We start from the raw sequence: 57,671 nt of genomic DNA, 5'->3' as shown, positions 1-57,671 counted from the left end.
TAGCGGCAATAACTGTTTTGATACACCTCGGGTAATTGGATATAAACGTGTACCCGTACCACCTGCCAATACAATACCTTTCATATGATTTGCCCTTTCCTTACAAATTTTTAGTTTAAGCCAAGCCGTTCACCAGAATAGGATCCGTCCTGAACACGCTGCCACCAAGTCTTATTATTCAGATACCATTCAACTGTTTTTCGAATACCACTTTCAAAAGTTTCCTGCGGCTGCCAAGCCAATTCTCGTTTAATCTTGGCGCCATCAATCGCGTAACGCAGGTCATGTCCAGGTCGATCTGTAACGTAAGTTATAAGATTTTCGTAGTGGCCCACCCCAACCAGTTTAGACGGAACCAGCTCATCCAATAAACGACAGATGGTTTTGACAACATCGATATTTTTACGCTCATTATGGCCGCCAATATTATACGTTTCGCCAACGACACCGGTTGTAACCACTTTGTACAATGCACGGGCATGATCTTCCACATACAGCCAGTCGCGAATTTGCGCACCGTTGCCATACACTGGTAGAGGTTTGCCTGCAATAGCGTTAAGGATAGTCAGAGGGATTAATTTTTCTGGAAAATGATAGGGGCCATAGTTGTTAGAGCAGTTAGTCACTATAGTCGGCAAGCCATAGGTACGATGCCATGCCCGAACCAAGTGGTCGCTGGAAGCTTTAGAGGCCGAATAAGGACTACTAGGAGCATAGGGAGTTGTTTCTGTAAATAGATCGTCTGTACCGTGCAGATCACCATAAACCTCATCAGTTGAGACATGATGAAAACGAAAAGCTGATTTGTATTCTACACCCAATGCCAACCAGTACTGACGGGCTGCCTCTAGCAATGTATAAGTGCCAATGATGTTTGTTTCCATGAAAGCAGATGGACCATCAATTGACCTGTCAACATGGCTTTCAGCCGCAAGATGCATTACCGCATCAGGTTTATGCTGAGTAAAAATTCGCTCTAAGCCAATACGATCGCATATATTTATTTGTTCAAAACAATACCGAGAATTATTACTCACCTCGACTAAAGACTCTAAATTCCCTGCATAGGTTAAACAGTCAACTATTAAAACCTCATCTTCGGTATCCTTTATTATATGGCGAACTAAAGCTGAACCTATAAATCCCGCCCCACCTGTAACTAATATTTTCATTTAAAATGAATCCTTTTATTAACTATTTTAAAGAAAAAATGCACCAGCTTTATCAATGAAATACGTAGTATAGAATAACAATAAATCGCCGCATAACTTTAATTAAATTTATTTCAATTAAATCATAATTAATATTTTTTAATATAGCATGTTTATTAAAAATTGATTATAATGTTGTATATATGAAGTGATATCTAACATTAAATACGTCTCATCACATTTTAACACTCCGTTGACTGTTTCAAATAAGAACGCAATATCATTATACAGAGACTAAATACCTGAGAAAAATACTAGGTCACCAAATGGGACTCAATCCAGATTAAGCGTTCTGATCATTCGCCAAAAAGTTTAAACCAGCGCCCCTGACCGAGTCGGTAACGGCAAAAGATGCTCATACAAATTTTCGATTTATGCTGCCTGTAAATTCTCGGTATTTTCCGGAGTGAGAAACCGATCAGGATTGAGTGAACTTCCTCATCTCAATCCCAACTTATGGTCTCACCACGCCACCGCTCCGGTCACGCAGCGTGGGCGGACGGATTGATAAACTTGATGATGCTCTAACCGCAAGGCTTTATTTTTGCTCTGGTGCCGCTGCGCCAGTGTCACGAATTGGATCCCGCTGTGGCGGTGGATATGGCAATACCAATTAATAAAGAGCTTTACCCACTTCCGCGCAGCATCAATCGAGACAAATCCTTTGCGCGACCAGGACGGCCAATACTGACTGTTGTTCCTCTGCACTCAGTTTATTGGCAGGTTCAGGACGATCAATCAACGGACGTTGATCCGCAATCACTGCGCCATCCTGTTGCCATCGGTACCAACTATGCACAGAGATCCCGATGACTTCGCAAGAACGGTACAACGATGCACCATGATTATACGCCTGCCGAACCCAGGCTATGAGCTGCTCTCTATCTTGCGAGCCTTGGATAAACGCAACACGAATATGCTCCACCCCCTGGATTGAGAATGAAACACCGAAAATAGTATTTTCTCAACTAATCTGAAATTAGGAAGAAACACATATTTCTAAATAAGTAAAAATATTTTTTAACATTTAAATTAAAGAGCTAAGACTAATGAAATAATTTCAAAGTTAGGTATTCCTATAAAGATTAATCTTTATCAAATAATATATAGTTGGTGTTTTATAATTTATAATAATCTCTATACCAGCTCACAAATTTTAAAACACCAGTTTGAATTGTTGTATTTGGCCGATAATTAATTTTTTCATACAAATCATCAGTATCAGCACAGGTATTAAAAACATCGCCAGGTTGCATTGGTAAGAATTTCTTTATTGCCTTGATGCCTAAAACAATCTCAATCGCTTCAACAAAATCAAGTAATTTAACTGGGCTTCCATTTCCTACATTGAATATCTTGTATGGAGCTGAGCTAGTAGCAGGTGACCCAGATTCCACAGACCACTGTTCGTCAGGCCTAGGTACAATATCAATAAGACGGATTATTGATTCAATAATATCATCTATATAGGTAAAATCACGTGAAAGATTACCATTATTATATATATCGATAGTTTTACCTTCCAGAATAGATTTCGTAAATTTAAAAAGTGCCATATCTGGCCTTCCCCATGGCCCATAAACAGTAAAAAATCTCAGGCCAGTAGTTGGGATGCCATAAAGATGTGAATACGTATGTGACATCAATTCATTGGCTTTCTTAGTAGCCGCATAAAATGAAATTGGATGGTCAACTGGATCATCAGTCGAAAATGGAATCTTTTTATTTAGACCATAAACAGAACTTGATGAAGCAAAAAGTAAATGTTTTATTTTAAAGTTTCTACAACCTTCTAGTATATTCAAATGACCTATTAAATTAGAATCAGCATACGCTAGCGGGTTATCTAATGAATATCTTACACCAGCTTGTGCACCAAGATGAATAACAATTTCAAATTTACTATTCGTAAATATTTCATTAATCTCTTTATTATCACTTAAATCTATTTTTTTAAAACTGAAACACTGATAACATGCCAATAGTTTCAATCTTGATATTTTAAGTCTTTTATCATAATAGTCATTAAGGTTATCAATACCAATAACATTATGTCCAAGTTTTAATAACTTATTAGCCACATGAAAACCAATAAAACCCGCCACTCCTGTAACAAGAATATTCATAATGACTCCGTTATAAAATATAAAAATTTCTTGAGTTAGTATTTCTTTGCAAGTACAGACAAATCACGCTTTTTGTTATAGATATAAATCATTGATTTTTTAAAAATCATAACATATACGAAAAATATCCATTTAAAACAATATTTTTAAAATATTTAACCGTAGTGAAAATTGCGAGTTGTCAAAAAATTACAAGTGCTATATATTATTTAATATTTATAACACACCTAAAGGAAACAAGTTTATGAATCGAAGAGATTTTTTAAAAGTATCTGCGGTATCATTTACATCGTTAACTGCAGAGAGACTCCATAGCCAAAATTTAACCTCTTTATCAGATGAGAGAACATTAGCTATTGTAAAAAAGGTAAATACATTATTTATAATCACTCATCCAAGAACGGGAGAAAAAATAGCACAAGCAACAATTTATATTGGTAAAAGTAATATTAACCCTTTAGATGATAAGAATATTAAAAAAGTATATCAAATCATTCCAAGTGGTAAGAAAATATTCTTAAAGAAACCATTGAAAACAAATGAAGACGGACAGATCACTATTGACAAAGTTCCTTCCCCAGTTTTTATTGATGGTGATTACTCAATTGGAATTAAGAATTCATCTGGCCAATTAATTTTTGTTGATTATCATGTAAGCGATAAAACTCACGATAATAATGGGAATATTTTAAATAATAATAATTATTATACCGTATGTAAAAGTATAGAGAACCTGCGAAAGATTATCGGTTCAAATAACAATGATAGAATTCATTTATCTTCTTATTATGAAAGAGCTGAGTTGCTTAATTATGGGCCATTTGGTGGTGGAGATTTCATTTGGGATGAATCTTGCGACCAACCTGATGATGGAGGTACATTTATACAACCAATCGGTATAAATAAAATTGGCAGGTGGATCCGCATAAATAGGAACGAACTTAATGTAATTCATTATGGTGCTGATCCATCTGGGACACTAGACTCATCTGATGCACTAAATAGAAGTGCAATGGCAAAAGTAGCAAAGATTCCAACAGGTACATATAAACATGAAACGTTAACTGTTTCAGGCGATGGCATCACTTTCACTGGTGAGGGAATGGGAAAAACGATCATAAAATCTTCAAGTTCAATTAAGATGTTTAATATTAGTGGATTAGGTGGTGGACTAAATCAGATGAGCCTAGAATATACCTCATCTCATCAATCACCTCACTTCACCACTTCGGGATCTCGAAAAAGTTTCGACTTTTTGCAAATCAGCGGTTTTAAATCACGTGAAGCACAAGGTCAAGGATGTATTCTTGGTGACACAAATATAAAACAACGAGAAATTTGCAATTTTAATAACTGTGTTGTAGAGCACGCCTCAGTTGATATATACATGTCAGAATTTAAGAGTAATCAATGTTTTTTTTGGCCGATCTCAAAAAGATTTGCAGTACGTTTAAATGGTTCTTATTGTCCAAACGCTATAATAGATGGGGCTGATTTCTTGCCACCGTTTATTTCTTATGATACACCAGAAGACTCAAACATTGCATCCTTATGGATTAAAGGACCAGTTCTTCAGCCCCGAATTGTTAATTGTTACATCGATGGTAATCCTTCACACATAACTGGAGTCGGAATGCTCTTTGAAGATGGAACGTTGCTACCAGCTATTGAAGGTGGAATTGCTAATAAATGCTCTCATGATGTTATTGTATTTGATTCTGTAATACAACCTTCATGTACAATGAAATTCTATAATAATAACAAAAACGGACTAGGAGCAAGCGATATAGTATTTAAGAAAAGTTATCCACAGAATATTGCATCTCCACGGATCTCTAGCACTCATATACAAACTGAAAATATAATTGGAAAACTTGGATATGCAATTCGTGTTGACAATTCCATAACAACAGTATCTGGTGGTTGGATTATTGAACCATCAATCAGGCATTCTTCAGATAATAAAGGATATAAAAATGAAGAGGTTTATCTAAACTCCATTAAAAATCAATCATTGATAAAAATGACTTCTGCTTCTGGAACAACAAGAACAGCAATTGTAACTGGACAAGGTTCAGCAGAAATTGGTGCAACATCTTTAACATTAAAATTCTCTCCACTGCCATTATTTTATTTACCTGATCCTGGTCAAATAAATGTAACAACAACTGCTGGAGAAATCGTCCCCACTCAAATACAGCAAATAAATATTGATTCTGTTGTAATAAAATTTCGAGAATTAATACAACAAACTAACTTTATCGTAAGGGTAATTATTTGATAAAGAATTTTTTAAGTTAAGAACAACCTTTAAAAGCTGTTCTTAACTTTTTAATCAACGAGATATTTTTTAATGTAAAAATAAAATAAAGAATCTGAAATGATATTATAATTACTAAAATATTATTCTAATGTGGAAAATAAACTTAATAATTAAATAGAAGGGAAATGAAAATTGCAAAATATCTTAAACTACTAATTTATCTATAAAGTGAATAAACATTAATTATAACGTACTTATTTTTAATAAATTTCACATTTATTATGTAGTAATTATAAGAATTTTACTGCATTAAATAATGCCATATATCATTGATAGACATTTTATTATGCATTCTTTACTTTTAATATACCTGAAAATAATTAGTTTAAATAGCGAATGCATTTTTTAACCAACTGTATTTACTCGAATAATGTGCTAATTTATAATGTTTTTATTAAATTCAAGTTAATTATCTCTACCATTTTTGATTAATAGATAAGACATTACGCGTTAAAATTTTATATTTAATATGTTAATTACATTAATTGTGGTATTTTCATTCATCAATAATCAGTGTGATTTTTTTTCCAATATGCCTTATGCATGCTTATTCTTTTTTTCAAAAAAAAAGGGATTAGATTATTGCTACAACCTAATTTGTAACCAATTATTTTAAATAAATTAGTCACAATTGCACGAGGAATCCATAAGGGGGCATTAATTAATAAATATTTTAACTCTGAAATAATAAATTTTTTCCCTTCACCTCCAGCACCTCCAAACGTTTGACGGATCCAATTCTCATTGTGATGAAAAACACCAATATCAAAATATCGATTGAATTCGTCTATTGGTGAATAATTATGAGAATGAAATACAGTTGAATTCGCTACATACGCTATTTTATAGCCAGCAAGTACTCCCTTAGAAGCAAGAAACATATCTTCACAAAGGATTGTATTTTCAGGAAACCCACTTAATTCTTTAAATTTCGAGACCCGATAAGCCGCGAATGAATTCGATAAAAAAACCGTTTTAAGGCCCAATGTTTTTTTTTGCTCCAAACTACTGATAAAACTTTTGGTTCCGTAACTAAAATTCCTAGCATGCCTTGCTATTGGATTAGCATCTTTATGAGGTAACTGTCGTCCATAAGCAGCAAAAACATCTGGGTCAGAAAATGAAGAAATAATGTCTTCAATACTGGTATTTGAACAAAGTATAGCATCTTGAGTTAAGAATATTATTATATCAACTAAGTCTTCAATTAAAGTTACACCAAAATTTCTTGTACCACCATGATTGAAATCGGATTCATTAATTGAAATAATTTCTTTTGTTAATTTTGATGCGATGTCAATCGTATCATCTGAAGAATTACTATTGATTATATATATATATGGGGTAAGTTTTTTTTGTGTTTTTATTGCCTCAACACATTCCTTCCAGATTTCACCTCCGTTTCTGACAGGAATAATAATTGCGTATTTCATATTATATCTCGTTAAAATTTATCGATGGTTTTTTTGGTGGATTCTAAAAATGTTCTTCCCATATTTTCATCCGGTTCTAGATGGCAACCTTCAGCCCATTCATTCCAGGCATTAATGAAAATAATTCTTTGTCCTTCCTTGTATTCATACGCTGAATTCATGCTAAAAATTAGCCAATCTTCATAAATGGCAGGTTTATCATTTTGTATTATCGTCGGTGTTTTTCGTCTTGCGGAATTATCCCAACTTGGGAAAATACATGGGAATTTATTATAACCACTAGGCCATTTTTGTTTTGTTATACCCATAACCATTTGTTCATAATCAATACGATTGATAGCCGAACCATTTACTTTCAACCATTGATAAATAAAGTCTGGTAATGTTTTTTTTGCTAGTGTTATGATTTTTTGTTTAAATGAAACAGATATTGGAAAATCATTACGATTAGGTTGAAAATCCAATATTGCATCAAAGCCTAAGTCTATTATTGTTTCATCAGAGGCTGTAATAAAGCCATTCTTAGCTGCACAAACATATAGGTCAGGGAACCCATTTTCTTTAGCTAACATTCGCCATTTTAAAAAATATTCTTTTACATTAGGAATGTGATCATATCTGTATATAATAAATAATGGCTTTTCATCAATTTTAATGTAACGGGGATCTTTAAAATATTTTATTAATTCAAGAAAATGAGCATCAGAATCATCTATCGTATAATCTTGTTTTATTAAAACTTTTCTATCAAGCCCATCCCACGCTCTTGTCCAGTTTTCATTAGCCCAGCAAATACAAAAAGGAAAATTTGGTTCACCAATGTTTAAAACCTCATTTAATGGTTTTTCCAATAATTGATGGCCATTAAACCAGTAGTGATAATAACAAAATCCCGTTATACCATATGTTCTAGCGAGTTCAGCTTGCGACGACCTTGTCGCGGCTAATCTTAGATCATAAAATCCTAAGTCAGAAGGTATTTGAGGTTGTCTATGACCTGAAAATCTTGCTTTACTTTTTACAACATTTGTCCATTCGGTGAATCCTTTTCCCCACCACTCATTATTTTCTTCAATTGGGTGGAATTGAGGTAAATAAAATGCTAGCACATGATCTATTTTCTTTGTTCCCATTATTTAGATTCTCTTTGTAAAAATTGAAAAAATTAATGATAAATTTTCTATATTTGTTTGCCTATATACTTTTCCCAAGAACACCATTTGAACAGCTTTAAAAATGTTTTTACCATTTATCGATACCATGAAATTATATAATATGTCTCTTTCATTTTTTGTTAAACTATTATTATAGATCCTAAAGAATTCAGAAAGTTGAGTATATATTGATGTATATTTACTAGGTTTCGATATTGTACTAATTTTTTTTGCAATTTTACTTAAACCAAATTTCATGCCTTCTACATTAGCATTATGTTGCCTATAATTTATAGATGGCTCGGAATCATATATAATTTGCCCAAAGACTGAAATTACAAGATAAAACCACCAATCATGCATCACTATTTTTTTCGGGTCAGGCAAAGAATACTTTAATAAGAGGAATGCAGCTCTATTTAGTACAATAGTACACCCAGTTACAATGTTCTCTACCAATGCGTTATTAAAGCTGATTTGTCGTTTGGGTATTTCAGAAAAAAACAAATGATTTAAATTAGAATCTACAACATCAAGACGACTACACCACATGCATGGCTTTTCATACATCGATAACGATGATACAGCTCTCTCAATTTTATTCTCTTTCCAAACATCATCTTGATCTGAAAAAGCATAATAATTTGCATCATCATTTGCAATTTTTATTAGCTCAAAAAAACTAGCAACTACACCAATATTTTCTGAAAAAACATTCTGTATATTGTTTTTTTTTAAACTACTTATTATTTTTTTTGTATCATCTGACGAACCATCATCTCTAACAATCAGATCAATCAATATATTTGTTGCATTTTGATGAAAAATACTTTCAATTTGCTCTTGAATATATTTTTCACCATTAAAACTTGAAAGAAGAACTATTACTCTATTAATTTTATCCACAAGATCACCGAATTGTTACGAGTAAATAATTAAACTATGAACCTTTAATTTTTTGATTATATTCTTTTATCTTCTCTAGATATAACCAGAAACCCCAAAAAACAACACCAGCTGACGATGTAATGAGAAAACAGTTAAAAAAACCAACGGACAACCATAAAACCATGCCAATAATCCAGACAAATGTTTTATCAATCATTTCAACTTCAAAAAAATTAAATATTATTTTTTTATAGTATATGGCTAATTGAGTAAATATATAGATGATACCAATTATGCCAAAGTTCATAGTTAAAGCTAACCATTGTAACTCATAATTCCATGGTGTTTCATAGAAGCGTCTATATTGGAGTATATACGATCCCAAACCAGAACCTATTATTGGACTGTCTAGAACAGCAGACGATAACCATGTATACATCACTGTTCTAGTATAATCACTTGCAGATGCATTATCACCGGTATATCGTTCTTTAATAAAGTTTGTAATAAAGTCATTACCTGTATTATTATTCATATAAAAAATAATTATTATTATTACACTTAACGCTATTATAAAAATAAAAAATAAAAGACTAGAGACTTTTATCCCAGTACTATTTCTTGCATCATTTGTCATTAAACTTTTAAATAAAGAAGAACAATAATAAACTAATAACACTAGAACTGCATAGAGCCATAAATACCTGGAATAAGTAACCACAATGGCCAATAATATTATAGCAATTGAAAAATACTTTCGAATATACCCCATTTCTGATATTAAACAAAGCATCAATACAACTGGAAAAATAAAGTCACTTGGTACATTAAGCCTTACAAAATTATCAACCTCTAACGATATTGGCAAGACACCAAAAATTTCAGATTGCATAGCTGTATAATCTGCTAAGCTAATGATCCCAACCGTTATTAGCACAAACGACACAAGTTTTATTGTTGCATGTATTAGAGCAATTGTAATTAGAATATTGATAGCCTTAGATAACCCTAAGAATCCTCTACGTATAATTAATGCTCCAATCCACATAGGGATAATTGTGGCCAAAATTGCGCTAATTTGAGACAAAATAGATGCAATTGAATATCCATTTATTATGGAAAGTGTTGAATAGAAAGTCATAAATGCCATGAACAATAGCAACAATGATATTTCTTTGAAAGAAAAAAAAGAATTAGAGATAAAAATGAGTAATACTGCAACCATCAAAAATATTGCAGTTATTGTTTTTACATTCACACCAAGGATAGAACCGGATGGTAATAATATACTCGCATATATTAGTATTACAAATAATATAGAGAAAAGATTTCTGTTTTTATTTACCAAAAAAAATCTCCTACTTTTTAATGAAATTTTTAATTGAAAAAATAATATCTAACATCTTTTTTATAGATAAATATATGTATTTTTTTCTGAAATTTGCATTTATAAAAATTTCAAACTTTTTTATTGTTTTTTTTTGTAGATCTTTTTTATGTAGCATATATGTGAAATATTTATTCTTATTTTTAGAATTTTCATCCATTAATTCAAAGGATATTTTATATTTCCACATTAAGTACATGAGGCTAAGTTGATCTCTTTTTGGCCCATTATTTAGCTCTTTCCACCAAGCCTCCATTAGCCTTAAAATCTCTTCTGAATTATGTCTTCTTAATATTATATTGTTCTCCGCTAATCCAAAGTTTTCGGGGAAACCTTCTTTGTGATAACGGTTAATTAAAACCTCAACATCACTACTTTTAGCTATTCCATATTCTACACATATATCAGCCTCACGATATAAACAACACCTTTCAAGATGCTTTGGTAGTGCTATATTGGCATCATTGAGGTATTTATTAATTAGTGAATATGGATTATTTAATATTTTAATATTTGAATCAATGTATATACTGAATGTATAGTCAAGAAAATATTTATGAGGGAATAATTTATAATGCCGATTCAAAAGAGTGTTATTTTGTTTAAAATCCACATCAATATAAATAAAACGCCAATTTTTTGAGGCCAAGCTACGATTATCAGTAAAACATACAAAGTCACAGTTATTATACTTATCTTTTGGTTCATGTAGATTATCATAATCTCCAAATAACGCAGTATAAATAACAATTTTTTTCACGAAAAATACCTCACAATTTATATTTTATTATTATATCTACGTAAGGGAATTAGTATATTTTTTATTTTTTATTTTTTATCATATTCATATTGATAATACCCATAATTATAACCATAATAGCTTGATGCCCGTCTTATTACTGCATTCAAAATAACACCTTTAACTTCGATTCCATTTTGTTCGAACCTCCTTTTTGAAACTTCTATTTCTTTTACTGTATTATACTCAAATCTTGCTACAATTAACGTTGTACCAACATTACGTCCAGTGATTGCTGCATCCGTAACTGCTAAAATCGGTGGAGTATCAATTAAGATAATATCATATTGAGTTGTAACTGATGTTAAAAGTTCACCAAGTCTAGGATGCATGAGCAATTCGGATGGATTCGGTGGAGTAATCCCTCGGGTGATAACATCTAAATTAGGAATATTTGTTTTTTTAATTGCCTCATGAACCTCGATTTTTTTCGATAAAATATCCGATAAGCCTTTTTCATAATTTAATCCCAGCATTTCATGCAAATATCCCTTTCTCATGTCGCTATCTATTATCAATACTTTTTGGCCAGCTTGAGCAATTACTACACTTAAATTCATACAGATAAAGGATTTACCTGCTGCTGGGCTTGCACCTGAAATCATGACAACATTATTTTTAGCCTCAAGCATAGCAAAATGTAAACTTGTTCTCAAACTTCTAATTGCTTCTACCGCTAAATCAGTGGGATTCACAATAGACAATAATGTTTCAGTTTTAATATTTGATGACTGATGATGACCTTTCCTGTTGTTTCTAGTCGAAATTTGTTTATGGTTTTTTGCCTGCCATTCAGACAATGGAACACTAGCATACACAGACATTCCAGCTTCTTCTAATTGTTCAGGATTTTCTATTCCCTTGCGGACAATGACTTTTATAACAACTATAGAAAATGATACAATTGCGCCAAAAATCATAGATAACAATATTATTATAGTCTTCTGAGGTCTTATTGCTCTTGGTTGAGCTATTGCATCATCAATAATTCTAACATTTCCAATCGTGCTTGCTTTACTGATGCTCAATTCTTGCTGTTTATTCATTAACTGCATGTAAACTGCTTGCCCAACTTGCACATCTTGGGTCAGTCGTAATATTTCTTGTTGTGTTTTAGGCATGTTACTTACGCGTTTATTTAATTTATCTTTTTCATCTTCGAGTATTTGTCTTTTTTCCAACAATGCCTTATATGTTGGATGTTCCTTTGTATAAAGTTTTGAAATCTCAGCTTCTTTGAATGTTAGTTCATTAAGTTGGGTATCAATAGAAACCAAACTATCTAATACAGATTTAGCTTCGAGTGGTACATCTACAGAATCATTTGCTTGCCGATACTTATTCAATTTATTTTCAGATATATTTAAATCAGCTCTTACCTTTGGTAACTGTGCTTTAAGAAACATTAAGCTTTTCGCAGCTTCTTCAGATTTTCTATCTATATTTTGCTCTAAATAATTCTTACTGATACTGTCTAAAATTTTCTGTATCAATACAGGATTATTCCCCGTCAGAGTTAGAGCTAAAACGCCAGTATCTTTACCCTTATCTGCTACATTAAAGTTTACAAGTAAGTTGTTTATTGCTTCAAGTTTGGATATTTTTTGTAAAGTAAATACAGTATTTTTCTCAGCATTTATAGAGTCTATAAAGATTTTATTTTGACCAAATTCAACTAATTTCCCAATGTGCCCATTTATTTTCTTACCATCATAATCAGTTAATATATATTGCTTATCATTTATCACCTCTAATTGAAGTGGCTCATTAGTATATTCTTCATCCAAGTTGAGTTTAGATACAACAATTTGAGCAGGCTTAACTTTCATTATTCTAGCCCATCCTCTACCAAAAAGAGGATAATACTTTTGAGATGTTATCGTATCAAGGCCAAGTTCTTGTACGGTTTTGCCAAGAACCATCCTTGATTTAATAAGTTCTATTTCTGCGGCTGATTCAGGTTGACTCGATGGCAAAACCTGGGATAAATCATTCAGTAGTGTATTGCCAACATTTTGTTCCACTTGAATTAAAGCATCAGCGCGATAAACTGGAGTCGCGAAAAGGGAATATAATATTCCTAAGATTCCAAACGTTGTTACAGCGCACACTATCATCCATCTATTATCTAAAAATGCACCTAATAAACGGCCTAAGTCGATTTGTTCGCCCTTTTCTGCTGCTAATTTATTTTCTCTTATTTTTTCTGACATTTGGCATCCTAACTATCGGCTTAAAGCTTTCACCCATGCACGGGTGGACTCATCAAGAAGACGGTAAACTAATTCAAATGACTCGCGACTTCGTCTGTATGGATCAGCTATTTCTTCAATATTTATCCAATAACCAAACAACATCGTTTTACCTCTAACTTCAGGTGCAATACGAGTTATCATATCAACATGTTTTTTTTCCATCACCAATATTAAATCGTTTTCTCTACACATCGCTGGTGTAATTTGTCTAGCGATATGAAAATCTAAATTCAAGTTATCATTTTTTGCCAGTTCAATCGTCATTTTATCTGCATGCTGCCCAATTAAAGCACTTAGCCCTGCTGAGCTTATGTTTTTAGTAGGTAATGCGCGTTTTAAAAGACCCTCACCGATAGGGGACCGACATATATTGCCCATACAAACAACCAATATCGAATTAAACATTATCAATTTAAACTCTGTACATTTTTTGCACCTTGAGTTATATCGTAAACACCAGTAATTGTTGGGATTAGCTGGCTGATAACCCGATTCCACCTGGCAATTGGGGCGGCCGTAACATAAACGATATCATACGGTTTTAGCTGAAACTCCGTTCCCAACACTAAAGCGGTAGCATCCGATGCATCCAATTGATAGATATCCGCTATCTTGCCACCTTTAGACCCACGTAGTGGTCGAATAACAAAGATGCCTTTTGCATTGGCGACTGATTGGTCCACACCCTCAGCATTCCCTAGCGCCTCAGTCAATGTCATACCGGCGCGGTCCATTTTGAGCGTAGCCTGCTTTTTAACTTCACCCATAACAAAGACCTTAAGGTCATCGTTTCGTGGAATAAAAAGTATATCACCCGGATAGAGCAAATGATTTTGTAGTAAATCACCATTCTGCATTAGCGCCTGTAAAGAAATTTTCTGATCCTTACCATTATGCGTGAGTATAAGATTACGCCAATCGGCGAACTCAGTTATACCTTCAGCATTATTTATTGCATCCAGCACGGTTAAAGGCACATTGGTTATCGGTTGTTGACCCGATTTTGTCACTTCCCCCGTCACATATACTTTTTGCGATCTAAATGCGGCAATACTCACGTCAACTTGCGGACTTTCAATATACTTGGCAATTCTGCTGGTAATCTCGTTACGGATTTCCGCCACCGTTCGTCCAGCGACACTCACTTTGCCTATATAAGGATAAAAAATCGTGCCATCAGAATTCACCCAGTTACCCGCATCACTGGCACTACGATAGGTACCGGCTGGGGTGGTTAATTCTGGATGGTCATACACGGTTATGGTTAATATATCGCCGATACCTACCCGATATTCGTATTTTTTTATTTCTTGATCGAGCGGCAGATTATTCTGTGCAATCAGAGGGTTAGCTCGCAATTCTTCAATAAGTCTTGGTGTCATTGGGTAAACATTAACAAATTTGCTGATATCAATATTTGAATCGTCTTGTTTAATGACCGTTTTATCACTGGTCGACAAATTCATGCCAGGAATCGTACAACCACTCATCAAGGCCACCGACACCAAAAGCGGCATCAACTTAAGTTTGTTTTTCATCATTGAGTTATCATCACTTTCGCTGTTGCCCGCATAAAAAACGTCTCCATTTATCTGGTTTCGCCTTTCGCAAGGTATTAATGCCAAAAAAAAAGCCCCAAAACGTAGCGCCGTTCATTTCGTCTGTTGTTAACTCTGCCAGTGTGGTGTTTTTGTCGCCAAATCCGGCACCTCATCATTACTTTTGTTAAATCTAATTGACCAAAAACCGTTTCCAAACACCATACTTAACAAGATTATAACGCGTTCATGCATGTGAAAAATGTGAAATTTGCGTATTTTATCCGCAATTTTATATCCCGCGCGGCGTAAATCGTTTCATTAGCCGCAGGGCTGTATGGCCGCCCCTGCCTGGCGAGCAAAAAATTTTTGAAAAAAACCTTTTTTAGCCTAAAGGTTTTTACCTGCTGGTCGATATAGTTCTCACTGATAACTATATAGGATTAAAACATTAGGCCACATCACCTGAGTTGATAGCCGGTGTCTATTAAAGACGCTTGTATTTATACAGACTGCCTTTTGTTCCCAGCGATGTTTTGGGGCATCATTGCACAGCTAACCGGCCTTTCATAGCGTCGCGGTGAACTGCGCGCTGAATTTGTTGTCCCCCCACGCTACCGCCCTTGGCTTGTAGCTACCAATGCACTGGCAATTTTTGTTCATTATCTGGACGATTTCTGCTGTTTGGTGGTTTGCGTTAGGCTGCACAGTGTTAACAATGTCACAATTCGACACTTAATTGATCACGTTTTAACCCATAATCATATAACTGGCACAACATATGCCTCATCATTGTTATACTAATTATTAATCACCGCTTTACAAGGTTTCAATACCTCTTGCCCTGTGTTTTAGGAATAAGACTACCCGTTTTAGGGTGCCATCTCAGAATCGTCTGTTTTTTTTGTTTTTTTTCATTAGATTTTTCAATGTGATCTGTTTGAGAAATAACAAAATCTTATTCTTTAGGTCAACCGCGTTGTCTCTGGCCTGGCGCAGGTTTTTTAACATTATCAGACCAACTACATAATATCCATGTTGCAATGTTTTAAGGTAGAATTAATTGTTGAACTTTAGCCATGTGTAACATCCTTTTTTTTTAGGGGGATAGTTGCTGATAAAGGTAAAATTTTGCTAATGGAATGGATTGCTGATCCTACCCTTTGGGCGGGTCTGGCTACGTTAATCGTGTTGGAGCTGGTATTAGGCATCGATAATTTGGTGTTTATTGCCATTCTGGCTGAGAAGTTACCGCCCAGTCTGCGCGATCGCGCGCGGATTGTGGGTCTGGCGTTGGCGCTGGTGATGCGTCTGTTACTGCTGGCATCGATGTCTTGGTTGGTGTCGTTAACCTCCCCGCTGTTCAGCGCGCTTGGACAGCCCTTCAGCGCCCGCGATCTGATCATGCTTACGGGTGGTGTGTTTTTGATTTTCAAGGCCACGATGGAGCTTAACGAGCGTTTAGAAGGCAACGATGAAGAGCTTCAGACGCAGCGTAAGGGCGCACGCTTTTGGCCGGTGGTGACGCAGATCGTTATTTTGGATGCGGTATTCTCCATTGATTCGGTGATTACCGCCGTGGGTATGGTGGACCATCTGGCAGTCATGATGGCGGCGGTAGTGGTGGCCATTGGCGTGATGATGGCGGCCAGTAAAGTGCTGACCCGTTTTATCAATGCCCACCCGACCATTGTTATCTTATGTTTAAGTTTTTTGCTGATGATTGGGTTTAGCCTGGTGGCCGATGGTTTTGGTTATCATATTCCCAAAGGGTATCTGTATGCCGCCATCGGTTTTTCAGTGGCCATCGAGTCGTTGAACCAGTTGGCGCAATATAATCGGCGGCGGTTTTTATCTTCTGCACGTCCGTTGCGCCAGCGCACCGCCGAAGCGGTGTTGCGTCTGCTTAACGGGCAGCATGAGGAGGCGCAGCTCGATCCGCAAACCTCGGCGCTGGTGGCGGATAACGAAGGTCATGGCCAGGCGGTGTTTAACGAGCAGGAGCGGCGCATGATTGAACGGGTGTTGGGCATGGCCCAGCGTACCGTCAGTAGCGTGATGACCTCACGTCATGATATCGAACATATTGATTTACGTGATCCGCCCGAGGTCATTATTCCTTTGTTGGAAAACAACCAACATACTCGCTTGGTGGTCACCGAAGACAATACCTCTAACGAGCCGTTGGGGGTGGTGCATGTGATTGATTTGCTCACTCAGCAGTTGCAGCAGCAACCGTTAAATATCCGTTCGCTGATTCGCCAGCCGTTGGTGTTTCCCGAGCAACTCTCTTTGCTGATGGCGCTGGAGCAGTTTCGCGTTGCCCATACCCATTTTGCGTTTATCGTCGACGAGTTTGGTTCGGTGGAGGGTATTATTACCCTGAGCGACGTGATGGAGACCATCGCCGGCAACCTGCCGTTGGAGAACGAGGAGATTGACCCGCGCCACGATATCGTGTTGCACGAAGACGGCACGCTAACGGTAAACGGCTATTTGCCGCTGGAAGATCTGGTGGGTTATATCAATATCGAACTCGACGATCGGCGTGAGTACCATACGCTGGCCGGTCTGTTGATGGAACATACCCAGGCGATCCCCGCTGAAGGTGATCGCCTGGATATTGACGGCTATCAATTTGAGATTCTACAGGTAGACAGCCACCGGATCCTCAAAGTGAAGATCACGCCGGTTAGCGCACCGGAATACGAAGTCTAACACTGCGGAGGTGGGTTAACGCACTTTGACCGCAGGCCCGGGGTTGCCGGGCCTGCGGTGGGATTTAGAGTTTTTCCATCAGTTTTTGCAGATTTTTATTTTGCGGATGTTGCTGGTTTTTTTGCGCCCAGGCGTCAAGGCGTTTTTTCAGCTCGTCCTGTAGCCGGTCGCGCAGCAGTTGGTCGACATGCAACTGGTAGCTGAGATTATCCCAAGGGCCATAGACCCGCAACGGGATATCGGTGCTGGCCAGCGCTTCGGTGATCTCCGGTTGCCCTTGCCAGCCTTTGAGTACCCGGATAGTGAGGTTAACATCGCACTGCCGACCCGGCAGGTCCAGGCTGCCACTGCCGTTTAGCGTCATCAGATCGGATTGCCCCGTCAGATTATCCAAGCGTAATGTGCCTTGTTTCAGTGTGGCCTGGGCATGTAGCAATTTTACCATTGAGAAGGTGTCATCATTGCGCTCGACGGAGACATTGTTATTGCTGCGCGCCACAGCACGCTGAATCAGTTGCTTAATATTCAACCCTTCCAACCGGGCGTTCTCCAGGCGCATCTCGCCGGCCCCACGCCAGTTTTGTGCAAAGTCGGCCACGGTAAAGGTTTGTCCAGTCAGTTGCCCTTCCACCGACAGCAGTCCGTCGAGGGTTTGTGGCAACGCAAACGCGTGTAGCAAGGGCCCCAAAGCCACCTGTTTCAAGATCGGGTGCAGTTCAAAATGCGGTTGTTTGCCGGTGGTATCCACGCTACCCGGCAGGCTGAATTCGCCGTTGCCGAGTTTGCCGCTCAGGGTGTTGAACGCCAGATGCCCATGGCGATTGTCGGCCTGGGTTTTAAAATCAGTAATATTCAGGCCGTGGTAAATCACCCGTTGCGCTGTCAGTTTTAGTTGGCCGTCGAAGCCGTTTAACGGCGATGCCGACGACGCCTGATCAAGGTCGGCAATGACCGGTTTGCCGCTGGCGGTAGGCAATGAATGCGGATTATCCTGATCGCCCTGAGTAAAACCCATTAGCGTATCTAGATTCAATGTGCCGGCATTCAGGTCAAGCTGATAAACCGGCGTCACCCCCAACGTGGCACTGGCCTGGCCGCTGAGTTGACTGTCGTTGGCGCTAAATTGAAGGTGGGTTATCGCCAGTGTCCGGTTGGTCGCAGAATATTCCGCACTCAATTTACCCTCGCCCTTGATACCTTCGGCAGGCAGGCCAGATCCATGCAGTTCATAGTCAACGCTGTCCAAACTGGCGGAGAGCTGGCGCGGATACTGGCTGAGGTCGGTTTTGGCATGCAACGAGACCGTCAGGTCACGCTGGTCGCGGTTAATCCGGCTGGAGAACGAGATGCTGGCCTGACGGTGAGCGCTTTGCTCCATATCCAGGTTGAGGTCACGTAAGTTAATCTGTTCGTTGGGCTGGCGCTGCCAAATCAGCAGGCTATCGGCCACTTTCAGGCTGGCGATGTCAAATGACCATTGGCGATGATCCGAGGTGTCGCTCGCGCCGGCAGGGGCGATCGGCGCATCCTTCGGCCGTTGGGCTTCGCTGTCGGGCGTGATGGTGATCACCGCCCCTTTGAGCATCACCTGTTTTACCGCCAGTTGATGCGACAGCAGCGGCCATAGGCGCACATCCAGGCGCATATTTTCTGCACTGATCACCGGTACCCGGGCTCCCGGCGCGGTGAGCGTCATGCGCCCGGCCAGGATACTTAACTGCGGCCAGGCGTGCCAACGCAGGTCGCCATCCAGTTTCAGTTGATAACCACTACGCTGCTCAACCTTGGTTATCATGTAGTTACGAAAATCGTTGGGATTTATCAGCACCACCAGTGCGGTTACGCCGCACACCAGTACTGCTAGCAAAATGACCAGCGTCGTCAGAAGTCGTCTCATGCAGTCCTCATGTCTATTGCTTGCGATGCACAGCCCGTGACGGAATTAATCCTCATCAATCCGACTGCCGGCCGCGCCCTGCTGGTTGCGATATTTCGCATCCTCCCGCCGGTTGTAGGGGCGGGCGGCATGGCCGCTTAGGGGTTCGAAGCTTAATGCTCCGATCAACATACCCGGTCGCAGCGCCAGCGGCAACTTACCTGAATTATAGAACTCCAGCACGATTCTGCCCTGCCAGCCGGGGTCGATGCGGTGTGCTGTGACATGGACCATCAGGCCAAGACGCGCCAACGAGGAGCGGCCATCGAGCCAACCCACCAGATTATCCGGCAGAGTGACGGTTTCCAGGGTGACGGCCAAGGCCAGTTCGGCGGGGTGTAAATAGAACGCGCCACCTTCCGGCAGGACGATTTCGTCACTCATGACCCGATCCAACGCCGCCGTGACGTCTTCTTTCGGTCCGCTCAGATCGATAAACGCGGCGGTATGGCCCTGAAATACCCTGAATTGATTGCCCAGACGGACATCCACCGTGGCACCGTTGATCCTTTCCATCGGTGGACGTGGGTTGATAACCAACCTGCCATCATCCAGCCACGCCTCGATATCGCTGTCGCACAGTCTCATTGTATTCTCCATACGCGTTTTTTTGGAATGGGCCTCTGGTCATCGCGCCCTTGGCATCTTGCCCAGGCCGTTGACGTTTACCCGTGATATTATTCAAAAAATTGACTGATTTTGGCCTTTAAAATGTCGATCGCAATGCGATTTTTGCCCCCGCGCGGCACGATGATATCGGCATATTGCTTTGAGGGTTCGATAAATTGCAAAAACATCGGTCGTACCGTTTTCCGATATTGTTCCATCACCGATTCCATGGCGCGACCGCGCTCGTTAACATCGCGTTTCATGCGCCTGAGCAGGCAAATATCCAACGGGGCATCGACAAAAATCGAGAAATTCATTTCGTCGCGCAAGCGCATATCGGTTAACAGTAGGATCCCTTCGAGAATGATCACTTTTTTGGGCGCCAGGTGGACAGTTTCCGGCCGGCGAGTGTGCTCGACATAACTGTAGACCGGCACTTCAATCGCCTGGCCTGCCTTGAGCATCAATAAATGCTGGTAGAGCAGGTCATGATCCATCGAGCTGGGGTGATCGTAGTTGGTTTTGACCCGCTCGCTCATGGTCAGGTGGTTTTGATCCTGATAATAGCTGTCTTCCGGAATGATGCCGATATGTTCGTCGCCGACCTGCTCACGTAATTCCTGGTAAAGCGTGCTGGCAATCAGGCTTTTGCCAGAGGCGGATGCGCCGGCAATGCCGATTATGACGCACTGGTGAGGCTTGTCAGTCATACAATAAATGGCCTGGTCTAAAAATGGAGGGGTTGCGCCGGTGTGGCGCCTATGCCGCGGCAATTATAGTGTGCCAGGGAATTTGACGCCAGCACTTGCGCACCGCCAGTCGGCCCAATAGGCCTGTATCACACTTTTTACTGCGATTAGGATCACAGGTTTAAGATTATTCAGGCTGGAGCAATCTGCCCACATTGCGTAAACTGAGCGATTGAGGGCCATTTACGCGGTATTGGCTTCCCCTGTTTTTTTACTTAATGAGTGGCTTTTGATGAATTGGCACTGGCTTACGTTTTTTGGCGATAGCATGCTGTTACTGCCCTGCGCAGCCCTGATTGTCATCTTGTTATTATGGAAAGCCGATACCCGCCGTACTTGCTGGCAGTGGTTGTTGCTGTTTGGCACGGCCGGGTCGATAGTGGTGGTGTCCAAGCTGGCCTTTATGGGCTGGGGCATCGGCAGCCGGCGGTTGGATTTCACCGGTTTTAGTGGTCATTCCGCATTATCCGCCAGTATCTGGCCGGTGATGATCTGGATTTTAACCAGCCGCGCGCCCCGTGTGCTGCGACTGGCAGCGGTGGCCGGCGGTTATGGCCTGGCGTTGGCGGTGGGCGTCTCTCGTGTGGTGATCCATGCCCATTCGGTGTCGGAAGTGATTGCCGGCCTGACCTTGGGATTTGCCATCAGCAGCTCATTTCTGTTGCTGCAATATGCGCGGCACACCCAGATTCATCACCTGTCTTATGGGCAGTTAACCGCCGTGCTGCTGTTGCCGCTGCTGCTGGTGATCCAGGGTAAAAAAGCCCCCACCCAAGGTCTGTTGGAATCGATTGCCGCCACGGTGGCGCCAGGGGGACGGGTGTATACCCGAGCGGATTTGTATGCTAAAGATCCCACGCCCGACGGACAACATAACGATGCGGTGTCGATCGTCGCACAATAATGGTCACGATGTCGGCTGGCGCGATGCCTGCGGCGACACTAACACAATGTTCGATAAGCGGTAGGTGATGCCTGCCGCAACCATCGCGATGACGGCGCAAATAAACAGGCTGGCGTCAATGGCGGTGATCAACGCATGACGCGCAAAAACCATCTCCCCCGTCGCCGTTTTTTCCACCATCCCGAGCAACTTGCCCGGGTCGGACCAACGGTCTGCGGCGTCTTCGCCCAGGGTCTGGCGTAATAGCCCGTGATAAAGCATATTCAGCAGTAAGCTGGTAGCCGCCGTGCCAAGCAGTCCACCGACTAACCGAAACGATTGCAACAGCGCGGTGGCGATACCCAAGTGCTCACGTGGTGCCAAGGTTTGGGTAAAGAGGGTGAGATTGAGCAAAATAAAACCGAGCCCGCTGCCACACATCAGCATCAGCAACAACAACTGCACGAAACTTGCCCTGGCACCACAGAGTGCCAGTCCAATACAGGCCGCCGCAAGCAACAAGAATCCCGATACCGGCAGCAGCGCCGGGTTGCGTAGTCGGGTCACGATACGCCCGTTAATGATGGCGCCGAGGGTAATACTGACCCCTAGCGGGGTGAGTAACCAGGCCGCTTGTTGGGCCGAATAGCCATAACCTCCTTGGAACAGCAGTGGGGCAAAATAGAGCAAGGTAAACATCACCGCCCCTGCCAACGTCGAGAGGATAAACAGTTGTCGCACGGTGCTCGGAACAAACAGGCTAGGTGGCAATAGCGGTGATGCCGCGCGTTTTTGCTGGCCGATCAACCCCAGGAATGACAGTAATGAGGCGAATACCCACGCTATCACCCCTAGCTCATTCATGTGTGTTGACATGCCGGTGATGCCTAACTGTAGACTGCCGAGCAACAGCATCACCAATAGCGCGCCCAACCAATCAAGTTGAATATTGTGCTGTTGCAATGGCTTAATATACGGTAGATAACGCCACGCCATCACTAAGGCCAGTAGACCACAAGGCACATTGAGGTAGAACACCGAACGCCAGCCATACTGTTCGGTGAGTATGCCACCGAGCGTCGGCCCCAGCGCATTCACGACACTGAATGCACTACTGAGCAAAATTTGCCAACGCAGTCTGCGGCGCACCTCAGGGAAAAGTTCGGGGATGCACGCAAATGCGGTGCCGATCAACATGCCGCCACCGATGCCTTGCAACGCGCGCCAGAGTACCAACATCAGCATGTCGTTTGCTTGAGCACACAATAACGACGCCAGGGTAAACACCAGCGTGGCGGTTATCACAAAATACTTGCGTCCGAAATAGTCCCCTAACCGACCAAAAATGGGTACCGTCACGATCGAGGTTAATAGATAACCGGTTGCCAGCCAGGCGTACCAATCAAAGCCACCCAAATCGGCCACAATATAGGGCATGGTATTGCCGATGACGGTTTGGTCGAGGGCCGATAACATTAACGTTAACGACAACCCCAGCATGGCCAACAGCGCGCGGCGAAAGTTTAACGCCTCAGGGGGGACTATTTTAGACATCATGTTTTCTCGATAATACCGTATCTGGACTCAACACAATTGGGCTAGTGCACGCGCCATGCGGTTGGCGCCTTCGAGCAGGGTGTCGATATCGGTGGCGATGGATAACCGGAAATACGGGGAAATGCCGTATGCCGCACCGGGAACGACGGCCACCCCTTCGCTTTCCAGCAAATAGAGCACCACATCATTGTCATTATTTAAGCGTATGCCCTGCGGGGTCTGACGTCCGATCATGCCTGCGCAGTTCACATACAAATAAAACGCGCCGTCAGGTGGTTGGCAGGTCAGACCAGGAATACTGTTGATCGCATCGACCATCTGATCACGGCGTTGGCGATAGGTTTCGCGGCTTTGCTCAATAAAATCGGTCCCGCTGTTCAACGCTGCCACGGCTGCCGCCTGGCTGACGGAACAGGCATTACTGGTGGACTGAGATTGCAAGGTGCCCATGGCGGTAATCAAGGCCTCAGGCCCGGCGGCATAACCAATCCGCCAGCCGGTCATGGCGTAGGTTTTTGACACCCCGTTGACCACCAAGGTGCGATCCGCTAACCCAGGTTCAATCGCCAATAGATGGTTAGGTGTGCTGCGGTCAAAACGGATGTGCTCGTAGATATCATCCGTCATGATCGCCAGCGTCGGGTGTTCCATCAACACGTCAGCCAGTGCGCGCAATTCCTGGTCGGAATAACTCGCACCACTTGGATTGCTGGGCGAATTTAACAATAACCAACGACACTCTGGCGTGATGGCGGCACGCAGTTGCTCAGCCGTCAGCTTAAACCCATGCTCCTGCTGGCAAGGGATGATCACGGGTTGACCGTCGCAAGCCATGACCATATCGGGGTAAGAGACCCAGTACGGGGCCGGGATCAGGACCTTATCACCAGGTTCAAGGGTGGCCGCCAGTGCATTAAAAATCGCGCTTTTGGCCCCGCAGGTGACAATAATGTTGTTTGCGGTAAAACTCAGGTGATTTTCACGCATAAATTTATCGGCAATAGCCTGGCGCAGTATCGGTGTACCATTATTTTGCGTGTAGCGCGTTTCCCCCTGCTCTATCGCCGCACAAGCCGCCCGGCGTATAACCTCTGGTGTATCGAAATCGGGTTCACCGGTCACCAGATTAACAATTGACTTACCCTCACGCCGCAAAGCGTTGGCCCGGTCGGCCGCCGTGCTGCTGGGTGAGGTTTTTATGCGGGTAATGCGTGAAGCGATACGGATTGCACTCATAACGTGCTCCTGATGCGGTGTGGATTGAAAATACGGTAATGGAGAGTCTGGATATCGCGCTAAGAGGAGTTCGTTCTGGTTCAATCGCGTTGGCTTATGGATAGGCGTCAGCGATAGCTAAAATGCATCATAGCTGTGCAGGAATGCTCGTCGCACCGCCAGATGAAGTTAATGAAAATATTATATAATCACTTATTTACAATAGGTTATATTGATTTTTAACGAGACATGCTGACGACTGGCTTGATAATTGCTAATGATGAGTATGTATTGGTTATCAAGGACATCATCATGAATCTCAGGCGACTTAAGTACTTTGTGAAAATTGTCGATATCGGCAGTTTGACGCAGGCGGCTGATATTCTGCATATTGCTCAGCCGGCGTTGAGTCAGCAGTTGGCCACACTGGAGAGTGAAGTCAAGCAGCAGTTGCTGATCCGCACCAAGCGCGGCGTCACGCCCACCGATGCCGGGCAAATTCTCTATACCCATGCCCAGGCGATTTTGCGCCAGTGTGAGCGAGCGCAAAGCGCGATTGACGGCTCGGCGCTGCTGTTATCCGGCACGGTGTCGGTGGGATTGGCGCCAGGTACAGCGGCCTCTTTGTTGGCCCTGCCGCTGTTTGAGGCCGTAAAACAGCAACACCCGGGCATTTTACTCTATTACAACGAGAATTTTGGTACCACGCTGAGTGAACTGATCATGAGTGGCCGCATGGACATGGCCGTGCTGTATGGCAATCGTGATATTCACGGTCTGTCATTTATTTCCTTGATGAAAGAGGACCTGTATCTGGTGAACAGTTCTCAGGCCCCACAGGTTGGCAATACGGTCAGTCTTGAACAGGTGGCTAAATACGACCTGTTTTTGCCGCAGACTTACAACTATATGCGCAAAGTGGTGGATGAAGCCTTCAGCTCCCGTGGCCTGGTCGGGCATGTGGTGTGTGAAATCGAATCCGTCACCACACTGACGGCAGCGGTTGCCAGCGGCCATGGCGCGACCGTATTACCTGAATCTGCCGCACGTGCGCTGCTCGGGCCCGCCGGTGCCTGGATGGCAAAAATCATCAATCCGGGCATTCAGGCACCGCTGTCATTTTGTTCATCCGATCATCTTCCCTTGTCGCAGCCGGCACAGGCAGTGAAAAAAATCTTACTGTCGTTGATGGCCGAACGCACCACCGATAACCGCCCCTTGGCCTTGGTGTAACCCTCGGTAATAAGCCACGCTTATTACCACACAACAAAAGCCTCTTAGTGACCGGTTAAACGGCACGATACAGTGCCGCTAACACGCACAATACTTCCCTGAGCCATAATCAGGGGTGATAAGAGGTAACGATGGACCTTGCGCAACAGTGGGACACCCCGCAATTGAGCTTGTTAGGTACGCGGGCGTTATTATTTGAAGCGCCAGGCCCCTTAGGACTGGAGAACCAGCAACGTATATGGGCGTTGGCCGACTATGCCAACGGTCTGCCGGAGCTTGCCGAGTCGGTACCCGGCATGAATAATCTGATGTTGGTATTTACCACCCTACCTGCAGAACCAGAACAGCTGTTTAGACAACTGCTTGTGCAGTGGGCACGTGATGAACGTAAGACACTACAGGGAAAAACGGTTGAGCTGTCGGTGTTTTATGGTGGCGAATTGGGCCCACATCTGCTTGATGTGGCCGAGCACAGCGGCCTGAGTGTCAGTGACGTGGTCGCCTGTCACAGCGCCCCGCTTTATCCGGTATATGCCCTTGGCAGCCACCCCGGTTATTGTTACCTCGGCAATATGGATCCCCGCATCGCCACCCCGCGGCGCCAAACACCCTTAATGAGCATTCCCGGCGGCGCCGTGTCCATCGGCGGACTACAAACCGGGGTTTCCGCCTCGGCGGGCCCCAGCGGTTGGAATACCATCGGTCATACGGATTTTATCTTCTTTGATGCCGGCGCTCGCCCACCGGTCACCCTGCTGCCGGGTGACAACGTGGTATTTAAAGCGGTAGGAGTGCGCGCATGATTGTGATTGAAAAAACCACGCCGCTGAGCAGTGTGCAAGATCTCGGGCGCACCGGCAGCCTGCACTATGGGGTCGGCACCGCTGGCGTGATGGATCCATTGGCCTTGCAATTGGGTAACGCGATGCTCGGCAATGTCCCCAATGCTGCGGCGATTGAAATTCCACTGTTTCCGTTCCAAGTGCGTTTTATGGACGACTGCTGTTTTGCCGTGACTGGCCATGATGGCCGGGTGATGCTCGACGATGTGATGTTGCCTTTCTGGTGGAGCGCACAAGCGCGTAAGGGGCAGCGTTTGACGCTGCATGCCTCTCGCCGCACCACCCGCGCCTATTTGCATTTGCCTGGGGGGGTCGATGTCCCGGCGGTGCTGGGTTCGCGCAGCACTCAGCTGCGGGGTGAATTTGGCGGCTTCCAGGGGCGAGGTTTACACCAGGGCGATCGGCTGTACGCCATCGAACCTAAACAGGCCGGTCCCGTGGATTTCGGCATTATGCCGCCGTGGTATGGACTGGGTGTCGCCGACACACCGGTCCCCCTGATCCGGGTGTTGCCGGCGGCGGAATACGGTATTTTCACCGAAGATTCGTGCCAGGCATTTTGGCTTCAAGCGTGGCAAATTACGCCACAGAGCAACCGCTATGGCTACCGTTTATCGGGTCAGCCGCTGATAGCCAAAGCACCGCTGGAGATGCGTTCGCACGGCATCGTTCCCGGAGTGATTCAGATACCACACAACGGCCAGCCAATTATCCAAATGCGCGATGCACAGCCCAGCGGCGGTTATCCCAAATTCGGCACCGTGATCGATGCCGACATGTGGGTGTTGGGGCAAATTCCGGTCGGCAGCCTGGTCCGTTTTATTCAGGTCAGTTATCAACAAGCCCGTGTTGCCGACGCTCAACAGCAGGCTTATCTGCAAAAAGTGATCGCGCAAATTGACTGCCACCGACGTTATGCAGGTTAATCCCGGGTTTTGGAGAGTATGTGATGTTAGCTATTGCTGAACTACGCCAGATTGCGCTGAAGATGAACCGTTCTGGTTTGCACGATATTGAAATCGCTGGCCATCACTACCGGGTACATCTGCGCTGTGATCCCACGCAACCCATGGTGATGTCCACCAGCACAGCTTTCCCTGCGGCGATGCCTGCGGGCGCTGCGCTAGCCAGCGCCGCCACGCCTCTTGCCCAGGCGACGGTCACCGCAACTGTCACGGCAACTGTCACGGCACAACGGCCGGGTATTATCTGGTTTACCCATCCGCTCAACGACCAGATGATCGCCAAAACAGGGGCCACGATCTGCGCCGGAGACATGATTGCCTTGCTCGGTATCGGCCAGCTATTGCTGCCGGTGTATAGCCCGGAATCGGGCATAGTGCAGCGGCAGTGCGTCACCAATGGCACCGTTGTGGAATTCGGTACTGAACTCATCGCCCTGTCTCAGGGGCAATAAGGAGAACCAGATGAAAATTATCGATCTTAACGCCGATCTCGGCGAGGGGTTTGGCGATTACCGTATCGCGGATGATAACGCGTTAATGCCATTAATTTCCTCGGCCAATGTCGCCTGCGGTTTCCATGCCGGTGACGCGGCTATCATGGCCAACAGCGTGGTGTTGGCCAAGCAGTTCCAGGTTGATTTGGGCGCCCATGTGGGTTTTCCCGATTTGCTCGGTTTTGGCCGTCGCCGCATGCACATCGATACCGATACCCTGGCACATTATGTGACGTATCAACTGGGCGCGCTGGCGGGTTTTGCCCGAGCGGCAGATTACCCGATGACCCATATGAGTTTTCACGGGGCGTTAGGCAATATGGCAGCGGAGGATGCCCAACTGGCATTGCCGTTGTTAAGCGCAGTAAAAGCCTTCGACGCCACGCTGATCATCAGTACCACCGCCGGCAATGCCGTTGAACAGATGGCTCGAGAACTGGGGTTTAGGGTCGCGACCACCTTCTTGGCGGATCGGGCCTATGACCGCAAGGGCATGCTGGTGAGGCGCGGTTTACCTGGCGCGGTGATCCACGATCTGCAACTGGTTAGCCAAAGGGTCATCCGTCTGCTAACGCAAGGCACCGTGCAAACCATTGAAGGAGAGGTGCTCAATATGCAGGTTACCTCAGTCCTGTTGCATGGCGATACCCAAGGCGCACTGGCGCTGGCCAAACAATTACGCCAGGACATTGAAGGGATTGGGGTAAAAATCGTGCCGATTTCACAGCATAGGTGATCATGCGCGGGTACCCATAAGACAGCCTTATTGCCACACAGGCTTTCTGTCTTATCGCCCCCCAAGATTACTGGTTACAGTCATTTTATTCGTATTTCCGCCGGTGGGTTTGCTCGGCAACTATCAAGGAAAACACTATGCCATTTTCAGATTATAAAACCGCGCTGGTCACCGGGGCCTCCGCCGGTCTGGGTGAAGCGATCGTTGAGCGTTTTTGTCGCGAAGGCCTCACGGTGCACGCCGTTGCACGGCGCCATGACCAATTGGCGCAATTGGCTGAACGTACAGGTTGTATCCCACACGTGTTGGATATCTCCGACACCGAGGCCTTAACCGAGCTCTGTAAAGGACTCGACATTGATATTCTGGTGAATAACGCCGGGGTTTCCCGTTCGGGTTCTCTGCTGGATTCCGATGCAGACGGTATCGACAGCCAGGTGGATGTTAACCTGCGCGCGGTACTGCATTTAACCCGGTTGTTGGTCCCGGGCATGGTTAAGCGTGACTGCGGCCACGTGATCAACATCTCTTCTATTGCCGGGGTATACAACTTCAACGGCAACACCATCTACCACGCGACCAAAGCTGCGGTGCACATGTTATCACGCCAGCTGCGGATCGATGTCTACGGTAAACGCGTGCGGGTGACCGAGATTTGTCCGGGCCGGGTGGCGACGGAGATCTTCGGTAATGTACTGGGCGATGCTGAAGAAGCGCGCAGACGCTATATCGATGGTTTTGAGTTACCGCTGGCCAAGGATGTTGCCGATGCGGTGTCCTTTAGCATTGCGGCACCGATTGCGGTGAATATTGGGCACATTGAACTCACGCCAACCTTGCAAGTGCCGGGCGGGCTGTCGACGATGCGTCCGGATGATACTACCTCGTGAGAAACTGGCGGTGTCGTTAATGTGGAAGGAAGGCTGATGAACAATACGCTTGATTTTGGTGTGGTTTTGCATGGGCAGTACGGCGCGATGCTGTTATCCGGCATCAAGTTGACATTACAATTGGCCCTTGGCTCCTGGCTCTTGGCCATGGCGCTGGCCGTACTATTGGTGTTGCTGCGCCTGGCTAACAAGCGGGTGACCACCGCCCTGGTCGCCGTCTATGTCTCTTATCACCGCAATGTACCCACGTTAATCCAGCTGATGATCTGGTATTTTGCCATTCCGACGCTGTTGCCTGCATCAGTACAAATCTGGTTGAACAATTTCAATAGTGAGTTTGTGTTCTCGCTTACCGCTTTAGGTTTATGCCAGGCGGCCTACTTCTGTGAAGATATTCGCAGCGGATTGCGCGCCATTCCTAGTGGTCAAACTGAAGCTGCACGGGCGCTGGGCATGGGGTATATCCGTTCCATGCGCTGGGTGATTTTGCCGCAAAGCATACGCAACGCGCTACCCGCATTGATCAACCATACGGTACTACTGTTCAAGAATACCAGCCTGGCGATGGTGATTGGCGTGGCGGAACTGACCTATGCCACGCGTGAGATTGAAAACTATACCTTCCGTACTTTCGAAGTGTACCTGATCTCCTCTGTTGCCTATCTGGCCTGCTCGCTGCTGTTGATGGGCGCCGGCGCGATTCTGGCGCAGCGGTATCAGCGCGCGTTGGCGAGGTAAACGACATGTTCGATTTTTTTTCGATAATTCAGCAAAACTGGATGCTGTTCCTGGTAGGCCAATATCCTAATGGGCCCTTAGGCGGGATTGCCTGTACCTTGGTGCTGTCTTTGCTCGCCATGCTGTTTGCGTTGCCAGTGGGGTTAGTGTTGGGCATGGCCCGGGTCTCTCCCTTTCGTTGGCTGCGCTATTTTGCCGCCTCCTGGGTGTACATATTGCGCGGTATTCCGCTGGTCATGGTGGTGTTCTGGACTTACTTTTGCGTTCCGCTGCTACTCGGTCGCAACGTCGACGGATTCACCACCATGCTGTGTACCTTGGTGGTGTATGAAAGCGCCTATATTGCCGAGATTGTGCGTGCGGGCATTCAGGCACTGCCATCGGGCCAGTATGAAGCAGCCCGTGCGATGGGGATGAGTTACCTCAAGGCTTTTCGTCTGATTATCTTGCCACAGGCACTGTTTAACATGTTGCCCAGTATGATAAGCCAGCTGGTATCGATCATCAAAGACAGTACGTTGGGTTATGTCATCAATGTTCAGGAACTGACGTTCGCCGCCAATCAGGTCAATAATCAGCTACTCACCAAGCCCTTTGCCGTTTTTGCGATTGTCGCCCTGAGTTATTACATCATTTGTTTCAGTTTGACGGCGCTTGCCAGTCACATGGAACAAAGAATTGCCCGAAAACGCCTGAGTTCGCCGTCCTCCGGCACGGCAAAAGCCGCCCTCTTAACCCCAAAATCTTAATTCAATAGGAGTGACCGGATGATTCCGATGATTATGTTTAACCGGGTCAACAAATGGTATGGCGAATATCAGGCGCTTACCGACCTGAGCGCGGAAATCAAGAGCGGCGAGGTGGTGGTGGTGTGCGGACCCTCCGGTTCAGGTAAATCCACCCTGATCCGCACGGTTAATCGTCTGGAACCTATCGAAGAAGGTCAAATTTTGTTCGACGGCCACGATATTCATGGTACCAGTACCCGATTGAACCATCTGCGCACCCGCATTGGGTTTGTGTTCCAAAGCTTTAACCTGTTTCCCCACATTTCGGTGCTGGATAATATTATGTTATCCCCTTTAAAGGTACTGGGGCTACGTCGCGCTGAGGTTCATAAGCACGCGCTGGAACTGCTTGAGCGTGTGGGGCTGTCGCATAAGGCTAATGCCTATCCGGCCCAACTTTCCGGTGGCCAACAGCAGCGGGTTGCCATCGCCCGGGCCTTGGCGATGAAACCCCCGGTAATGCTGTTTGACGAACCGACCAGCGCCCTGGATCCGGAAATGGTGGGCGAAGTATTAAGCGTTATGCGCGGTCTGGCGCAAGACGGCATGACCATGATGTGCGTTACCCATGAAATGAACTTTGCGCGTGAGGTTGCTGATACCGTTTGGTTTATGGACGAAGGACGGATTTTGGAACAAGCACCGCCTGAGCAATTTTTTACCCGCCCACAGCACCCACGGGCACAACGTTTCCTGGCAGACCTGCGCCAACACTGATTCTATCGCCTGTTTTGCACTATTGGAGCACCATGATATGAAAAACGTAAATAAATTAAGTGTGGTATTGCTTGCGGTACCGTTGCTATTGACCGCATTACCTTCTCTGGCCAACATGCTGTCGGATATTCAGGGACGTGGCGTACTCAACTGTGGCGTTTACTCAGACGTTCCGCCATTTTCCTCACCAGACGTTAAAACCCGCAAACTGGTGGGCATGGATGTGGATTTATGTGGCGCATTGGCCAAACAGATGGGGGTGAAACTCAATCTGATGCCGGTATCCGTCGAGGCGCGCATCGCGGTGCTGACCACCGGCCGGGTTGATGTATTGGTGGCTAATTTGGCGTATACCAAGACCCGCGCCGCGCAAATTCAATTCAGCGATCCCTATTATATCGCCAAAGAGGTATTGGTGGTGAAAAGTGTTGATGCTGACAAAACCAGGGCAGACTTTAAAGGGAAACGTATCAGCGCGACTAAAGGTTCAACATCGGAACAATCCATCCGTATGGCGGACGCCAAACCCGTGACGTTCCAAGATACCGCCTCCGCCTATTTGGCATTGCAGCAGAACAAATCGGTCGGTTTTGTCACTAACAATATGACGGCCACTAAGCTGGTGATGCAGGCCAAAAAAGATGGCGTCAACTTGGCCATTATCAAAGAACCTATGGCCTTGGAACCGATTGCGGTGGGGTTAAAACAAGGGGAACCGGCGTTATTGGCGAAAGTGAATAGCAGCCTTTACGCCATGGATGCTGCTGGCGAGATCGACCAGATATGGAATCGCTGGATTGGCCCTGATACCGATTATAAAATGGTGCGTGCTGAAAAAGTACAACCTTTGGCCAGCTTGAAGTTTGTCCCACTGGAATAAAATACCAACCGACAATGCTACTGTATTCAGTACATTGTCATGTTTTTGTCATGGTTGGATGATATATCCCATAGTGGTTTTATCCTCGGTGCCACGGTTCACCCATCAGTTGAACCGTGGTAAACACCCTTAAACTCGCCATGGGCCATTACGCATGTTTTCACGCGCTTTTGTGTTTACCCTTTCAAGCGTCGCGACAGTGCTGTCATTGTGCGCGATCGCCAACGCCGATAACAGCCCCCTGTCGGTACAAGACCAATTGGTCACCGCCACGCCAGTCAAGCATCTGGTGGTGATTTATAATGAGAACGTTTCATTCGACCACTATTTCGCAACGTACCCAAAAGCCACCAATCCTCCGGGCGAACCGCGTTTCACTGCCGCGGCTGATACGCCGAGGGTGAATGGTTTGCGTGGTGCCTTACTGAGCGCCAACCCCAACGCAACCAATACCGAAAACGGTGCGGGCGCGGTTAACCCGTTCCGATTGGATCGCAGTCAGGCCGCCACGGCCGATCAGAGTCATGCCTATACCGCAGAGCAACAGGCCTATCACAATGGCGCCAGCGATTTGTTTCCTAAATATACCGGCAAGGGGTCGAAGGGAGGCGCCGGGGCCTTTGGCACCACCGGCCTGGTCATGGGTTATTATGATGGTAATACCGTGACGGCGCTGTGGAACTATGCGCAACATTATGCAATGAGTGATAACGCCTACACCGATACTTATGGCCCTTCGACGCCGGGGGCCCTGGAAGTGGTCTCCGGTCAGAATAACGGCGTGCAGTTGGTGAAGACCTCCTATACGCCATTTACCTTGGGCTCGCGCTCTTATTACATCAATGACGCGCAGGGCGGCTACACACTGATCAATGACGCTGATCCCGCCAACGACGTCTGCTCGAGCGCCACCGACCAGATTATGATGTCCGGCAAGAATATTGGCGACCTGCTCAACACCAAGCATATTACCTGGGGTGGTTTCATGGCCGGCTTTGACCTTTCAACGGTCAACGGTAACGGATCCACCGGCTGTAAACGCAATACCATCGCCCCGGCGGTTGGGCAAGCAACGGCTGATTACATTCCACACCACAACTGGTTCCAGTACTACGCCTCCACCGCCAATGCCCAGCACCTGCGACCAAGCTCGACGGCAGCCATTGGTTATAGCCTGGAATCGGATGGCAAAACCCCCGAGCCGGCCAATCACCAATACGATTCGGATGATTTTATTGCTGCGGTGAAATCGGGCAACTATCCGTCGGTGAGTTTTATTAAGGCTCCAGCCTATCAGGACGGCCATGCCGGTTATTCTGATCCACTTGATGAACAGGCATTCACCGCCAAAATCGTCAATTTTCTACAGCAGCAGCCCGACTGGAAAAATACGGCGGTTATTGTGGCATGGGATGACTCGGATGGTTGGTACGATCACGCGTATGCTACACCGACCAGTGCGTCGTTCGATGCACAGGCTGATCAGTTAAATGGCGCGGGCAAGTGCGGTTCTGGCAGCGTTGGGCTCGGGGTGAAGGGTGCGCCGGTCAATGGCCGCTGTGGTCCAGGCACCCGAATTCCGTTCTTGGTGATTTCGCCATGGGCTAAGGTGAATTATGTTGACCATACGCCGATCAGTCAGGCCTCGGTGGTGAAATTTATCGAAGATAACTGGCTGAATGGACAGCGCATCGGCGGCGGTTCGCTGGATGCCACGTCAGGCAGCATTATGGGTATGTTTAACCTCAGCGGCAGCGGTAATAACCCGACGGTGTTTGTCGATCCCAACTTGGGATCGGTAGTCTCCTCCGTACCGACGATTTAAGGTTGGGTTATCGAGGTGACAATGCGTAATGGAGGGCGCCTGCTGGTCGCGGTAACGGTGGTGGTTGCCGCATGCCTGGTCATGTGGGCGTTGTTTTACCCTGCCAACGTGTTAGCGCTGGCAGACTCAATAGTTGAGGACCTCAGCGGTGAGAACCCCCACCCTATCGTTCTGCTGCCTGCACCCGCCGCCCCTGAGCTCAGTGCGGTGGCACAGCTGGGTAAAAAGATTTTTTTCGATTCGACGCTGTCGGCGTCGGGTCAACGTTCTTGTGCCGCATGTCATAGCCCGGATCATGCCTATGGTCCGGCAAATGACCTTGCCGTTCAGTTAGGTGGGCCGACCCTGTCACAACCGGGCTTTCGGCCGCCACAATCCCTGATGTACCTCGCCCATCAGCCCAATTTCAGTATTGGACCGGACAGCGGTGAAGCCGACAGTCCGCCAGATTTAACCCTGCTCGCCAATCAGTCCGCTCACCTGGAGCGTGGGCAAAAAAATGCCGGCGTCACCCCAGCCGCCCCGGCGATGGTGCCACAAGGCGGATTATTCTGGGACGGTCGGGCGGATACCCTGCAGGCGCAGGCGTTGGGTCCCCTGTTTAATCCGGTGGAGATGGCCAATACCAGCATGGCCGAGGTTAAACAAAAGCTTGAACACAGCCCTTATAAAAATGATTTTGTTCAGTTATTTGGCCCACAGGTGTTCGACAACGCTACGCTTGCCGTGTCGGAGGCCATGTCAGCCGTCGCGCGTTACCAGGTTGAAGATCGATCATTTCACCCCTACTCCAGCAAATATGATTATTGGCTGGAAGGCAAGGCGCGCTTTAGCCAGTCCGAGATCCGTGGCATGCGTTTGTTTAATGACCCGAATAAGGCCAATTGTGCTGGATGTCACCTGTCGAAACCTGGCGCTGACGGACAACCGCCGATGTTCACGGATTATCAGTATGAAGCCCTGGGCGTACCGAGGAACCCCCGTCTGGCCGCCAACAAAAATCCTGCGTTCTTTGATATGGGCCTGTGTGGCCCCTTTCGCACCGACTTAAGCCAGCAGACGCAATACTGTGGCATGTTCCTGACACCCACCTTACGCAACGTGGCGACACGCAAGGTTTTTTTCCATAACGGTGTTTTTAGCTCGCTTGAGCAGGTGCTGGCATTTTACAATGAACGTAATACCGCCCCACAAAAATTCTATCCGCGCGACCCAGCCGGTCACCTCCAGCGCTATAACGATCTGCCGATACAGTTTCAGGGCAACATCGATACGAAAGATGCACCATTTGACCGGAAGTTCGGTGACCCGCCGGCCATGACCGAGCGAGATATACGCGACATCATTGCGTTTCTCAAGACCTTAAATGATGGCTATCAGGGCGATATCAAATAAATCACCCGTTTGGCCACATCTGGTTATTCAACAATACCTAAGGTTCATTGATCGAAGTTTCCGGTCAGGCGACGATGAAAATCACTGCTTCGCACATCTAATCCTTCAAAAATGACCTTGGCATGATGGCGTTGATAGCGATATTCGATACCATCAAGCGCAGCCACCGTGGAGGCATCCCAAATTTGTGCATGCGTGAGGTCGATAATCACCCGCTTGGGATCGTGTCCATACTCGAAATGCTCAAACAGGTCGTTACTGCTCGCAAAAAACAGCGGCCCACGCACGGTATAACGTACGCTTTCGCCATCATCACTTAACTCACGCTCGGTATGAATAACGTGCGCGATACGGCGAGCAAACAGGATCATGGCAACAATCACGCCGGCCAGGACCCCTAATGCCAGGTTACTGGTCCATACCGTGACGACTACGGTGAGGACCATCACCAGGGTTTCTGACCACGGCATGCGTTTAAGCGTAGCGGGTTGCAGGCTATGCCAGTTAACGGTTTTTAACGCGACCACAACCATGATTCCGGCCAATACCACCATCGGGATCTGGGCTAACAGTTTACTGGAGCCGGTGACCAGCAGCAGCAGCACCGCCGCTGCCGCCACGGTGGACACACGGCTACGCGCTCTGCCCAGCTCCACATTGACGATCGTCTGACCAATCATGGCACAACCGGCCGTGCCACCATAAAAGCCCGCAAGAATGTTGCCAACGCCGAGGCCCCAGGATTCACGACGCTTGCTGGAAGGCGTATCGGTAATGTCATCGACCAGTTTGGCGGTTAACAATGATTCCATCAGGCCAACAAAAGCGATACTTAACGCCGTCGGCCAGACGATGTGCAAGGTTTGTGCATTCAACGGAACCAGCAACTGGGTGAGGCCGGGCAAACCGGCGCTCATCGGCCCTTCATCGCCCACATTGGGTAATCTGTAGCCCATCAGCAGCGCCACGCCGGTCACCACGGCGATGGCGATAAGCGGCGAGGGCACGACCTTGAGAACGCGCGGCAGCAGCAAAACAATCAGCAACGTCAGGACAAACATCACCCAGACAAAGCTCGACTGCCCCCAGACGTGAGGCACCTGAGCGAAAAATATCAGGATCCCCAGCGCGTTGACAAAGCCAATCATCACCGATCGCGGGATATAACGCATCATGCGTGACAGTCCCGTTAGCCCAAATAAAATTTGAACTGTCCCGCCCAGCACCACCGCAGGAAAAATATATTCGACGCCGTGGGCATGCACCATCGGACCAATCACCAGGGCCACAGAACCTGCTGCTGCAGACACCATCGCCGGACGTCCGCCCAGAATAGACAACGTCAGACACAGGACAATCGATGCGATCAAACTGACTTTCGGATCAACACCCGCAATGACAGAAAATGAAATCACCTCAGGGATCAGTGCCAACGCCGTGACAACGCCAGCAAGGCACTCGCGCGTCATGAGCCTGGGTGATTGCAAAACCTGCAACACGCGCAGTGGCTCGCCCGACTCACCTACGGGGGAAGGGTCATGAGTGTTATTCATAATAATTTTAGTCTCTTGTTGTTCATCGTTTTGTCTGTGGCTTACCCGCGTTGGGAAAAGAGGTAAAGGGACTGTTTACCGATAAATGGACGTCACCAATAAATGGACGTCACCGATAAAGGAAAGTGACCGATAAAGGAATGCCACCGGTAACTGAATACCGTGAGTAAATGAATGTCATTCTCGAATAAAATGTGACGTGGATCGCATTTTTTGTTAATCCGCTAATAGTAACTATGGTTATCATTACTCCATCGAAGGCACACAGCCTTCCACCAGAAAATTAAAAAGGATGTTAACCATGAAATTCATTAAATCACTGTCTGTTGCTGCCGTTGCCGCCTTGTCACTGATGTCATTCAATACCTTTGCTGACCAGAGCGTCTCCGTGACCTCGTCAACCCTGGACGGCGCCGAAGCCAAAATCGCCGCACAAGCCCAGCAACAAGGTGCCCAGTACAAAATTGTTGAAGCCAACACCAATAACCGTGTGCATATGACCGCTGAGTTGTACAAATAACGGAAGTTTGCCAAATAACGTCGTCAAAAAGGTCGCCCAACAGGCGGCCTTTTTTTTGTCCGACGATCACTAGCGCGTGTCGCGCTTGGACGGTGATGTTCTTCCCCACGTCTCCTGCTTCTCATTATCAATAAAATAGTGATCAACTTCAAACTTTTACGTACAAAGGATAGATTACTAATGGAACCGGTTCCATACTCTGTTCTAACGCGATTCCCCCTGCCGGCATTCCGGTTACAGGAGAACGGTTCATTTTAAGGAGTAATCTATGTCCGCAACCCCTCTGTCCGACACCGATCTGCAACCCCTTGATGTAGTGACTTTTGGCGAGGCAATGGCCATGTTTGTCGCCACCGAATCAGGTCATTTGGACCAAGTCGACCACTATGTCCGGCGCGCAGCAGGTGCCGAACTGAATGTCGCCATCGGTCTGGCCCGTTTGGGCATGACCTCTGGCTGGGTCAGCCGTGTGGGCAATGACGCCTTTGGCCGATTTATCCTGGCAACCTTGGCAAAAGAACGGGTGGATTGCCAGTCAGTGACCCTCGATCCGACCTTACCCACCGGTTTTCAGCTTAAGTCCAAAGCCACAGTTGGAACCGATCCCATTGTTGAGTATTATCGCAAAGGCTCCGCTGCTAGCCAGCTGTCGACGGCAGATTTTGACCCGAATTATTTTGGCCGGGCCAGGCATCTGCATCTGAGCGGGGTGGCGGCGGCGTTATCCGCGCAGTCCTATGAGCTGGCGGCCCATGCCGCGCAGTGGATGAAATTACACGGCAAGACGGTGTCGTTTGATCCTAATTTGCGACCGGTGCTGTGGCGCTCGCACCAGGAAATGGTTAGCCAGCTCAATAAGCTGGCTTTTAGTGCCGATTGGGTGCTGCCGGGGATCAATGAAGGTCTGATCCTCACCGGATTTGCCCAACCGGAGGCGATCGCCGATTTTTATCTGGCCGGCGGTGCACAGGCGGTGGTGATTAAAACCGGCGCCGATGGCGCATTTTATAAAACCGCGGCAGGACAATCTGGCGTGGTGCCGGCCATTAAGGTGGCCAAGGTGGTGGATACGGTGGGTGCCGGTGATGGGTTTGCCGTGGGTGTGGTCAGCGCCTTGCTCGAAGGTTTGCCGCTGCCTGAAGCGATTGTACGCGGTAACCATATCGGCGCGCTGGCGATCCAGGCCATCGGCGATAGCGAGGGATTGCCCGATCGCCAAGGTTTGGTCCGTGCCATGTCCGTAGCCGCCGCGTTGACCGCCTAGCCCACGTCCCCGCACCGGCGATTCAGCCGGCATAAGACGGCGAGAGATAGCCTGGGCCTGATATGTACGGCGGCCAGACACCGGCACCGTTTTATTTTGATTGCCACCATAAGGCATAACCATGAAACCGAACGTTGTATTGTATAAAAAAATTCCCACCGATCAGGTAGTGCGTCTACAGCATGCATTCAACCTGAGCCAGTTTGACGGCATGACTGCCGATAACCACCGGGAGGTGCTGGCCGCCCTGGCCCAGGCTGATGGCATGATTGGCGCCAGCCATCCTATCGGTGCGTCATTGCTCGATGCCGCGCCGCAGTTGCGCGCCATTTCCACTATTTCAGTTGGTTATGATCAGTTTAGCGTGCCGGACCTGACTCGTCGGGGCATCGCGCTGATGCATACGCCGGGGGTGTTAACCGAAACCACCGCCGATACCATTTTTACCTTGATCTTGACCAGCGCCCGCCGTGTCGTTGAACTGGCAGAGCTGGTTAAACAAGGCAAATGGCAGCACAGTATCGGCGAAGAGTATTACGGTACCGATGTTAACGGTAAGACTATCGGCATTCTCGGTATGGGACGGATCGGTTATGCGGTGGCCAAGCGGGCATTTTTGGGGTTTGGTATGCCGGTGATTTATTATAACGATGTAGCCAACCCGCAGGCAGAGACCCTTTTGCATGCACAGCGACGCAGTATGGATCAGGTGTTGGCCGAGGCGGATTTTGTTTGCGTGGTACTGCCACTGCTGCCGGAAACCGAAAAACTCATCGGTTATGCCCAATTACGTAAAATGAAGTCCAGCGCCATCTTGATTAATGGCTCGCGCGGCAAGATTGTGCATGAAACCGAACTGATTCAGGCGCTGCGCGAAGGGGTGATCCGTGCGGCCGGACTGGATGTGTTCGAACACGAACCGTTGCCGGCAAATTCGCCGCTGCTGACGCTGCCGAACGTGGTGGCCCTGCCACATATTGGCTCCGCCACCCACGAGACCCGCCATGCCATGGTCGCCTGTGCGGTGGACAACCTGATCGCAGCGTTGGCGGGCAATGTGACGGCAAATTGTGTTAATCCGACGGCGCTTGAGCGGCATTAATCCAATTTGCTGATTTAAAGCCAGGGGTTTAATAACGTTACGCCGGTGGCGGCGAAATCCTTGGTGTTGCGGGTCACCAGTTGGAGGTTGTGGATGATGGCGGTGGCCGCAATAAGCGAATCGGTCATACATTTCGGGTCGGGCACGTGCATTTTGGCACAGCACAATGCCACTTCAGCATTTACCGCCAGAATCCGGTCATGGAAACCATGGATGAGAATATGATCAAACCATTGGCGTATTTTAGCCGATTGGGCTACATCTTTTCTTTCCTTTAACAATATGCCTTTTTCGATTTCCATGATGACCAAGGCGGAGGTATACATCTCATCTTGTTCAATACTGGCGGCCCAATCCCTGACTTTCTGGTCCGCCCGATGGGATTTAAACAGTTCGGATATCACATTGGTATCAATCAAATACATATTAAAGCTCGACCGGCCTCATTTGGATATTCACCCGCTCAGTGGTTAAATCGAATGACTCCCCATCGGGCGGCGATAAGGCGTCCAGAATGCTTTTATGGCCACCGGTAATAGTGCGGTAAGCTTCCTCGGTCAGCAGAACGTGGGTAATCTTATTGCGGGATTTGATAAAAACCGGGCCTTGGTAAGCATCTCTTTTAGCTTTAGTGATGTTTTGGTTCAGTTCCCGGCTTGATATATAGGTTACGTTCATTCTTTGCCTCCCCCGACGAATGCCGCATATGTAGTAACATTACTACATATGCGGCGTTCGAACAAGTCACGAACAGCGGGACGACCCAGTGCTCCGCCACGCTTCCCCTGGGCCGGACACCGCAAGTCAGCGGCGCTAGCTATCCCCTTGCTATCCTCTTGGACTATAACGCCTTAAAGCCGATCTCAGTGGGGATAATCTCGCCCTGCCAGTACAGCTGTGCCGCCACCTGCCCCGCCAACTGGCGGTAGAGATCGGTGAATTCGCTATCCGGACGGCTGACCACTGTGGGCTGGCCGCGATCGAGATCTTCACGCAGGCTGATATGCAACGGCAATTGGCCCAGTAGCGCGCAGTTGAACTGCTCAGCCAAGCGTTGCGCCCCACCGGTACCGAAGATATCCTCCAGATGGCCACAGTGGCTGCAAATATGCACACTCATATTTTCCACGATACCCAACACCGGCACGCTGACCTTCTCGAACATCACAATGCCTTTGCGCGCATCGGCCAGGGCAATATCCTGCGGCGTAGTCACCACCAGAGCGCCAGTGACCGGGATGTTTTGCGCCAGGGTGAGCTGGATGTCACCGGTGCCCGGGGGCATGTCCAGCACCAGATAATCCAGCTCCGGCCAAAGGGTATCGTTAAGCAACTGTAACAGCGCCTTGCTGGCCATCGGTCCGCGCCAGACCATAGCATTGTCTTCGGTCACCATATAACCAATAGAGTTGGTGGCCAGGCCATGGGCCATAATCGGCGCCATATGCTGTCCGTCCGGTGAGGTCGGCCGCTCATGGGTGGTGCCAAGCATGGCAGGGATCGACGGCCCGTAAATATCGGCATCCAACAGGCCGACGCGCGCGCCTTCCGCCGCCAGCGCCAGCGCCAGGTTAACCGCCGTGCTGGATTTACCGACACCGCCTTTGCCCGAACTGACCGCAATCAGGTTGCGGACGTTTTTAACCCCAGGGAGATCGTTCACCCGGCGCAGGGTGGCAATATTGTGGATCAAACGCCAGTCTATGGCCTTGGCACCGGTTATGCGCAGTAGGTCAGTACTGGTGGCGTCCTTTAATTCCTCGAACGCGCTGTGCCAGGCAAACGGCATGGTCAGTTCGATATGCAACGTGCCGTCGAGCAGCGCGCAGTGGGTGAGCGCCTTGAGCTCGTTAAGATTGCGCTTAAGGGTTGAGTGTTTAAACGTGACCAACGTCTGCCTGACCTGAGCATGCAGTACGTCTGGGGTAGACTGTTCGGGTGATGGAGGATTCATCACGGCTCCTTATAGTGTTATGTTATACCCATCATACGCCAGATTGCGGGTGCATTGGCCTGCTTCACTCACCCGGTCACTTCGCGATATAAGCGTCTGTGGACTGATGAGCCTTATCCCTGAGGTTCACCCTCTGGGCTTGCGCTGTTCAACTCTGTTCCAGACAGGTTTGTCACTGCGTTGCCGTCTTCTCGCAACTCGAATGATGAAGGGTATCGACGTGATAACCGATGCGCCTAGCATAACAGAACTGTTCGAGCTTGTTTACGCGGGGTATCGCTATCGGTTAACATCAAACCTTTATTTCATCTGATAAAAGCAATTTCCCAACATGACTCAAGTCGCGAAGAAATTATTGGTAACCTGTGCGTTACCTTATGCTAACGGTTCAATCCATCTCGGCCATATGCTGGAGCATATTCAGGCGGATATCTGGGTCCGTTTTCAACGAATGCGCGGCAATCAGGTTTATTTCATTTGCGCCGATGACGCCCACGGCACCCCGATCATGCTTAAAGCCCAGCAGCTTGGCATCGCGCCGGAGCAGATGATCGCTGAAATGAACCATGAGCATCAACAGGACTTTGCCGGTTTCGACGTCAGCTATGACAACTATCACTCCACCCATAGCGAGGAGAATCGTGAGTTGTCGACGCTGATTTATCAGCGGTTGAAACAAAACGGCTATATCAAAACCCGCATCATTTCGCAGTTGTTCGATCCGGAGAAACAGATGTTTTTGCCGGACCGGTTTGTCAAGGGCACCTGCCCGAAGTGCAAATCACCCGATCAGTACGGCGACAATTGTGAAGTGTGCGGTGCGACCTACAGCCCTACCGATTTAATCGACCCCAAATCGGCGGTATCCGGTGCCACACCGGTGTTGAAAGAGTCCGAACACTACTTCTTCGATCTACCGGCCTTTAGCGATATGTTAAAAGCCTGGACCCGCTCCGGCGCACTGCAAGAGCAGGTGGCCAACAAGATGCAGGAGTGGTTTGAGTCCGGCCTGCAGCAGTGGGATATTTCACGTGACGCGCCCTATTTTGGTTTCGAGGTACCGGACGCGCCGGGTAAGTATTTTTACGTCTGGCTGGACGCGCCCATCGGTTATATGGGGTCGTTCAAAAACCTGTGCGATAAGCGTGGCGACATTAATTTTGACGATTACTGGCGGGTCGGTTCCGATACGGAGCTGTACCATTTCATCGGCAAGGATATCGTTTATTTCCATAGTCTGTTCTGGCCGGCGGTACTGGAAGGGAGCAATTTCCGCAAACCGAACAATTTGTTCGTGCATGGTTATGTGACGGTCAACGGTGCCAAGATGTCCAAATCTCGCGGCACCTTTATTAAGGCCAGTACCTATCTCAAGCATTTGGATGCAGATTGTCTGCGTTACTACTATGCCGCCAAGCTGTCTTCCCATATTGATGATATTGACCTGAATCTGGAGGATTTTATCCAGCGGGTCAATACGGATATCGTCAATAAAGTGGTTAACCTGGCCTCGCGCAATGCCGGTTTTATCGCCAAGCGTTTTGACGGCCGTCTGGCCGATAAACTGGCTGATCCGGTGCTGTATAACACCTTTACCGAAGCTGCCATCACCATTGCCGAGGCGTATCAAAACCGGGAATCAGGCAAAGCCATTCGTGAGATTATGGCGCTGGCCGATCTGGCCAACCGTTATGTGGATGAACAGGCTCCTTGGGTCGTGGCAAAACAGGAAGGCGGCGAGCAGCAACTGCAAGAGATTTGCTCGATGGGCATCAACTTGTTCCGGGTGCTGATGACTTATCTAAAACCGGTTTTACCGAGTCTGGCTCTCCGCGCTGAGGCCTTCCTTAACGTCACACTGGAATGGGATACTCTCAACGCACCGCTGCTTGATCATCAGGTGGCAACCTTTAAGGCATTGTTTACCCGTATCGATCCGGCTCATGTGGAAAATATGGTCAACGAGTCAAAAGACGAAGCCGCTGTCGCCAGTGCGAAACTGACCGCCGGCGCGCTGGCCGACGAGCCGCTGCTTGAGACTATCAACTTTGATGATTTTGCCAAAGTCGATATGCGTATTGCCCTGATCAAAACCGCCGAGCTGGTGGATGGGTCGGATAAATTGCTCAAACTGACGCTGGATATCGGCGGCGAAACCCGCCAGGTGTTCTCGGGTATTCGCGCAGCCTACCCTGACCCGCAGGAACTGGAAGGCCGTCTGACGGTGATGGTCGCCAACCTGGCGCCACGCAAGATGCGCTTTGGCGTATCCCAGGGCATGGTATTGGCCGCGGGCCCCGGCGGCAGCAATATTTTCCTGCTGAGTCCGGACGCTGGCGCGCTGCCCGGCATGGCGGTCAAATAACAAAAACGGCGCGGGACAAGATCTGTCTGGAACGGATGTGAACAGCGCTTGGGCTAGTTCCAATGGTGAACCTCAGTGATGGGGTTCATCAATTTCCAGTTGCTCACTGAGTGATTCGGCTGGATAAATGCAGTCAGCGCACCTGCAGCGCAAAAAATGCAGGGTATTAAGGCGAAAGACTGGGTACGCGTATAAAACCAACGCAACTGCAGCAAGAAGTATGACGGATATCAGGTTGCCAACACCCATTACTCATTACTCATTACTCATTACTCATTACTCATTACTCATTAACAAGTAAGCTATTATCATGATGAAAGGATTCCCGCCGGTTATTCGGGCGCTATTGTTGACCTCTTTGGTGTTAACTATTGGCCGTGGCCTGACTCTGCCCTTTTTCGCCATCTATCTTTCCCAGCAGCGCCATTTTGCACCTGAACGTATCGGTATGGTATTGGGTGCCAGCCTGACGCTGGGCATTGTGTTTAGCCTGTATGGCGGTTATCTGGTGGACCGTTTTAATAAACACCGTTTAATCCTTTGTGCGATGGCCGCTTTTGCCTTGTCATTTTTCCTGTTGCCGTTCAGCACAGGTACTGCCTCGATGATCGGGTTATTAGCGCTGGTCAATTCTGCTTACTCACTCTATTCCATCACACTCAAAGCCAGCATTGCCGAGTGGTTGTCGGTAGAACGACGGATTCAGGCATTTTCTGCGAATTACACCCTGGTGAACGTGGGCTGGGCTATTGGCCCGCCGCTCAGCGTGGTGCTGGCCAAGAGCAGTTCGGTGCTGCCTTTCTATTTATCCGGTCTGCTGGCCGCCGCCGCGACGCTGACGCTGGTATGGCTGTTGCCCCGCTATGGCCATCCACCGCTGGCAAGCACCGCTGACCATCCGGTCGCGGACAAAATCAACTTTCGCCAAACGTTGGACACCCTGCGCCGAGATAAGCGTCTGATCTATTTTACCTTGGGCGGTGCGCTAGGCTGTTTAGTGATAGGCCAGTTCGCCAGCTGTATTTCGCAATACCTGATTGTGGCGTTTGATTCCGAGTTTGCCTATCAGGTGGTGGGCATCATTCTGCCGGTTAATGCCGGGATTGTTATCACGCTGCAATATATTATCTCCCGCAATATCAGGCGTGAGACCCTGATGCGCTGGCTGATGGTCGGCAGTCTGTTTTTTCTTATCGGCCTGGTCGGTTTTATCCTGGCAAATCATTCCATCGTTTATTGGATGATTGCAGTGGCCATCTTTTCACTGGGAGAAATTATTATAACCCCGGTGGAATACCTTTTTATCGACTTTATCGCACCACCGCACCTTAAAGGTAGTTATTATGGTATGCAAAGTCTGAGTAACCTCGGCGGTGCCGCCAATCCGCTGGTTACCGGCCTCAGCCTAGCCTATACCCCGCCGTTGACACTGTTCTATCTGTTAATGTGCGCCACGCTGGCTAGTCTGTGGTTGTTCCATCGGGGTTTTAACAAAAAATTAATGCCCCGGGTTCAGGCGGTTGAGTAGTCGTCGGGTATGGGTGATAAGTTACCATTACTTGACTAGTTCAATAATGAGCTGACCTTCGGATATGGCGACGTTTACCGTCTGGCCGGTGGTGAAACCACAGGCTGCCAACCATTTTCCCCCTAGGTTCAGCGCCGGTGACGGCGTGCTTTTGCCGCCATTTGGCACATATCCGATGGTGTACCTACGCTCGGTTTTGTTGGCTGTAGCAATAGCGCGATCGGTCTTACTGTTGAGTTCATCCACGATAATGTCCTTTGATAGCAGCAGGTAATGGGGCGGTGATCATACTGGATGGATATTGATGTCATCGCTAATGAGACAACACGCCAAGTACTGTTTATATTACCAGTTGATACGACAAAAAACGCCCCTGTTTACGACGAGAAATTCTCATCCAAACCTCCAAGTTTATTTATTGTGTCTATCAGTTATTTATTAGCTCATATTATTAATATCTTGTTTTTACTTTTATTATTTAAGACGTTGGTGGGTTGTTGTTGTCTGGGTCCGGGTCGTTTACCTGCTTTAGACAGCAAAACCCTGAAGTTCAACCCGGCGGCTAACCGGGTTGAACAGAGAATAACGCAGTTAAATCACCCCGCTTCGTTGCAGCGCCCCCTTAATTTTTTCTTTAATTTCAGCTGTCAGCGGCGATGCTGGCCGTAATGCGTTTACCGAGATATCCACCCCCGTCAGCGTAATGGCATATTTCACCACATTGTAAAAGGGCAGATCGTAGTTATAGAGTGCGGGAATATATGATAAGCACTGCTGTAGTTTTATCGCTTGAGCGTAATCTTGGCGTAACCAGGCTTGGTAGATGCCGCAGGTGAGTTGCGGCGCAAAATTGGCACTGGCGGGAATGCAACCGTCACCGCCGAGGATCAATGTGCCAAACAAATACTCATCGTAACCGGCAAACACCGCGAAGTCAGGGCGTATGGGTTTTACCGCATGCAGGGTTTCACGAATATGACTCAGCGTATCCACCGTATCCTTGAGGCCAACAATGTTAGGACAATCCTGTGCCAAGCGCACGATGACCGGGATAGGAATGGATTGGCCGGTTAACGCCGGGAAGTTATACAGCAGGATGGGCAACGCTACTGCATCGGCCAACTGTTTGTAATGCAGATAAAGATTATGCTCACTGAGCGGATTATAGTACGGATTGACCGCCACCACACCATCGGCACCGATTTCCTGCGCGTGCAGCCCGAAACGTATCGCCTCACCGGTACCGCTATGGGCAATACCGATCAGCACCGGCTTGCGTTTATTGACATAATTAACACAGAATTCCGCCGTTTGCAGGCGCAGCGCTTCCGACATATGGGCGAACTCCCCTGCACTGCCGAGAAAAAATAGCCCATTAACGTCTGATGCGATCAATTTATCCAGCAGACGTGCCATGCTGGTCTCGTCTAACCTTTCGTCTGCGGTAAATAGCGTGGGTACCGGTGGGATAATTCCATAAAACCGTGGCTTAGGCATAGTAAGACGTTCTCCAGGGGGGATGTAGGATGAAAATAATCATGGGATAGGTAAAATAGTAGGGGATTAACCGTTTAATACCGTGCGCGGTAGCACAGTGTTGGATTTGATTGTATGATAAATGCGATTTGTAATAGGGTTGAAATAATGCGCAACATCATAATGAATGGCTGGGCCTTTATCCGCGCCTTCGCCCTGATCTACCTTTGCCTGTTTGTCGGCAATTTTCTGTCTTCACTACTCCCGATGACTATCCCTGGCAGCATCCTCGGCATGTTAATCCTGTTTATTCTGCTGTCTATCCAACTGCTGCCACCTTTATGGTTAAAACCCGGCTGCCACCTGCTCATCAGGTATATGGCGTTACTGTTCGTGCCTATCGGCGTCGGGGTCATGAACTATTGGCAACAACTCTCCTCGCAGTTTGGCCCCATCGTGGTGTCATGCGTGGTCAGTACACTTCTCGTGATGGTGGTCGTGGGCTACAGCTCGCACTATATCCATAGAGAACGCCCAGTAGCCGGCCATCCTCGGCCGGACGAGGATAAATAAATGTTGGCAAATTTTTGGTGGTCGCTGCCATTGACGCTGGTGGTGTTTTTTGGTTCCCGGCGCCTGGCAGCAAAATACCGCCTACCCCTGCTTAACCCGCTGCTGATTTCCATGTTGGTGATTATTGCGTTGTTATTGCTAACCGGTATTCCCTACGCCCGTTATTTTGCTGGCAGCAAGGTGCTCAACGATTTGTTGCAACCGGCGGTAGTGGCATTGGCTTTCCCTTTGTATGAACAGCTGCACCAGATCCGCGCACGCTGGAAATCCATTATCAGTATCTGCTTTGTCGGCAGCCTTACCGCCATGGTAAGCGGCACCGCTATTGCACTGTGGCTCGGCGCATCACCGGAAATTGCCGCCTCGATATTACCAAAATCCGTGACCACTCCAATTGCTATGGCGGTGGCGCAGTCTATTAACGGTATTCCGGCCATTAGCGCGGTATGCGTCATTTTTGTGGGCATCCTGGGGACGGTGTTTGGTCATACGCTGTTTCGTCTGTTACGCATTACCACCAAAGCATCACGGGGATTGGCCATGGGCACCGCCTCTCATGCCCTGGGCACGGCACGTTGCGCTGAGCTGGATTTCCAGGAGGGTGCCTTTAGTTCTCTGGCATTGGTGCTGTGTGGCATTATCACCTCCCTGGTGGCGCCGTTCCTGTTCCCGGTGCTGCTGCAGGTGTTTGGTTAACCTCTTTGGTTAAACGCATTCAATGACATCTTCACTATTTGCTTGGCTTAAGCGTGTTGGGAACGGGCAAAAAGGATTGGGGTGGGTGTAAACGGATAAGATAATGATCATATTTATCTTTGCGCGTAAGGATTAACATGGTGGCCAAGTCATTTTTAAGGGAATTATTATGCACCCAAAATTTGAACCCTTGTTGGCGAGTCTGGCACCCGATCTGCACAAGGCACTGGCCCTAGAGCTGAACCGGCAGGATTTTAGCGGCATGCTTAGCGCCGCACAGGCCGAGGCGCTGATGCAAGCCAGCGGCCTGGATGAAGATGCGCTGTGTCTTGCGCTGTTACCTTTTGCCGCCGCCTATGCACTGACGCCCATTTCTCATTTTAACGTCGGTGCCATTGCCCGCGGCAGCGACGGTAGTCTCTATTTCGGCGCCAATATGGAATTTATTGGCGCGCCGCTGCAGCAAACGGTGCATGCCGAGCAGAGTGCGATCAATCATGCCTGGCTGCGTAAAGAACCCCACCTGCGCGGAATTACCGTTAACTACACACCGTGTGGCCACTGCCGGCAGTTTATGAACGAACTCAATAGCGGCACCGATTTGATGATTTATCTACCGGAACGCACCCCGGCACCACTGGCCCATTATTTACCGGATGCGTTTGGACCACGGGATTTAGCTATTCAGAGTCTACTTATGGATGCAGTTGATCACCAATTTTCGCTGGTCGCCCAAGACAGTACGGCGCAGACCACCTCACCGGCTGATACTCAGCCCGCGATCCCTTCAGCGCTCAGTGTGAAAGATGGGTTGTTGCAGCAGGCGGTGCTAGCGGCCAATCAGAGCCATGCGCCTTATAGCCAGGCACATAGCGCGGTAGCGTTACAAACCGCGGACGGCCGAATTTTCGCCGGGCGTTATGCCGAGAACGCGGCGTTTAATCCTAGCCTGCCACCGCTGCAATCAGCATTGATTCTGTTGAATATGTCAGGGGCGGATTGCCAGCAGATTCAGCGTGCGGTATTGGTGGAAAGGGAAGAAGCTCCCTTCTCGCAATGGGACGCCACTCTGGCTACCTTAACCGCTTTGGGCTGTCGTGAGATCCATCGGCAATTGCTGACGCGTTGAATCAGGGTCAAGGTCAAGAAGTTTGGCTTATGTCCATCGCAACATAAAGCGCCAAGTACCGCTATCACATGAACACCTGCGGTTCAATAACGCCTTCGCCAAACGGCAGAAGGCGTGGTAGAGGTGAGACTGGTGCTGTGGTGCAACCGGATACCTCAGGGTTTTGGCAACGGACCTAACTTGACCCCGTCGGGGTAATATTTCCACCCATCACGAATACGCACCTGTTCATCCCAAGGCAATTTATATTCACCATTGGCCAAATCGCGCACCCAGGTCAAATAATTCTCTTTCTCACCACCGGGTTTACCAACATAACCCCGACAGCCAAGATTAAAGATATTATTTTCCAGCGCCCAGTTTTCACGCGCTTTATCCACCAAACGCGGGAACAATTCAGCGGTGACGATTTCCCACGGATTGCGTTGTCCTTGCTGGATAACATTGCCATCATAGTTACATACCGTGCCTTCACCAAAGTAATAGAACACTTCGTCGTAACCGGCCAGATTAACCGAAATGGTGTACATCAGATTCTGCCAGGCATTGGTACGATTGGTCCAGATCCATTGATCGTTAACCTGGGTAGAATAGCCGGAAATGCGAATATACACATTGCAGCCTTTATAGGCGGCTTCCCGCGCCAGTTCAGGAAACATGCCGTCGTGACAGATACAGACCGCCAGCTTGGCGCCTTTCGGTCCATCGCATACCGGCATGCCATAATTGCCCGGCATCCAAGGCTCGATGGGCACCCACGGCTGTAACTTGCGGTAGTGCAGTGCAATCTCACCGTGGTTATTGATAATGATCGCCGTATTGTAGGGCGGCAAGTTCGGGTCTTCATTACGCTCCATCAGTGAGAACACCCCCCAGATATCATTTTCTACGCAGGCGTGGCGAAAACAATCAATCTCCGGACTGTCGAGGGTCAGCAACATCTCATCGTAGGTCCAAATTTTGGTATTCAGCCCTTGAGTTGAATATTCCGGGAATACGATTAAATCCAGATCGGGATAACCTGCTTTGGTATTCGCGACCGTTTTACAGATTTGCTTAACCTGGGTTTGAATATCTTCCGGTCCCTTAATCACCGGCACCGGATATTGGATCATGGCAACTAATAACGCTTCTTCCCAGGCACTGACACTTCCGGTACTTCCCATAATACACCTCTTGTTTAACGTTAATAATGGTTACCCAACGCCGAGACGATGGACGGTTAGACAGATAAATAAGCAGCAATAGTGTGTTGATCGATGGTCTGGCGATTTTCCTGATGCACAATGGCGCCCTTCTCAATCACCAGAATCCGGTCGGCCACATCCATGACAAAACTCAGAACCTGCTCGGACACCACAATGGTCAGTCCTTGCTGGTCGCGGATATTTCGCAACATCCGCGCCATATCCTTGATAATGGACGGTTGAATACCTTCCGTCGGTTCATCGAGTAGCAACAGTTGTGGATTGCCGGCCAGCGCGCGGGCAATCACCAGTTGCTGTTGCTGGCCGCCGGAAAGATTTCCCGCCAGGCGGCCTTTCATTTCCTCCAAAACCGGAAAGGTGGCATACAGCGACGCGGGAATGCGCCCTTTCTCCTTGGGCGGCAGACCGGTTTTGATATTGTCTTCAACCGTCATGGTGGAAAACACCATGCGTCCCTGGGGGACAAAACCCATGCCGGCTCTGACTCGCTGGTAACTTTTACGGGTGCTCAGATCCTGGCCCTGTAGTAATACCCGTCCAGATTGCGCCGGGATCATGCCGATCAGTGATTTCATCAGGGTCGTTTTACCCATGCCGTTACGGCCGATTAACGCGACAATCTCGTTTTCCTGCACCTGAATATTGAGATTTTCAATGATGCGGCTTTGTCCGTAAGCGACGTGATAGTTCTCTATGTGCAGCATGTATTCCCCTTAGTGCCCCAGATAGACATCAATAACCCGTGGGTCGAGTTTCACTTTCTGTATACTGCCCACCGACAGCGACTGCCCCTGGTGCATCACGGTGACATGATCAGCAATGTTTTCGACAAACTGCATATCATGCTCGATCACCAGTACCGAGCGACCTTTGGCTATGCGCTTAAGCAGTTCGGCCGTTTGCTGACGCTCGGCTACCGACATACCCGCTACCGGTTCATCCAACATGAGCAAACTGGGGTTTTGAATGAGCAACATGCCAATTTCCAGCCATTGTTTTTGTCCGTGGCTAAGATAGTCGGCCTGAACATCCAGAAATCCATCAAGGAAAATTTGTTTGGCCGTATCGCTTATTGCCTGAATTAATTTATCATCGCGTCGAGAAAATAATGCACCCAATGCCGTTCTTGCTTGAGGATAAGATAATTCCAGATTTTCAAATACCGTGAGGTTTTCATATATCGACGGATTCTGGAATTTGCGTCCTACCCCGGCACGTACGATTTGGTTTTCATTTAGACGGCTTAATTCTCGGCCTTTAAATTTAATACTGCCGGCAGTGGCTGCCGTCTTACCGCAAATTAAATCCAGCACCGTGGTTTTGCCTGCGCCATTAGGCCCGATAATGACATAGATTTGCTCCTCATCCACATACATGGAAAAATCATTGACGGCTTTAAAACCATTAAACGACACGGTCAATCCTTCCACCGCCAGGACGATGTCTTTTATTTTTTTCATCATGATTCACCGTTCAGATACATTGTCTTTGACCGGAGCCACGGCGAGCCCATCTTGCCTTTGAGCAACACTCTGGCCACTGACTGTTTTTAACCCGCGGCTAAATAAAGGTCGGATCCGGTCTTGATAAATACCGGCCAAACCTTTTGGGAACAGCAATACCACCACAATAAATAAGGCCCCCATGGCAAACGGCCAGATCTCAGGCAACGATTCTGAAATATTACTTTTAGCCCCGTTAACCAATAGGGTGCCATAGATCGCGCCCAAAATAGATAAGCGTCCTCCCACCGCACAAAAAATCACCATTTCGATTGAAGCCGCGGTGCCAATAAATCCTGGTGACATAAACCCGACCTGGAGGGTAAATAAAGCACCACCGATGGAAGAAAATATAGCACTGATGCAAAAAATCACTGTTTTAATATTTGCCACATCGTAACCAGAGAATCTGACGCGGTCTTCTTTATCGCGAATGGCGACCAATAAACGTCCCAGTTTGCTGTTTATAATAAAATAGCTCATCAGTACTACCGCCAAGAGACAGCCGGCATTGATATAATAAAGAATATATTTGGCGTGATCGGTTCTAATATCCCAACCCAATAACGTACGCAGGTCAGTAATACCGTTAATCCCACCGGTATAACCCTGTTGCCCGATAATCAAAATGGTCATGATGGCAGAAATAGCTTGGGTGATAATGGCGAAATAGACCCCGCCCACCCGCCGCTTAAACATGGCGATACCGATGATGTACGCGAAAATGGTCGGTACCACGATAATCGCCAACAGGGTAAAACTAAACGAATGGAAAGGCTGCCAGAACGACGGTAATTGCGTCAGTTGATTCCAGTCCATAAAATCCGGGATCCCCGGCGTGGTCTGAATTTTGGTGTCAGCCACGGTGGACGCTTCCAGTTTCAGGAACATGGCCATGCAATAACCACCAAGACCGAAAAATATTCCCTGCCCTAGGCTCAAAATACCACCGTAGCCCCAGCACAATACCAGTCCCACCGCGACAAAAGCGTAAGTCAGGTATTTACCCACCAGGTTGAGGCGAAAAATATCCATGCTCAAGGGGAACAGCACCGCGATGAAGACAAAAATCAAGGCAATACTGAGCATTTGATGTCGAACGGTGAGCCGTTTTACCCATGAAAACATCATTTCTCTCCTAACGACGAATACGGCTAGCGAACAGGCCTTGGGGGCGGAGCATCAAGATCACCACCACGATGAGCAGGGTGAGCACCTTGGCCATGGAACCGCTGAGGAAAAACTCCAGCGTTGACTGTGATTGGGAGATAGCAAACGCCGAAGCTATGGTGCCAAGCAGGCTTTGCGCGCCACCAAACACCACCACCAGAAAAGTATCAACGATATACTGCTGCCCCGCCGTCGGTCCGGTGGAACTGATCATGGTGAAGGCGCTGCCGGCAATACCGGCGATGCCGCACCCCAGGGCGAAGGTGCGGTTATCTACCTGTGCTGTATTGATACCCACCGCACCCGCCATCGCCCGGTTTACCACGACCGCACGCACCTTGATGCCCCAGGCTGAGCGATACATCAAGTAACCGACCATGACGGTAATAATGAGCGTCAACAACATGACAAATACGCCATTAATGGGAATTTCGATATTGTCGCCAAAATGATAAGACCCCATCAGCCATGCGGGCAGATCAACCCCCACTTCACGCGGACCGAACAATGTGCGGTAGGTCTGCTGCATGATCAGGCTCAATCCCCATGTGGCCAGCAAGGTATCCAGTGGGCGATGATAAAGGTGGCGAATCAAGATCCGTTCGATCACCATCCCTAACAGCGCCGCGCAGAAAAACGCCAGCACGATAGCGATAAAAAAATACCCGTCGAACAGCCACGGTAGATAATCTTGTACCGCATGTTCGGTGAGCCAGGTCACATAGGCGCCAAGAATCATAAATTCGCCATGGGCCATATTGATCACCCCCATCTGGCCGAAAATAATCGCCAATCCCAAGGACATAAGGACAAAGACCGAAAACAGGCTGAGTCCGGAAAAACCCTGCATAACAAGAATCGAGGTCAAATCGGCGAGACTGTAGCCACTAAACATGATCGTCCCCTTTTGGTTAACGTTGCCCCCGGGTACATAACGGGGGCACAGTGATTTAATCTTTCGGGAATGGGTTGGGTTCAATCAGATTCGGCGTTTGGAAAATAACGTCATATTGCCCGTCCGCTCTGGCGCGACCAATCACGGTTTTCGACCAGAGGTGATGATTAGGGTGAATTCTGACATAACCTTCCGGCGCATTTTTCATTTCAATGCCCGGCGAAGCGGCACGTATTTTGTCGATATCAAACGAACCGGCTTTTTCCACCGCCGCTTTCCATAACCAGGGGCCGAGATACGCCGCTTGAGTCACATCACCGATGACCATATCGTTGCCCCAGCGTTGTTTAAACGCCGCGACAAACGCTTTATTGGCCGGATTATCCATACTTTGGAAATACTTCATTGAGGCATAAGCACCAACGATATTTTCCCCGCCAATACCGCGAATTTCATCTTCCGTTACCGAGATGGTCAGCAACAGGGGTTTTTCCTTGGTCATGTCGATACCGGCAGCTTTGAGCTGTTTATAAAAAGCCACATTGGATCCTCCCACGACAATGGCGTAGATCACATCCGGTTTTTTCAGTTTTATTTTATTAATCACAGAGTTGAACTGGGTATTACCTAATGGGTAATAATCTTCACCTATGACCTTTAGCCCCAATTTTTCAATATGATGGCGTGCAATTTTATTCGCGGTGCGTGGCCAAATATAATCCGATCCGAGCAGATAAAAGGTTTTCGCATGTTTATTTTTAACCACCCAATCTATACCCGCGATAATTTGCTGAGTGGCTTCCTGGCCGGTGTAAATAACATTAGGCGACTCTTCGAGTCCTTCATAAAAAGTGGGGTAATAGAGCATGCCGTTATATTGTTCCAGCACCGGTAGCATCGCTTTGCGCGAGGCTGAGGTCCAGCCACCAAAGATTGCCGCCACTTTATCGCTCACCAACAATTTTTTGGCTTTTTCAGCAAAGGTCGGCCAATCACTGGCGCCGTCTTCCTGGATATAGTCAATCTTGCGGCCCAATACGCCGCCGGCCTGATTGATTTGTTCAATCGCCAGTTTTTCCGCCTGGATCGATCCGGTTTCACTGATGGCCATGGTACCGGTAGATGAGTGCAGAATGCCGACCTTCACCGTGGTGTCGGTGACAGCCAGGCCGGTGGTATTCACTGCGGCGGTGGCCGGTTCGGCCGCCAGCGCCGGCGTAAAATGGCCGGCGCACGCCAGTAAAATACCGGCGAGCAACCGGGTAGGTAAAAAACGTCGTATAACGACTTTCCTGCCATGGTATCCAGCGTTGCGCGCATCCGTGCCGTCGGTCGCTGTTTGATGTTGCATAAGCATAATAGGTATCCCCTGATGAATGGCCGTCTGGTGTAGAAAACGTCACCATCTTGCGTTCGGCGGGGGGGCGGCGACAATGGGCCAATAGGCGCAGTGACTACGTCATTTAACGTATTGGCGCCGGCCGCCCAAACCGGCACAATCATGACCCGTGCGCGACCTTTCTCGGTGGAAACAAGTCCATGAAACCGGGGTAGAAACCACCTGTTCGAGGGCTTGCCCTAATCAACCATGGGTTATTTTGCGTTACCCACGCGCGTTGGCGCGCGTTTTGCTTAGTTTCACCAGAGCCTCGCGGCCTAGCCCAGAGATCGGCTGGGGACGTGGCATGTCAAACCACGGGAAAAAGCATGACTGCGCAACAGAAAGCCTTTAAGGCCAGACGTCAATATAATCAATGGGTCACCAACCAAACTCTGGAGGATTACGCCCTACGGTTCACGCCTCATTCCGCACGACGTTGGAGTTCAGGCAAGGTAGTGGTCACCGCCATCAGCGCCATTACGTTCTTGGCTCTAGAGGCAATGGGTGGAGCTTTGACGTTGACCTATGGTTTTTATTATGTGTCGATAGCGGTATTGCTGGTTGGCACGATCATCTTTCTGATGGCGTTACCGATCAGTATCTACGCCGCCCGGTATGGGTTGGATATCGATTTATTAACCCGCGGCGCAGGCTTTGGTTATATCGGTTCCACCGTCACGTCGCTGATTTACGCCTCGTTCACCTTTATTTTTTTCGCCCTGGAAGCCACCATTATGGCCATGGCGTTAGATATGTTGTTCGGCATGCCATTGCATATCGGTTATCTGCTCAGTTCGCTGGTGGTGATTCCGTTGGTAACCTACGGATTTACCTTTATTTCTCGCTTCCAGCAACTTACTCAGGTTGCATGGCTGATACTGCAGATCACACCATTTGTGCTGATCCTGCTGCGCGACAGCACCACGTTTCATGCCTGGATTGTTTTCCCCGGTCTGCTTGCCCCCCACCAGCCCGGACATGTTGATCTGCTACGTTTGGGTGCCGTATGCTCGGTGCTGCTGTCCCTGGTGGCCCAGGTTGGTGAGCAGGTGGATCAAATTCGTTTTCTGC

The 57,671-nt window shown here is 47.6% G+C and carries 52 protein-coding genes (2 of these 52 running past the window's edge); 24 read left to right on the top strand and 28 right to left on the bottom strand.

The genetic code is table 11. The annotated features are described in order from the left end of the window. The 3 genes from rfbA to SJI19_RS01770 all read right to left on the bottom strand — a co-directional run. On the bottom strand, positions 1–84 hold the beginning of the coding sequence (gene rfbA, locus SJI19_RS01780; RefSeq protein WP_323476530.1) for a glucose-1-phosphate thymidylyltransferase RfbA. The gene continues 792 nt to the left of window position 1, outside the view; the window shows 84 of its 876 coding nt (coding positions 1–84); the start codon lies at positions 82–84; the stop codon falls past the left edge of the window. A gap of 26 nt (positions 85–110) precedes the next feature. Beyond that, positions 111–1,172, bottom strand: a complete 1,062-nt coding sequence (rfbB, locus tag SJI19_RS01775) for a dTDP-glucose 4,6-dehydratase (protein ID WP_323476529.1) — start codon at positions 1,170–1,172, stop codon at positions 111–113. Positions 1,173–2,329: 1,157 nt separating this feature from the next. Continuing rightward, complete coding sequence (locus SJI19_RS01770) at positions 2,330–3,337, bottom strand: NAD-dependent epimerase (RefSeq protein WP_323476528.1); 1,008 nt, start codon at positions 3,335–3,337, stop codon at positions 2,330–2,332. A 244-nt stretch (positions 3,338–3,581) separates the two neighbouring features. On the opposite strand from SJI19_RS01770, the gene SJI19_RS01765 reads away from it, so the two are divergent. Then, the gene (locus SJI19_RS01765) at positions 3,582–5,618 is read left to right on the top strand and encodes a hypothetical protein (protein WP_323476527.1); all 2,037 of its coding nucleotides are present in this window, start codon (positions 3,582–3,584) and stop codon (positions 5,616–5,618) included. 545 nt (positions 5,619–6,163) lie between these two features. On the opposite strand, the gene SJI19_RS01760 is transcribed toward SJI19_RS01765, so the two are convergent. From SJI19_RS01760 to SJI19_RS01725, 8 genes are all read right to left on the bottom strand, one after another. Continuing rightward, positions 6,164–7,093: a glycosyltransferase family 2 protein gene (locus tag SJI19_RS01760; protein WP_323476526.1), complete on the bottom strand. Its 930-nt coding sequence runs from the start codon at positions 7,091–7,093 to the stop codon at positions 6,164–6,166. Between the two features lie 11 nt (positions 7,094–7,104). Continuing rightward, positions 7,105–8,226 (bottom strand): glycoside hydrolase family 99-like domain-containing protein, encoded by a 1,122-nt coding sequence (locus SJI19_RS01755; RefSeq protein ID WP_323476525.1) that lies wholly within the window; start codon positions 8,224–8,226, stop codon positions 7,105–7,107. Positions 8,227–8,229: 3 nt separating this feature from the next. Beyond that, positions 8,230–9,153: a glycosyltransferase family 2 protein gene (locus tag SJI19_RS01750; protein ID WP_323476524.1), complete on the bottom strand. Its 924-nt coding sequence runs from the start codon at positions 9,151–9,153 to the stop codon at positions 8,230–8,232. A 34-nt stretch (positions 9,154–9,187) separates the two neighbouring features. Further along, positions 9,188–10,483: an O-antigen ligase family protein gene (locus SJI19_RS01745; protein ID WP_323476523.1), complete on the bottom strand. Its 1,296-nt coding sequence runs from the start codon at positions 10,481–10,483 to the stop codon at positions 9,188–9,190. Positions 10,484–10,493: 10 nt separating this feature from the next. Further along, on the bottom strand, positions 10,494–11,282 hold the full coding sequence (locus SJI19_RS01740; RefSeq protein WP_323476522.1) for a glycosyltransferase domain-containing protein: 789 nt from the start codon (positions 11,280–11,282) through the stop codon (positions 10,494–10,496). A gap of 68 nt (positions 11,283–11,350) precedes the next feature. Beyond that, positions 11,351–13,534, bottom strand: a complete 2,184-nt coding sequence (gene wzc, locus SJI19_RS01735) for a tyrosine-protein kinase Wzc (protein ID WP_323476521.1) — start codon at positions 13,532–13,534, stop codon at positions 11,351–11,353. A gap of 12 nt (positions 13,535–13,546) precedes the next feature. Continuing rightward, positions 13,547–13,981, bottom strand: coding sequence for a protein tyrosine phosphatase (locus SJI19_RS01730; RefSeq protein ID WP_323476520.1), 435 nt, complete (start codon positions 13,979–13,981; stop codon positions 13,547–13,549). Positions 13,982–13,983: 2 nt separating this feature from the next. Next, positions 13,984–15,117 (bottom strand): polysaccharide export protein, encoded by a 1,134-nt coding sequence (locus SJI19_RS01725; RefSeq protein ID WP_323476519.1) that lies wholly within the window; start codon positions 15,115–15,117, stop codon positions 13,984–13,986. 1,134 nt (positions 15,118–16,251) lie between these two features. On the opposite strand from SJI19_RS01725, the gene SJI19_RS01720 reads away from it, so the two are divergent. Further along, on the top strand, positions 16,252–17,832 hold the full coding sequence (locus tag SJI19_RS01720) for a TerC family protein (RefSeq protein ID WP_323476518.1): 1,581 nt from the start codon (positions 16,252–16,254) through the stop codon (positions 17,830–17,832). Positions 17,833–17,896: 64 nt separating this feature from the next. On the opposite strand, the gene asmA is transcribed toward SJI19_RS01720, so the two are convergent. The 3 genes from asmA to udk all read right to left on the bottom strand — a co-directional run bounded on the left by asmA (position 17,897) and on the right by udk (position 21,087). After that, on the bottom strand, positions 17,897–19,729 hold the full coding sequence (asmA, locus tag SJI19_RS01715; RefSeq protein ID WP_323476517.1) for an outer membrane assembly protein AsmA: 1,833 nt from the start codon (positions 19,727–19,729) through the stop codon (positions 17,897–17,899). Between the two features lie 45 nt (positions 19,730–19,774). Next, a complete protein-coding gene (gene dcd / locus SJI19_RS01710) occupies positions 19,775–20,356 on the bottom strand; it encodes a dCTP deaminase (RefSeq protein WP_323476516.1) in 582 nt (193 codons plus the stop codon). Between the two features lie 89 nt (positions 20,357–20,445). Next, positions 20,446–21,087, bottom strand: coding sequence for a uridine kinase (gene udk, locus SJI19_RS01705; RefSeq protein WP_323476515.1), 642 nt, complete (start codon positions 21,085–21,087; stop codon positions 20,446–20,448). A 271-nt stretch (positions 21,088–21,358) separates the two neighbouring features. On the opposite strand from udk, the gene SJI19_RS01700 reads away from it, so the two are divergent. Next, positions 21,359–22,030, top strand: coding sequence for a phosphatase PAP2 family protein (locus SJI19_RS01700; RefSeq protein ID WP_323476514.1), 672 nt, complete (start codon positions 21,359–21,361; stop codon positions 22,028–22,030). Positions 22,031–22,033: 3 nt separating this feature from the next. Here the strand turns inward: SJI19_RS01700 and SJI19_RS01695 are convergent, their stop codons facing one another. Next, positions 22,034–23,566 (bottom strand): MFS transporter, encoded by a 1,533-nt coding sequence (locus tag SJI19_RS01695; RefSeq protein ID WP_323476513.1) that lies wholly within the window; start codon positions 23,564–23,566, stop codon positions 22,034–22,036. A 27-nt stretch (positions 23,567–23,593) separates the two neighbouring features. Further along, positions 23,594–24,802: an aspartate transaminase gene (locus SJI19_RS01690; protein ID WP_323476512.1), complete on the bottom strand. Its 1,209-nt coding sequence runs from the start codon at positions 24,800–24,802 to the stop codon at positions 23,594–23,596. A 291-nt stretch (positions 24,803–25,093) separates the two neighbouring features. Between SJI19_RS01690 and nac the strand changes: the two genes are divergently transcribed. The 12 genes from nac (at position 25,094) to SJI19_RS01630 (ending at position 36,284) form a co-directional block, all read left to right on the top strand. Continuing rightward, entirely contained in the window at positions 25,094–26,014 is a 921-nt protein-coding gene (gene nac / locus SJI19_RS01685) for a nitrogen assimilation transcriptional regulator NAC (RefSeq protein ID WP_323476511.1), read from the top strand. Positions 26,015–26,145: 131 nt separating this feature from the next. Next, a complete protein-coding gene (pxpB, locus tag SJI19_RS01680) occupies positions 26,146–26,817 on the top strand; it encodes a 5-oxoprolinase subunit PxpB (protein ID WP_323476510.1) in 672 nt (223 codons plus the stop codon). Then, positions 26,814–27,782: a biotin-dependent carboxyltransferase family protein gene (locus tag SJI19_RS01675; protein WP_323476509.1), complete on the top strand. Its 969-nt coding sequence runs from the start codon at positions 26,814–26,816 to the stop codon at positions 27,780–27,782. Before pxpB ends, SJI19_RS01675 begins: the two co-directional genes overlap by 4 nt. A 23-nt stretch (positions 27,783–27,805) precedes the next feature. Then, positions 27,806–28,273: a hypothetical protein gene (locus SJI19_RS01670; protein ID WP_323476508.1), complete on the top strand. Its 468-nt coding sequence runs from the start codon at positions 27,806–27,808 to the stop codon at positions 28,271–28,273. A 10-nt stretch (positions 28,274–28,283) separates the two neighbouring features. Further along, positions 28,284–29,051: a 5-oxoprolinase subunit PxpA gene (locus tag SJI19_RS01665; protein WP_323476507.1), complete on the top strand. Its 768-nt coding sequence runs from the start codon at positions 28,284–28,286 to the stop codon at positions 29,049–29,051. Between the two features lie 137 nt (positions 29,052–29,188). Then, a complete protein-coding gene (locus SJI19_RS01660; RefSeq protein WP_323476506.1) occupies positions 29,189–29,941 on the top strand; it encodes an SDR family oxidoreductase in 753 nt (250 codons plus the stop codon). A 36-nt stretch (positions 29,942–29,977) separates the two neighbouring features. Beyond that, positions 29,978–30,679, top strand: coding sequence for an amino acid ABC transporter permease (locus SJI19_RS01655; protein ID WP_323476505.1), 702 nt, complete (start codon positions 29,978–29,980; stop codon positions 30,677–30,679). Between the two features lie 5 nt (positions 30,680–30,684). Beyond that, the gene (locus SJI19_RS01650; protein WP_323476504.1) at positions 30,685–31,428 is read left to right on the top strand and encodes an amino acid ABC transporter permease; all 744 of its coding nucleotides are present in this window, start codon (positions 30,685–30,687) and stop codon (positions 31,426–31,428) included. Positions 31,429–31,446: 18 nt separating this feature from the next. Beyond that, complete coding sequence (locus tag SJI19_RS01645) at positions 31,447–32,184, top strand: amino acid ABC transporter ATP-binding protein (RefSeq protein WP_323476503.1); 738 nt, start codon at positions 31,447–31,449, stop codon at positions 32,182–32,184. 37 nt (positions 32,185–32,221) lie between these two features. Then, positions 32,222–33,064, top strand: coding sequence for an ABC transporter substrate-binding protein (locus SJI19_RS01640; RefSeq protein ID WP_323476502.1), 843 nt, complete (start codon positions 32,222–32,224; stop codon positions 33,062–33,064). 154 nt (positions 33,065–33,218) lie between these two features. After that, on the top strand, positions 33,219–34,889 hold the full coding sequence (locus SJI19_RS01635; RefSeq protein WP_323476501.1) for an alkaline phosphatase family protein: 1,671 nt from the start codon (positions 33,219–33,221) through the stop codon (positions 34,887–34,889). Positions 34,890–34,910: 21 nt separating this feature from the next. Continuing rightward, entirely contained in the window at positions 34,911–36,284 is a 1,374-nt protein-coding gene (locus tag SJI19_RS01630) for a cytochrome-c peroxidase (RefSeq protein ID WP_323476500.1), read from the top strand. A 44-nt stretch (positions 36,285–36,328) separates the two neighbouring features. Here the strand turns inward: SJI19_RS01630 and SJI19_RS01625 are convergent, their stop codons facing one another. Next, positions 36,329–37,837 (bottom strand): SulP family inorganic anion transporter, encoded by a 1,509-nt coding sequence (locus SJI19_RS01625; RefSeq protein ID WP_323476499.1) that lies wholly within the window; start codon positions 37,835–37,837, stop codon positions 36,329–36,331. 301 nt (positions 37,838–38,138) lie between these two features. Between SJI19_RS01625 and SJI19_RS01620 the strand changes: the two genes are divergently transcribed. From SJI19_RS01620 to SJI19_RS01610, 3 genes are all read left to right on the top strand, one after another. Then, the gene (locus tag SJI19_RS01620) at positions 38,139–38,357 is read left to right on the top strand and encodes a YdgH/BhsA/McbA-like domain containing protein (RefSeq protein WP_323476498.1); all 219 of its coding nucleotides are present in this window, start codon (positions 38,139–38,141) and stop codon (positions 38,355–38,357) included. A gap of 268 nt (positions 38,358–38,625) precedes the next feature. Next, positions 38,626–39,621 carry a sugar kinase gene (locus tag SJI19_RS01615; RefSeq protein ID WP_323476497.1) on the top strand — a complete coding sequence of 332 codons (996 nt, stop codon included), beginning with the start codon at positions 38,626–38,628 and terminating at the stop codon, positions 39,619–39,621. Between the two features lie 121 nt (positions 39,622–39,742). Further along, entirely contained in the window at positions 39,743–40,723 is a 981-nt protein-coding gene (locus SJI19_RS01610) for an NAD(P)-dependent oxidoreductase (RefSeq protein WP_323476496.1), read from the top strand. A gap of 14 nt (positions 40,724–40,737) precedes the next feature. Here the strand turns inward: SJI19_RS01610 and SJI19_RS01605 are convergent, their stop codons facing one another. From SJI19_RS01605 to apbC, 3 genes are all read right to left on the bottom strand, one after another. Continuing rightward, positions 40,738–41,148, bottom strand: a complete 411-nt coding sequence (locus SJI19_RS01605; protein ID WP_323476495.1) for a type II toxin-antitoxin system VapC family toxin — start codon at positions 41,146–41,148, stop codon at positions 40,738–40,740. Between the two features lies 1 nt (position 41,149). Then, entirely contained in the window at positions 41,150–41,401 is a 252-nt protein-coding gene (locus SJI19_RS01600; RefSeq protein WP_323476494.1) for a type II toxin-antitoxin system Phd/YefM family antitoxin, read from the bottom strand. Between the two features lie 163 nt (positions 41,402–41,564). Continuing rightward, the gene (gene apbC, locus SJI19_RS01595) at positions 41,565–42,677 is read right to left on the bottom strand and encodes an iron-sulfur cluster carrier protein ApbC (RefSeq protein WP_323476493.1); all 1,113 of its coding nucleotides are present in this window, start codon (positions 42,675–42,677) and stop codon (positions 41,565–41,567) included. Positions 42,678–43,008: 331 nt separating this feature from the next. On the opposite strand from apbC, the gene metG reads away from it, so the two are divergent. Both metG and SJI19_RS01585 read left to right on the top strand, forming a co-directional pair. After that, positions 43,009–45,042 carry a methionine--tRNA ligase gene (gene metG, locus SJI19_RS01590; protein WP_323476492.1) on the top strand — a complete coding sequence of 678 codons (2,034 nt, stop codon included), beginning with the start codon at positions 43,009–43,011 and terminating at the stop codon, positions 45,040–45,042. Positions 45,043–45,355: 313 nt separating this feature from the next. Continuing rightward, positions 45,356–46,570, top strand: a complete 1,215-nt coding sequence (locus SJI19_RS01585) for an MFS transporter (protein WP_416347484.1) — start codon at positions 45,356–45,358, stop codon at positions 46,568–46,570. A 27-nt stretch (positions 46,571–46,597) separates the two neighbouring features. Here the strand turns inward: SJI19_RS01585 and SJI19_RS01580 are convergent, their stop codons facing one another. Then, a complete protein-coding gene (locus tag SJI19_RS01580) occupies positions 46,598–46,816 on the bottom strand; it encodes a SymE family type I addiction module toxin (RefSeq protein WP_323476490.1) in 219 nt (72 codons plus the stop codon). A gap of 345 nt (positions 46,817–47,161) precedes the next feature. Then, positions 47,162–48,067 carry a dihydrodipicolinate synthase family protein gene (locus SJI19_RS01575; RefSeq protein ID WP_323476489.1) on the bottom strand — a complete coding sequence of 302 codons (906 nt, stop codon included), beginning with the start codon at positions 48,065–48,067 and terminating at the stop codon, positions 47,162–47,164. Between the two features lie 147 nt (positions 48,068–48,214). On the opposite strand from SJI19_RS01575, the gene SJI19_RS01570 reads away from it, so the two are divergent. The 3 genes from SJI19_RS01570 to cdd all read left to right on the top strand — a co-directional run bounded on the left by SJI19_RS01570 (position 48,215) and on the right by cdd (position 50,444). Continuing rightward, a complete protein-coding gene (locus SJI19_RS01570) occupies positions 48,215–48,619 on the top strand; it encodes a CidA/LrgA family protein (RefSeq protein WP_323476488.1) in 405 nt (134 codons plus the stop codon). Further along, positions 48,620–49,315 carry a CidB/LrgB family autolysis modulator gene (locus SJI19_RS01565; protein WP_323476487.1) on the top strand — a complete coding sequence of 232 codons (696 nt, stop codon included), beginning with the start codon at positions 48,620–48,622 and terminating at the stop codon, positions 49,313–49,315. Between the two features lie 169 nt (positions 49,316–49,484). Next, positions 49,485–50,444 (top strand): cytidine deaminase, encoded by a 960-nt coding sequence (gene cdd / locus SJI19_RS01560; protein WP_323476486.1) that lies wholly within the window; start codon positions 49,485–49,487, stop codon positions 50,442–50,444. Between the two features lie 155 nt (positions 50,445–50,599). Here cdd and SJI19_RS01555 read toward each other — a convergent pair whose 3' ends face one another. From SJI19_RS01555 to urtA, 6 genes are read right to left on the bottom strand one after another with little or no spacing between them, the layout of a single operon-like run. Next, positions 50,600–51,610 carry a formamidase gene (locus SJI19_RS01555; protein WP_323476485.1) on the bottom strand — a complete coding sequence of 337 codons (1,011 nt, stop codon included), beginning with the start codon at positions 51,608–51,610 and terminating at the stop codon, positions 50,600–50,602. Positions 51,611–51,666: 56 nt separating this feature from the next. Next, positions 51,667–52,356, bottom strand: coding sequence for an urea ABC transporter ATP-binding subunit UrtE (gene urtE / locus SJI19_RS01550; RefSeq protein WP_323476484.1), 690 nt, complete (start codon positions 52,354–52,356; stop codon positions 51,667–51,669). 9 nt (positions 52,357–52,365) lie between these two features. Next, complete coding sequence (gene urtD, locus SJI19_RS01545; RefSeq protein WP_323476483.1) at positions 52,366–53,115, bottom strand: urea ABC transporter ATP-binding protein UrtD; 750 nt, start codon at positions 53,113–53,115, stop codon at positions 52,366–52,368. Positions 53,116–53,118: 3 nt separating this feature from the next. Beyond that, on the bottom strand, positions 53,119–54,285 hold the full coding sequence (gene urtC, locus SJI19_RS01540) for an urea ABC transporter permease subunit UrtC (RefSeq protein WP_323476482.1): 1,167 nt from the start codon (positions 54,283–54,285) through the stop codon (positions 53,119–53,121). A gap of 7 nt (positions 54,286–54,292) precedes the next feature. Further along, positions 54,293–55,219, bottom strand: a complete 927-nt coding sequence (gene urtB, locus SJI19_RS01535) for an urea ABC transporter permease subunit UrtB (RefSeq protein WP_323476481.1) — start codon at positions 55,217–55,219, stop codon at positions 54,293–54,295. A gap of 55 nt (positions 55,220–55,274) precedes the next feature. Next, on the bottom strand, positions 55,275–56,576 hold the full coding sequence (gene urtA, locus SJI19_RS01530) for an urea ABC transporter substrate-binding protein (RefSeq protein WP_323476480.1): 1,302 nt from the start codon (positions 56,574–56,576) through the stop codon (positions 55,275–55,277). A 350-nt stretch (positions 56,577–56,926) separates the two neighbouring features. On the opposite strand from urtA, the gene SJI19_RS01525 reads away from it, so the two are divergent. After that, a protein-coding gene (locus SJI19_RS01525) for an ATP-binding protein (RefSeq protein ID WP_323476479.1) crosses the window boundary here: on the top strand, positions 56,927–57,671 show its 5' end (the start). The gene runs 2,612 nt beyond the window's last position; the window shows 745 of its 3,357 coding nt (coding positions 1–745); its start codon is at positions 56,927–56,929; its stop codon lies off the right edge, out of view.

This window comes from Acerihabitans sp. TG2 (genome assembly GCF_035013185.1).
Lineage (GTDB): Bacteria > Pseudomonadota > Gammaproteobacteria > Enterobacterales > Enterobacteriaceae > Acerihabitans.
This window is presented reverse-complemented; position numbering and strand designations above follow the sequence as displayed.

What these genes read in the sequence shown, in the direction of transcription:
- apbC (WP_323476493.1), bottom strand. Translation starts at nt 42,677, where the DNA reads ATGAATCCTCCATCACCCGAACAGTCTACCCCAGACGTACTGCATGCT.
- SJI19_RS01655 (WP_323476505.1), top strand. Translation starts at nt 29,978, where the DNA reads ATGAACAATACGCTTGATTTTGGTGTGGTTTTGCATGGGCAGTACGGC.
- urtB (WP_323476481.1), bottom strand. Translation starts at nt 55,219, where the DNA reads ATGTTTAGTGGCTACAGTCTCGCCGATTTGACCTCGATTCTTGTTATG.
- SJI19_RS01645 (WP_323476503.1), top strand. Translation starts at nt 31,447, where the DNA reads ATGATTCCGATGATTATGTTTAACCGGGTCAACAAATGGTATGGCGAA.
- udk (WP_323476515.1), bottom strand. Translation starts at nt 21,087, where the DNA reads ATGACTGACAAGCCTCACCAGTGCGTCATAATCGGCATTGCCGGCGCA.
- SJI19_RS01670 (WP_323476508.1), top strand. Translation starts at nt 27,806, where the DNA reads ATGTTAGCTATTGCTGAACTACGCCAGATTGCGCTGAAGATGAACCGT.
- SJI19_RS01760 (WP_323476526.1), bottom strand. Translation starts at nt 7,093, where the DNA reads ATGAAATACGCAATTATTATTCCTGTCAGAAACGGAGGTGAAATCTGG.
- SJI19_RS01665 (WP_323476507.1), top strand. Translation starts at nt 28,284, where the DNA reads ATGAAAATTATCGATCTTAACGCCGATCTCGGCGAGGGGTTTGGCGAT.
- SJI19_RS01700 (WP_323476514.1), top strand. Translation starts at nt 21,359, where the DNA reads ATGAATTGGCACTGGCTTACGTTTTTTGGCGATAGCATGCTGTTACTG.
- SJI19_RS01570 (WP_323476488.1), top strand. Translation starts at nt 48,215, where the DNA reads ATGCGCAACATCATAATGAATGGCTGGGCCTTTATCCGCGCCTTCGCC.
- SJI19_RS01600 (WP_323476494.1), bottom strand. Translation starts at nt 41,401, where the DNA reads ATGAACGTAACCTATATATCAAGCCGGGAACTGAACCAAAACATCACT.
- SJI19_RS01725 (WP_323476519.1), bottom strand. Translation starts at nt 15,117, where the DNA reads ATGATGAAAAACAAACTTAAGTTGATGCCGCTTTTGGTGTCGGTGGCC.
- pxpB (WP_323476510.1), top strand. Translation starts at nt 26,146, where the DNA reads ATGGACCTTGCGCAACAGTGGGACACCCCGCAATTGAGCTTGTTAGGT.
- SJI19_RS01695 (WP_323476513.1), bottom strand. Translation starts at nt 23,566, where the DNA reads ATGATGTCTAAAATAGTCCCCCCTGAGGCGTTAAACTTTCGCCGCGCG.
- SJI19_RS01755 (WP_323476525.1), bottom strand. Translation starts at nt 8,226, where the DNA reads ATGGGAACAAAGAAAATAGATCATGTGCTAGCATTTTATTTACCTCAA.
- SJI19_RS01620 (WP_323476498.1), top strand. Translation starts at nt 38,139, where the DNA reads ATGAAATTCATTAAATCACTGTCTGTTGCTGCCGTTGCCGCCTTGTCA.
- SJI19_RS01720 (WP_323476518.1), top strand. Translation starts at nt 16,252, where the DNA reads ATGGAATGGATTGCTGATCCTACCCTTTGGGCGGGTCTGGCTACGTTA.
- nac (WP_323476511.1), top strand. Translation starts at nt 25,094, where the DNA reads ATGAATCTCAGGCGACTTAAGTACTTTGTGAAAATTGTCGATATCGGC.
- SJI19_RS01770 (WP_323476528.1), bottom strand. Translation starts at nt 3,337, where the DNA reads ATGAATATTCTTGTTACAGGAGTGGCGGGTTTTATTGGTTTTCATGTG.
- SJI19_RS01690 (WP_323476512.1), bottom strand. Translation starts at nt 24,802, where the DNA reads ATGAGTGCAATCCGTATCGCTTCACGCATTACCCGCATAAAAACCTCA.
- SJI19_RS01765 (WP_323476527.1), top strand. Translation starts at nt 3,582, where the DNA reads ATGAATCGAAGAGATTTTTTAAAAGTATCTGCGGTATCATTTACATCG.
- asmA (WP_323476517.1), bottom strand. Translation starts at nt 19,729, where the DNA reads ATGAGACGACTTCTGACGACGCTGGTCATTTTGCTAGCAGTACTGGTG.
- urtC (WP_323476482.1), bottom strand. Translation starts at nt 54,285, where the DNA reads ATGATGTTTTCATGGGTAAAACGGCTCACCGTTCGACATCAAATGCTC.
- SJI19_RS01675 (WP_323476509.1), top strand. Translation starts at nt 26,814, where the DNA reads ATGATTGTGATTGAAAAAACCACGCCGCTGAGCAGTGTGCAAGATCTC.
- SJI19_RS01625 (WP_323476499.1), bottom strand. Translation starts at nt 37,837, where the DNA reads ATGAATAACACTCATGACCCTTCCCCCGTAGGTGAGTCGGGCGAGCCA.
- urtD (WP_323476483.1), bottom strand. Translation starts at nt 53,115, where the DNA reads ATGATGAAAAAAATAAAAGACATCGTCCTGGCGGTGGAAGGATTGACC.
- wzc (WP_323476521.1), bottom strand. Translation starts at nt 13,534, where the DNA reads ATGTCAGAAAAAATAAGAGAAAATAAATTAGCAGCAGAAAAGGGCGAA.
- SJI19_RS01565 (WP_323476487.1), top strand. Translation starts at nt 48,620, where the DNA reads ATGTTGGCAAATTTTTGGTGGTCGCTGCCATTGACGCTGGTGGTGTTT.
- SJI19_RS01585 (WP_416347484.1), top strand. Translation starts at nt 45,356, where the DNA reads ATGAAAGGATTCCCGCCGGTTATTCGGGCGCTATTGTTGACCTCTTTG.
- cdd (WP_323476486.1), top strand. Translation starts at nt 49,485, where the DNA reads ATGCACCCAAAATTTGAACCCTTGTTGGCGAGTCTGGCACCCGATCTG.
- SJI19_RS01615 (WP_323476497.1), top strand. Translation starts at nt 38,626, where the DNA reads ATGTCCGCAACCCCTCTGTCCGACACCGATCTGCAACCCCTTGATGTA.
- SJI19_RS01635 (WP_323476501.1), top strand. Translation starts at nt 33,219, where the DNA reads ATGTTTTCACGCGCTTTTGTGTTTACCCTTTCAAGCGTCGCGACAGTG.
- urtA (WP_323476480.1), bottom strand. Translation starts at nt 56,576, where the DNA reads ATGCTTATGCAACATCAAACAGCGACCGACGGCACGGATGCGCGCAAC.
- SJI19_RS01605 (WP_323476495.1), bottom strand. Translation starts at nt 41,148, where the DNA reads ATGTATTTGATTGATACCAATGTGATATCCGAACTGTTTAAATCCCAT.
- SJI19_RS01650 (WP_323476504.1), top strand. Translation starts at nt 30,685, where the DNA reads ATGTTCGATTTTTTTTCGATAATTCAGCAAAACTGGATGCTGTTCCTG.
- SJI19_RS01610 (WP_323476496.1), top strand. Translation starts at nt 39,743, where the DNA reads ATGAAACCGAACGTTGTATTGTATAAAAAAATTCCCACCGATCAGGTA.
- urtE (WP_323476484.1), bottom strand. Translation starts at nt 52,356, where the DNA reads ATGCTGCACATAGAGAACTATCACGTCGCTTACGGACAAAGCCGCATC.
- SJI19_RS01640 (WP_323476502.1), top strand. Translation starts at nt 32,222, where the DNA reads ATGAAAAACGTAAATAAATTAAGTGTGGTATTGCTTGCGGTACCGTTG.
- SJI19_RS01660 (WP_323476506.1), top strand. Translation starts at nt 29,189, where the DNA reads ATGCCATTTTCAGATTATAAAACCGCGCTGGTCACCGGGGCCTCCGCC.
- dcd (WP_323476516.1), bottom strand. Translation starts at nt 20,356, where the DNA reads ATGAGACTGTGCGACAGCGATATCGAGGCGTGGCTGGATGATGGCAGG.
- metG (WP_323476492.1), top strand. Translation starts at nt 43,009, where the DNA reads ATGACTCAAGTCGCGAAGAAATTATTGGTAACCTGTGCGTTACCTTAT.
- SJI19_RS01555 (WP_323476485.1), bottom strand. Translation starts at nt 51,610, where the DNA reads ATGGGAAGTACCGGAAGTGTCAGTGCCTGGGAAGAAGCGTTATTAGTT.
- SJI19_RS01630 (WP_323476500.1), top strand. Translation starts at nt 34,911, where the DNA reads ATGCGTAATGGAGGGCGCCTGCTGGTCGCGGTAACGGTGGTGGTTGCC.
- SJI19_RS01575 (WP_323476489.1), bottom strand. Translation starts at nt 48,067, where the DNA reads ATGCCTAAGCCACGGTTTTATGGAATTATCCCACCGGTACCCACGCTA.
- SJI19_RS01730 (WP_323476520.1), bottom strand. Translation starts at nt 13,981, where the DNA reads ATGTTTAATTCGATATTGGTTGTTTGTATGGGCAATATATGTCGGTCC.
- rfbB (WP_323476529.1), bottom strand. Translation starts at nt 1,172, where the DNA reads ATGAAAATATTAGTTACAGGTGGGGCGGGATTTATAGGTTCAGCTTTA.